The sequence below is a fragment of the Nioella sediminis genome (assembly GCF_001879695.1).
In the GTDB taxonomy this organism is placed as follows: Bacteria; Pseudomonadota; Alphaproteobacteria; order Rhodobacterales; family Rhodobacteraceae; genus Nioella; species Nioella sediminis.
In genome coordinates this window covers 1-47,160 of record NZ_MNBL01000159.1, presented here as the reverse complement: position 1 = coordinate 47,160, position 47,160 = coordinate 1, and the positions used below count along the sequence as shown (strand labels likewise).

The window sequence follows — 47,160 nt, the reverse complement described above, 5'->3', positions numbered from 1 at the left end:
ACCGCCAATACCCCGTGTGCGATTGGCAAGCCCGCCCCAAGTTGCCTATCTTTCCGAAAGGTGACATGAACCCAGCCAGAGAAACATGGGGTAGCTGCGGCCCGGCCTGCGACTGATCAGGGGAAGACGATGACGATCCATCTTTACAAGAACGACCTTCCCGACGGGCTGGACCTTGGGCCGGTTGTTGCAATCGACTGCGAAACGATGGGTCTGAACCCGCATCGTGACCGGTTGTGTCTGGTGCAGATGTCAGGCGGGGATGGTCATGCGCATCTGGTTCAGGTCGAAAAGGGCCAGACCGATGCCCCGAACCTTGCGCGGATGCTGGAAGACCCCGAAGTACTGAAACTCTTCCATTTCGGGCGCTTCGACATTGCCGCAATGTATCACGCCTTCGGCGCGCTGGCCGCACCGGTTTTCTGCACCAAGATCGCGTCGAAGCTGGTGCGCACCTATACTGATCGTCACGGGTTGCGGAACCTGTGTCAGGAGCTGTTGAACGTCGACATTTCCAAGATGCAGCAAAGCTCTGACTGGGGCGCGCCGAAGCTGACCGATGCGCAGATGACCTATGCTGCGTCGGACGTTCTGTACCTACACCGGCTGAAGGAGATTTTCGAGACAAGGCTCGACCGCGAAGGCAGGACCGAGATCGCGCAGGCCTGTTTCGATTTCCTGCCCACCCGTGCCAAGCTGGATCTTGCGGGCTGGCCCGAGATCGACATCTTCTCTCACTGAGGGGACGGACATGGCCGCGCCCAACACCTATTCGCGTGTTGTCGCCTGGGTAAAGGTGATCCTGCCGCTGCTTGCGCTGGCGCTGCTATCGACCCTGTTCCTGTTCTCCCGCACCCCGGACCCGAACCGCGCCATTCCCTTTGCTGAAGTGGATGTGGAGGAACTGGCCCGCGAGCAAAGCCTTGGTCAGCCGCGCTTTGCAGGCACCATGTCGGACGGGCGCGAGGTGATCTTCACCGCCGCGCGCGTGGTCCCAAGGCTGACCAACCCCAACATGCTGGATGCCGAAACCATCGAGGCCCGCATTGACCTGAACGCTGATTCCATCCTGCTGATCGTGGCAGGCAGCGGACAGTTCGACCTGCGCAACGAGGCCGCCGATCTGGGGGACGAGGTGCAGCTGACGACCACCACCGGTCTGCGCCTGAATACAGAGCTGATGCATTTCGACATGGGCACATCCAGCGCCGTTGCGCCGGGAAATGTGCTGGTCACCGGCCCCGGTTTGTCCCTGACAGCCGGATCAATGCGACTCAGCGCTGTTGATGGAAACGACGTTGTCCTTTTTAATGACGGTGTTCGGGTGCTATACGAGCCCGGAAGTTAACGGAGCTTTCATGCGCGCCTTTCTCATTGCCCTTTGCGTGGCTTGCCTTTCCGCTTTGCCGATCTCGGCACAAACATCCATCGGATTCGGGGGGGTGTCGCATGACGCCAACCAGCCGATCGAGGTGACGTCCGACAGTCTCAGCGTGGATCAAACCACGGGAAATGCGGTGTTTTCCGGCAATGTCATCGTGATCCAGGGGGATCTGAGGATGGCGGCGGGCGAGGTGTCTGTCATCTACGGCACAGGCGATACGCAGCAGATCCAGCAGGTTCTGGCCACTGGCGGCGTGTTGCTCACGCGCGGGGAGGACGCCGCGGAAGGCGCACAGGCGGAATACTCGGTCGAAACCGGTCACGTGTTCCTGTCGGGCGATGTCCTGGTGACGCAAGGGCGCACCACGATTGCCGGCGACCGACTGAATATCGACCTCAACACCGGTAACGGCACCGTCGAGGGCCGGGTGCGCACCATCCTGCAACCCGCGGGGCAGTAACCCATGGCAGACCGGCCCGATCTTGTGATGGAACAGGGCCAGCAGGGCCTGCGCGTCACCAATCTGCGCAAAAGCTACAAGCGCCGTCCGGTGATCCGCGACGTGACCATGACATTGGACCGGGGCGAGGTTGTGGCCCTTCTCGGGCCCAACGGATCGGGCAAGACCACCTGTTTCTATTCGATTGCCGGGCTGGTCGCGCCCGAAGGCGGCAAGGTCATTCTGGACGGGCAGGACATCACCTATCTGCCGATGTATCGCCGCGCCAAGGCAGGCATCGGCTATCTGCCGCAGGAAATGTCGATCTTCCGCGGTCTGACGGTCGAGGAAAATATTACGGCGATTCTCGAAGTTGTGGAAAAAGACCGCCACAAGCGTCACGAACGGCTGGAGGAACTTCTGTCGGAATTTTCCATCACCCATCTGCGCGCCGCCCCGGCCCTGTCCCTGTCCGGAGGCGAACGCCGCCGCGCCGAGATCGCCCGCTGCCTGGCCTCGAACCCCCGATATCTGCTTCTGGACGAGCCCTTTGCGGGCGTCGATCCGATTGCGGTATCCGAGATTCGCGCGCTGGTGTCCGACCTTAAAAAACGAGGGATTGGTGTCTTGATCACCGATCACAACGTGCGCGAAACACTCGAGATCGTGGACCGCGCCTATATCCTGCATGACGGCACCATGTTGATGAGCGGCACCGCCGAGGAAGTGGTGCGGGACGAGAACGTGCGCCGGGTCTATCTGGGCCACAGTTTCCGCATCAGTTGATCTTTGCCAACGGTCGGATCACGTCGAGTTGTCGTTGACAGAGCGCCCCGATTCAGCGCCAAATGGTGGGGATGTACGAAAGCGTTCCCGATCTTGCACTGCACATCGCCGGACCCACCGGGCCGACGAATGCAAGCAAACATCAGGGGCGCTTTTTTGTTGCATCGCTGTACTGACTTACGGCCGCCCGGGGATCCATTCCCGCGTCGGCCGTTCGCATTTAAGGAGGTCCTATGCGCTACCAGATCAGCGGAAAACAAATCGATATCGGCGACGCCTTGCAAACCCATGTGAAGGACAGCCTTGGCGCCGTCGTGGAAAAATACGCTGAACGTCCGACCGACGCGAATATCGTGTTCTCGCGTAGCGGCCACGAGCATGTCTGCGAAGCCACCATCCATCTGTCGACCGGGCTGACCGCGTCAGCAAAGGCCGCCGACCATGAAATCTACGCATCCTTCGACCAATGCGCAGAGAAGATGGAAAAGCAACTGCGTCGCTACAAGCGCCGCCTGAAAGACCATCACATCAAGCGATCAGAGCCCGTTGAAACCTTCGCCGGTTCCTCGTATATCCTCGCGGGCTCGGACCATGGGGATGAGGACGAACCGGAGTCGCTGCAGCCGATGATCATTGCCGAGATGGAGACGAAAATCCCGTCCCTTTCGGTTGGTGAAGCGGTGATGCAGATGGAGATTTCCGGAGCGCCCGTTCTGATTTTCCGAAACGAGGGACACGACGGGTTGAATGTGGTCTACCGCCGCGAAGATGGGAATGTCGGCTGGATTGACCCCCGTTAACAGAAGCAACAGGGGCCGGGCGCAGGCGCGGCCCCAGACCGGGACAGTTTCATGGATCTTGCGTCACTATTGAGCCCGACAGCGGTTCGTATCATCGCTGATGTCACCAGTAAGAAGCGGCTGATTCAGGCCGTGGCCGATGTCGCCGCGCCACTGACGGGGTTGTCGATGACGGACATCACGTCGGCCCTGCTGGAACGCGAAAGCCTTGGGCCCACCGGCTTCGGCAAGGGTGTTGCCCTGCCGCATGCGCGCCTGTCCGGCCTGACCGGGGTGCAGGGCGCTTTCATCAAGCTGGATCGACCTGTGGATTTCGACGCCGTGGACCGCCAGCCGGTTGATCTGGTTTTTGCGCTGTTCGCACCAGAGGAAGCGGGAACCGAGCATCTCAAGGCGCTGGCGCTTGTTTCTCGCACCCTGCGCGACCCGGTCCTGTGTGAAAAACTGCGGGCCAATTCAGACGCGGCGACGCTGCATACCTTGCTGACCGAGGCACGCGCGACGCAGGCGGCCTAAGGCTCCCAGGTCTGGAAGCCGAAATTCAGGAAATCCTTGCGATAGATGTCGAAGATCAGCGACTCGATCTCACTGTCGTTGATCTCTGTCAGCGGGAAAGGCACCTCTGGTAGGGCCATGTCGAACTCTGCGCCATCGCGTCCTTGCGTTTTAGCCAGCTTCGGCAGGTCTTCGATCAGCTCCTCTTCCCGCAAGATGCGGTCGGGTAGAGCGAAATTGGCCATGCCCTGAATCAGTGCAGTCTGGGACGCGAAGATCTGTTCCACTTTCAGGCTGGTCTGCCCGGCGAGGTTGCCTTTCAGGAAATTCAGAAAGGCGATGAACGCCTCCTTGTGCTGGTCGGCATAGTAGCCGGGGATCAGCCCGTCCTTGGGAATCGGCAGGTTGTAGCGGTTCTTCAGCACCCGCCGGATATTCGCATAGGCGGGCCTGTCGGCGGGCAGAATGCAGCTGTTGAACACGTGATAGGCGCGTTCCAGCGGGTGACGCAGGACGGTAAAGCTGCGGTGGCCCGGATGTTTGCGCATCCATTGGCGGATGTCCTTCTGCTTTAGCCCGGTCAGCAGCTTGTCCCCGCCGATGCCTTCCAGCCCCGCCATCCAATCCCGGATCGGATCGACCGCAGCGCCACGGATCGGCATGAACATCAACCCTGTTTCCGGCATCAGGACGAACCCCGGTACAGCCGCATGGCGTGCAGGTTCGAAATTGGGCGTTCTGCTCAGGTCAAATCGGTCCAGCTTGGCCAGCGACCGGACCATGTGGTCGTAGTTTTCCACTTTCTGGCTCAGATCGCTCGGGTTTTGCTTTTTCAGCTTCGAGTTCGTGGCCTCCAACGCATGGCTCGACCTCAGGAATCGCGCCAAGCCGTTCACGACCTCCACATCGTTGATGTCCTCGTATCGAATGTAGAACGCCGCCTGCCCCGTGGTCTGCAAGCCACGTTGCAGCCGGATCTGGAACGATTGCAGATCTTCCAGCATGGTCTCGAACTCCCACAGCCGAAATTCCACCTTGGCGCTTTTCTGGTGCTTCATATCGGTCAGCCGCCATTGCCCGGTCTCGGTTGCGATCCGGCGGCTGACATAGCTTTCCAGCGGATTGCGGGTCAGAATCACCTTGGCAATGCGCGGATCGGGAAGGATGCGGTCCAGCACACGCGGGTCGTGATCGTGGAAAAAGCGGAAGCCGGGCAGCGCATCGCCCGCGTTTTCGATGATCGCTTCCAACAGGTCGAGCGGCTTCTCCTCGCGCCTGTCCATGTCGATGCCATGCATCTCGAACGTATTGTGATGGCCCATGAAGGTCGGGTTATAGACCTCGCCCAGACAGTTCAGATCCGGCAGATCGTTCAGCGTCGCCTCAAGGTAGTTCGAGCCCGTCCGCATTTCGGCAAAGATCACGAAGGCATCGAAACGGTCGGACATGGGTTACCTGACAAGATAGGGCCGGGATCCGCCCGACCTGGGTTGCATTCCGGGCTGGTTGACGGGGAAGTCACCCGTGACATGCGGGTTCATCCCCTGGTTCTTCAGATTCTGCAGAAACTGGCCAAAGCCCGACAGATCGACCATGCGCGGCGCCTCGGTGATGCGCGCACCGGAGGACGGGCCCCCGATGGCATCGAGGATTGATTGCAGATTTTCCATCGGTTCTTCCACAAACTCCGCCAGGGACCAGATCTTCACCTCTGCCCGTGTCTGCACCCGGCGCAGAATGCTGACGAAGTCGATCTCCTGCTTTTGCAGCAGGGCTGCCGTCTTTCGGATCGTGTGGAAATCCTGGTTCGAGTTGAACAGCGGCACCGCCCAGGCCCCTGTCACAACCGAGATCTGCGCATTCCCGTCAGAGGCGAGAAACGCCCCGATCCGCTGTTCGTCGCGCGGGCTGAACTGAAACACCTGACGTTCGCCCCGCGTGTTCCAGATCAGGCTGGTCAGGAAGTGTTCAGGGTCATAGTCGCGAATGGCGGCGGCCGAGGACAGGCAGCCAGCATAGACATCCGCATCGCCCGAGAACCGCACGCGCACTGGGTCGAACAGGTTGCCATGCACCCGCGTGCCAAGGCGGCGGGCCAGCCACGGTTCGAAGTTCTCGAAAAGGTCGTTGAAGCCCTGAAAGACCGAATAGGGCGCGCTGGTCTTGCCGTTTTCCCAGTCAGGGTTCGGGAACCGGCTGTGCATATACATGCCCGCCCGCCCCCGCGTTCGTCGTTCCAGCGCCTTGGAAAAAACGCGGTCGATCTTGCCCGGTGCCGGTTCGGCCATGACGGTGCCGCGATCCTGATCGGTCAGAAAGGTTTCATAAAGCCGATCCGCCTTATGCCAGATCTTGCGCGCGACGAAGCAATCCGACCGCCGCAGCAGATGCAGGTGGTCATCATAGAAGACATGGGGTTTGCCCTGAAAATCGAACTTCGAGAGCGTCAGCGACCGGCTTTCGATATGGGTCGAATACTTGCGAACCAGTGTCTGATAATAGCTTTCGTCAGGAATCCAGACCAGTTTGAAGAACCGGTCATAGGCCTTGCGTGAGGGGTCCTGCAGGATGGCTGACAGGGTCTGACGGGTCAGGCACCACCATTGGCTGCCCAGATGCGGCACCAGATCATCGGGCATGGTCCGCTTGAAACCCACCTTGCGCTGCAGCTCTACATAGCCGTCAAACAGCCTGCGGTGACGTTTCCACGAGAAGGGGAACCTAAGCTGGAACCGTTCCGCATGCAGCCCGTCAACGGTCCATTCCACGTCTTCGGTCGTCACGCTTTCGATGAAATCGGTGCGCGGGCGGGCCGCAAGATAGGCTTTCAACTCCTCCACGGGGCGCAAGGGCAGGCAGGATCCGCTGGACAGAAAAACATGTCTGACATTGGGGAATTCGGCCAACATCATCTCGGATGCGGTCTGCGATGCGGCGACGAGAGACCACGTCCCCCATTCGCATTTGTGCCGCCCGCAGAACTTGACGTTCGGCAGGTCAGACAGATCGGATTTCAGACCCGAATACGCCTCATTCGACACGCGCTTGTCCACGTGGATCACCACCGGGCAATCCCGTTCCGCCCAATGCCGCGCCACCTGTGCAGCGCGGTGCAGCGCCGTGTGGCAGAGCATGACGAACCCGACACTCATGCCCAGTTCCCCTTGGACATGAGGCCGAGGATTTCCAGTTGCCGCCAGTTGATGAAGCGTTCAGACCATTTGCACCAAAGGTTGGGGTCTTCCTGCAAACCGGCGGCATAGGCCTTGTATTCGTGACTGTTGGCGTAGTGCTGTTTGCGCTGAAGCTCTTCCCGCGCCTTCGTGGTGAAGGTGTCGAGGAACTTGGCATGCATCAGCACGCCGGATGCCTTTTCGCCGCCCCATTCATCGAACACGAGGTTCAGCCCGCGCGGCAGCAGCATGTGGGTGGAACTGGCAAAGGCATAGTTCTTGTCCCATTTCACCAGCGGAATCTTGTTCAGCGCCGGGGCGCGTTCAGGATTGTCCGGGAAGAAAAGGCGCGCCCGTGGGCCGCCCTGAATCCAGAGGTTCCCGAAATCCCAGTTGCGCTTGATCATGTAGTTGCCGCTGTCGAACCAGCAGGCAATGTCGAACGGATTCTGTCCCTCGCTGTAAGGCTGCGTCGTGATCGGCCCCTTGGGATACATATCCAGCAGCATCGCACCAAAGGACTTGATCGAACTGCTTTCCAGCCAATCGGTCAGCGCAGGGATGGGGCGCGTATCGCAGAACGGGTAGACAAGGAATTCATCCGGGTCGACGACGACACACCAGTGACCATGGCCATATTCCCGCAACAGCGCATTTAGCCAATCCATCCCGAAGCGGGAGCGTTTGTAGCTGGCAGGCGTCGTCCAGACAGAACAATCGCCCTGCCCGGCCAGGTATTCGCGCGTGCCATCGGTACTGTCGTTGTCCACAAAGATGAAATGCGACACGCCCCTGTCACGATAGTAGCGCAGGAAATAGGGCAGGCGGATTCGCTCGTTTCGCAGGGTGACGAAGCACAGAACATCGTTGGGTCGGATCTGGTCGGTGCGGTCTGCCACAAGCAGAAGATCCCGCGCCTTGCGCCAGGCACGGATCAGAAACCGCTTACGTTCAAGGCGCAGCTTGTAGCGCTGAACCACCTTCATACCATGTCCCCTGCCCGGGCCTTTTGAAGGGCCTCAGAAACCGTGTCGAAATGTGCCTGCCACGTCGGAAGCTTGGCCGCTGGCAGCACCTCGTCCGCCAGTCTATCCCCCGATCGTTTCTTAATCGTTTCCAGCCAAGAATACGCGTCCTGAGGGTCAAGGTAAACGGCGCAATCGTTAACGGTTTCACGCAACACCGGAAGGTCCGAGCAGATTGGCAACACCCCAAGCCGCGCGGCCTCCAGCGGGGGATAGCCGAAACCCTCTGCCAGCGTCGGAAACAGCAGCCCATGCGACCCCTCCAACAGGGTGCGCACCTGACCATCGCTCAGGTCGTTGTGTTCAAAGATCGCGGTTCCACGTAGCGGGTGGGTGTCGAGCCGTTGAAAGAATTCCTCCGATGCCCATCCCCTCTGGCCAACAATATGCAGATGCGGGCGACCGGCTTCGGGCAACATCGACCAGACATCCAGCAATAGCTGGTGGTTCTTGCGGGGCTCAATGGTGCCAAGACACACAAATCGGGGAGTGTCAGGGTCTAAACCGGGCGATAACGGCTCTTTCTCCACGCGATCGGGCAGGCCGAGATGGGCCGTGACGAAGGCCATGTCAGCGCTCATGTGCCGCGCAAGTTGTCGGCTTGTGTCCTCCGAGTTGCAGATGATCAGATTAGCATGATCCTGACTGGCTTTCAGCATCTTGCGAAAATGTCCCGGTATCTCGGGACGAGAGAATTCCGGATGGTCCAGAGGAATGGCATCGTGCAGCAGCACGGCGACCTGCACATCCGGGTTGGCCCGAAAAGCCCGTAGACAGTCCACGGACAGGTTGCTGTGACCGACATTCAGATAGGTCGTGTCTTCCCGCAGGTTTTGGGACAACAGTCGAAACAGGTTGGCATGCAGGCAACGGGCAATGGCATGGCGACGCAGCAAAGCCTCGGCCCTATGTCGCGGCAGATCGGACTTGCCGGTCAGACGTGACAGCAGATCAGGCTGTGGCCAGTCCACGTTGCCGTCAAAAGCGTTCAGAAACGCCTGCGCGCCCGCTGCCCCGAACAAGATATACCCGCGAGAGCTGCGCACCAGAAACCGTGGGTCCGGATCCGTCCTCAGAACCCAATCCGCATAAGCGCGTTCGACGCGATCCACGCCCGTCAACTGACCTCGCCCGACGCGGGACAACAGCCGCGTCAGGTCAAGACACAGGGCAGGCCCGGTCATAGGTTACTGGGCTGCGTTCTTCGTCGCCGACATCTGGTCGAGGAAATGAGAGAACTCATCGCGCAGATCGTCACGTGCCAGACCGAAGGCAACCGTCGCCTGCAAGAATCCTGCCTTGGACCCGCAATCATAGCGCTGACCACGGAAACGGAAGCCATAGACGTTGTCCGATGCCTTGATCTCTTCGGCAATCGCGTCGGTCAACTGGATCTCTCCGCCTGCGCCCGATTTTGCACGGTTTAGGTTGCGCATGATGTCCGGCGTCAGGATATACCGACCGATAACCGCCAGATTCGACGGGGCATCCTGAATGTCCGGCTTTTCGACCATGCCCTTGACCGATACGACCGATCCCATGTCGTCGCGAATGTCGAGCACCCCGTAGGACGACGTCATCTCGGGTGGAACCTCCATCGCGGCGACCATGTTGCCACCGGTTTCCTCATGTGCCTCGATCATCTGTTGCAGACAGGGCTTTTCCGCGGCGATCACGTCATCCGGCAGAATGACCGCGAACGGCTCGTTCCCCAGCAAACGCCGCGCGCACCACACGGCGTGGCCCAGGCCCATGGCCTTGTTCTGGCGGATATAGGCAATCTGGCCGGAATCCATGTTGGTGGACTTCAGCGTCTGCAAAAGCTCGGTCTTGCCCTTCTTGCGCAACGTGCTTTCCAGCTCGGGCGCGATGTCGAAATAATCCTCAAGCGCGCTTTTCCCGCGGGATGTGACAAAGATGAATTCCTTAATGCCCGCTGCCCGCGCTTCATCAATCGCATACTGGATCAACGGGCGGTCGACGAGCGTCATGATCTCTTTCGGAATGGATTTGGTCGCTGGCAGGAAACGCGTGCCTAGTCCTGCCACCGGAAAAATCGCTTTGGTTACTTTCTTCATCTTCGTCTCCAACAGGTTGGAACCTACTTGTCTGCCGTCAGATCCCATAATACGGGCCAATCGCGGCAAACTTCGTTCCTTTGAACGCTCTCTTTATGACACCTCGTCGGTATTGCATTCAGGGGCATCGGAAATCCAGCGAATTTTTCTCAGCCTTTCGATTTCGGTCCTTATGCGCCTACCAAGTGACCAGATCATGAAAAGCCGCTGATTTCTTGACGATCTTCCGAACAAACCGCCGCTTTGCAGCCAGTAGCCCTGAGGGGTGAAGACAACCCGATGCGCCCGCATGGTATGATCGAAGATCATCAACGTGACCGACCTGCCATCCTGCGCAAGCGATTGCGCCTTTACTTGCAAGCGGCGGCGCGAAAACCACCGTCCCGTCAGCAAAGCCGGGTCCGGGGCGGGCGTGGACAGAAGCGGCTGAAAGGCGGGGCTGGGTCCACTCGCTTCAAATGAAGACACGGGCAGCGTTTTGCCTGCGTCTAGCCCGGCTTCGAACCCGTCAAGCAGTTTGGCCCCGGCCTGCACGGTCAATGCGCCGGAGTTCACCAGTCGTTCGACCCGTTCGGATTGTTCCGCCCTGATCGCAGAGAGGCCCTCTGTCACCTCGTCTCCGGTGGCATGCTTCTGCAGATAGAGCATGCTGCTTTGACCAATTTCGAACAGGCTGAGCGGTACGCGGTCCCCGGTGCGTCGTTCACTGGCGGCGTATCCATGGTGAACTGTGGCAAATGGCGCATGAACGACCCTGTGACCGGCGCGCATCAGACGATAGGCAAGATCGGTTTCATCAAGGTAGAACGCGAACCCTTCGTCGAACCCTCCAACCGCAACGGCCACCTCCCGGCGGATCGCCATATTCGTGCCTTCCAGCTTGACAGCGCGACCTTCCGGCAATGGACCCGGGGGCGCAGGGAACGCTCTTCCAAGCTGGTCAACGACCCGATTGGCCCACTGAACGCTGATGCCGTTCCGCCCCAGAACAGTGCCTGTCGCGGCGGCAATATCAGTGTCTAACAAAGGGAAAACGAGATGAGTCAGCCATGTTGGCTCCGGCACCGCATCATCGTCGATGAATGCCACGATCTGGCCGCAAGACAGTGCCAGCCCGGCGTTGCGTGCAGCAGAGATATTGGGGGTGTCCTGCAACGCTGTCTTGATTCGGTCGCCAAAGGGCAGATCGGCAATGGCTTCAAGACCCACCGCATCGGCCACGACAATCAGTTCGAAGGGACGATAGAAAAGCTGCCCGATCCCGATCAAAGCCCTGCGCAGCAAGGCGGGGCGCCCGTGGCTGACGACAATGACGCTGACGGGCGGGCAGTCTGTCAAGGCGCCCCCATCTCGGCCAGCATGGTCTCTATTCTCGGCACGTCTTCCGGGTTGTTCAGCTCCCAGAACTTGCGGCCGCGCGCCTCCACCTCGACACACAGAACGTTGTGACCGTTTTCGAGGAATCGAAGCTGTTCCAGCCCTTCCAGTGTTTCCAGCGCGCCAACCGGCCAGGTCGGGTAGGCAGACAAGGCATCGGGCCGATAGGCATAGACACCGACATGGTGGAACACCGGAGTCGGCTCATCGCGCTGATAGATACGGCCCGTGTAGGGGATGACCTCTTTCGAGAAATAGAGCGCATGGCGATTGGCGTCGAAGACCGCCGTTGTGCCGCCAACGCGCCCTGCATGCCGGTCTGCCATGAGCGCCGAATGGGTTTCCCCGTCGCAGCACAGAACCGGCGTGGCCAGGGCCGCATCGGGGGCGGCTTTCAGTCCGCTGATCAGATCCTCCAGAAACCAGGCGGGCGTCAGCGGTGCATCCCCTTGAAGGTTTACCACCATGTCCACGTCATCGCCCAGCATGCCCAGCGCCTCGGCACAGCGTTCTGTGCCGTTTCGGCAGCTGTCCGATGTCATCAGCACCTCGGCGCCAAACGCCTCTGCCGCCGTGCGGATTCGATCATCGTCCGTCGCCACATAGACCGCATCCACGCCATCAACTTCTTGCGCAGCCAGCCAGCTGCGTTCGATCAGGCTGCGGGAAATGCCGGTGGCGCCCTTCAGCTCTGCCAGCGGCTTGCCGGGATAGCGGGTCGACGCATAGCGAGCGGGGATGATGCAAACAGTGGTCATTCAGCCAGCCTTGAGATCGACGCCCGGAGCATGGGCGATGAAAAACGGGTTCTCATATCCGGGTTTACCGTAGGTGAACGGGGTGTGGTCGTCGAACCGGATCACATGCCCACCCGCACCACGCAGAACCGCGTCGCCCGCTGCCGTGTCCCATTCCATCGTCCGGCCAAGACGCGGGTAGAGATCGGCCTCGCCCGTTGCGACCAGACAGAACTTGAGGGATGATCCCGCGCTCTTCATGTCTTCAACATTGTACTTGCCGATATAGGCATCGGTCGCGGCATCCCGGTGCGACTTGCTAGCGACGACCAGAAGAGCCGAATTATCCGGTTTAGAGACTGAAATCGCGGCAACGTTGCCCTTCTTGTCATTGTCGAACGGTCCGGTTTCCTCGACGGATCGACCATCAGCCTCGGTGTAGAACAACCGCCCCTTGGCAGGCGCATAAACGACTCCTCGGATCGGCACGCCGTCCTGCACAAGGGCGATGTTCACCGTGAAGTCGCCACGGCGCTTGATGAATTCCTTGGTGCCGTCCAGCGGATCGACGATGATGAAACTGCTGGCAGATTGCGCGTGGCTGGCAGCCTGTTCCTCGGTCACAAGAACCATGTCCGGGAAAGCCGATCTGATCCCTGCTGAAATCAGGGCATCGGCGGCCTCATCAGCCTCGGTCACCGGGCTTTCGTCCGACTTTGCCTTCACCTCGAAATCATCGGCATTGTAAATCTCCATGATTCGATCACCAGCCTGCAGGGCCAGGGTGCGGAAGACTTTCTCGATACTGGGGAAATCCATCCCGTTCCTCCTTGGGAGTTTCATTGAAAAAACCACTTTTTGCCGTTATCGTCGCCTAACAAGAATTGAGCAAGGTATCCCTGCGACAAAGACGGGGGCCAGACGTTCGGGCAGACAACATTTCGGTACACGCATGCAGTTCGGTCATTCCAGACGCAAATCGACCTTCGCCATTCTGCTGAGTCTGGCTGAGCTGACATATACCTCCACGGTTCGAAAGGTCCGGCAATCGCACGGCAATGCCATCATGGCCCTGCTCATGAGCATGCTTCAGGCGATCCTGTTCGTCGTGGCCTTCTACTTCATGTTCACGGTTCTGGGCACGCGCAGCATGATGATCCGGGGGGATTTCCTGATCTACCTCGTGACCGGCATCTTCCTCTATCTGACCCATATCAAGGCCCTTGGTGCCGTGATGGGGGCAGAGGGTCCGACCTCGGCCATGATGCTGCACGCGCCGATGAACACGATCGTGGCCATCGTGTCGTCGGCCCTGTCCGCACTGTATATCCAGACTCTGTCGCTCTGCGTGATCCTGCTGGGGATTCACACGATCTTTGACGGGCTGGTCATTCATGACTGGTCGGGCGTGACCTTCATGTATCTGCTGTCATGGGCATCCGGCTGCGCGGTCGGGCTGATTTTCATGAACCTAAAGCCCTGGTTCCCTGATTTGATCGGGATCCTGCAAAGCGTCTATACCCGTGCAAACATGATCGCGTCCGGCAAGATGTTCGTCGCAAACGCATTGCCGGCGATGATGCTGCCCTGGTTCACGTGGAACCCGCTGTTCCACCTGATCGATCAGGCCCGCGGCTTTGCCTTTAACAATTACTTCCCGCATCACACCAATTGGCACTACCCGATCTATTTCACCATCGCCCTCGTGATGCTGGGGCTCATGGGCGATTTCTATACCCGGAAACGGGTTTCCGCGAGCTGGACGGCAGGACGATGAAAAAACTTCTTTTAACCCTATTCCTTGTGTTTTTTGGCCATGCAGTGGCGGCCCAGGTACATGATTACCCCGCGCTCTACCGTGTCACCGGTGTGGCTGCGACAGACGTGCTGAACGTGCGGTCCGGTCCCGGTGTGAACCATCAGATCATCGGGTCTTTCGCCCCGAACCAGACCCATGTGGAGGTTGTGGGCACCACAGAAGATCGCCGGTGGGGCCGCGTCATCATCGGGGAAACCTCTGGTTGGTCCTCGATGCGGTTTCTAACCCGGATGGGGCCGGACTGGAACGCAGGCCTTCCCGCACCGCTTTATTGTCACGGGACCGAACCTTTCTGGAGCTTTGAGCGCCTGATCGGTGGCGGCAACTTCAACAGCGTGGCGCTGGCAGCCCCGGAACCCTTCGCCGAATTGTGGAGCGGGACCGCCTCTGCCAGAGGACCGCAGGCCTTCGGCATGGTTCTGGACAGCGGCAATTCCAGGATGACGGCCTTCATCCGCCGAGGCATCTGTTCAGATGGCATGAGCGATCGGGACTACGGAATCATCGCCCATTTCCTGCGCACGAGCCCCCAGGGGTCCGAGCTGCTGGAAGGCTGCTGTTCCCTGTCGCGCTAATCGACCACCCGCAAGGTCAGGTTGATCCTCCCCCCGTTCGGCAAGAGCGGGGAGGAGCCAAACTTGATCCGGTCGATCCCGTGATGGCGTAGCCGTGCCTCGCCACCCATCACCACTACATCACCGGACCGCAGCCAGACGGATCTGGTTGCTCCGCCACGCTCGACATTGCCCATCCGAAACAGCGCCTCATCCCCGAGTGAGATGGACAGGACAGGCTGGCTGAAATCCTGTTCGTCCTTGTCCTGATGCAGCCCCATGCGGGTGCCTTCGCCGTAAAAGTTGATCAGGCAGCAATCGGGATTTCGCACCGACCCTGACAATTCCTGCCAGACGGCCAGAATGCTGCCCGGAATCGCGGGCCACTCCATCCCGTTCGGATGCGTCGCCTCATACCGATAGCCCCGCCTGTCACTGACCCAACCGACCCGACCGGCAGAGGTCATGCGCACAGACATCTTCTGCCCGCGAGGCGTTACGGGGTGAAACAGCGGCGCCGCTTGAACAACCTTGCGGATATCCGCCACCATTTGCGCCTGCGCATGGGGCGACAGGTGGTCGGGATAGATGTCGAAGCCCTGAATCTCCAGCTTGTTCATGGGCGCACCTCTCTCAATCTCTTCCACGGATGGAACCTGAGTCAGATTCCGTCCATTTCAACGCTTTGCCACGCTTGCAGCGGCCGGAACCCCCACTTATATACCCTGCGAAGCTCGGTCGGGGCACTCTCCGGCCAAATTGGGATAAGGGGCCGGGGGCCGCAATCGGACCCGCCCCCTGCAACATCGCCTTGAAGAAGGAATGACAAAGACATGGCCAAAGTGATTGGTATCGACCTCGGCACCACGAACTCCTGTGTTGCCATCATGGACGGATCGCAGCCCCGCGTTATCGAGAACTCGGAAGGCGCTCGGACCACCCCTTCGATCGTCGGCTACACCGATGACGAAAAGCTGGTGGGTCAGGCCGCAAAACGGCAGGCCGTCACCAACCCTGACAACACCATCTTCGCCGTAAAGCGACTGATCGGCCGCCGCGTGGGTGACCCCGCGGTCGAGAAGGACAAGAAACTGGTGCCCTATGCCATCGTGGACGGTGGCAATGGCGACGCCTGGGTCGAGGTGAAGGGCGAAAAATACAGCCCCAGCCAGGTGTCCGCGCTGATCCTGGGCAAGATGAAGGAAACCGCAGAAAGCTATCTTGGCGAGGAAGTGACGCAAGCCGTCATCACCGTACCCGCCTATTTCAACGACGCCCAGCGTCAGGCCACCAAGGACGCCGGCAAGATCGCGGGCCTCGAAGTGCTGCGCATCATCAACGAACCGACCGCTGCCGCGCTGGCCTATGGTCTGGACAAGAAGGACAGCAAAACCATCGCGGTCTATGACCTTGGCGGCGGTACCTTCGACATCACCATTCTGGAGATTGACGACGGCCTCTTCGAAGTGAAATCCACCAACGGCGACACCTTCCTTGGCGGTGAAGACTTCGACATGCGCATTGTCAACTACTTGGCGGACGAGTTCAAAAAGGAACACGGCGTCGACCTGACCAAGGACAAGATGGCCCTCCAGCGCCTGAAAGAGGCCGCCGAGAAAGCCAAGATCGAACTCAGCTCCGCCACCCAGACCGAAATCAACCAGCCCTTCATCTCGATGGGCAAGGACGGCACGCCGCTGCACATGGTCATGAAGCTGACCCGCGCCAAGCTGGAATCGCTGGTGGGCGATCTGATCAAGGCGTCGCTCAAGCCCTGTCAGGCCGCGCTGAAGGATGCTGGCCTGTCCAAGGGCGAGATCGACGAAATCGTCCTGGTCGGCGGCATGACCCGCATGCCCAAGGTCATCTCGGAAGTGTCGAGCTTCTTCGGCAAGGAACCGCACAAGGGTGTGAACCCCGACGAAGTCGTGGCCCTGGGCGCCGCCATTCAGGCCGGTGTTCTGCAAGGCGACGTCAAGGACGTGGTTCTGCTCGATGTGACCCCGCTGTCGCTCGGCATCGAAACGCTCGGTGGTGTCTTCACCCGCCTGATCGACCGCAACACGACGATCCCGACCAAGAAGTCGCAGATCTTCTCGACCGCAGAAGACAACCAGAACGCCGTGACCATCCGCGTGTTCCAGGGTGAACGGGAAATGGCGGCCGACAACAAGATGCTGGGCCAGTTCAACCTTGAAAACATCCCGCCCGCACCGCGCGGCATGCCCCAGATCGAGGTGACCTTCGACATCGATGCCAACGGCATCGTATCGGTCGGCGCCAAGGACAAGGGCACCGGCAAGGAACAGCAGATCACCATCCAGGCATCCGGTGGCCTGTCCGATGACGATATCGAACGCATGGTGCGCGAAGCCGAAGAAAACGCCGAGGCCGACAAGAGCCGCAAGGAGCTGGTCGAAGCGAAGAACCAGGCCGAAAGCCTGATCCATTCGACCCAGAAGTCGATGGAAGAACATGGTGACAAGGTCGATCCGACCACCATCGAAGCCATCGAACTGGCGATCAAGGCGCTGGAAGAAACGCTTGAATCCGAAGACGCGGCCAAGATCAAGGGCGGCATCCAGAACGTCACCGAAGCCGCGATGAAGCTGGGTGAAGCCATCTACAAAGCCCAAGCCGAGGAAGCTGGCGAAGACGCACCGGACGGTGTGGATGAACCCGGCGGCGTCGATGACGACATCGTGGACGCGGATTTCGAGGACCTCGACAACGACCGTCGGTCGTGATCGCGTGAACTGACCCACGTGCGACCGGCTGAGGACACCCCTTGGCCGGTCTGCGCGTTTGAGGAAGGCAGCAATCCAAATGGCAAAACGCGACTATTACGAGGTTCTCGGGGCCTCCAAGGGGGCCTCGGCGGACGAGCTGAAAAAGGCCTACCGCAAGAAGGCCAAGGAACTGCACCCGGACCGCAACGCGGACAATCCGGATGCCGAGGCTCAGTTCAAGGAAGTCAACGAAGCCTACGAAGTGTTGAAGGATGCCGACAAGAAGGCCGCCTATGACCGCTATGGTCACGCGGCATTCGACGGCGGCATGGGCGGCGGCCCGCGTGCGGGCGGTGGCCGGGGCCAGGGCGATTTCGCCAGTGCCTTTTCCGATGTGTTCGAAGACCTGTTCGGCGATTTCATGGGCGGTCAGCGTGGTGGTGCCCGCAACAGGGCCACGCGCGGGTCCGACCTGCGCTATAACCTCAGGATCTCGCTGGAGGAGGCCTATGCAGGCCTGCAAAAGGCGATCACCGTTCCGACATCGGTGTCTTGCGGTGAATGCAGCGGCAGCGGCGCGGAAGGCGGGGCCGAGCCCCAGACCTGCCCCACCTGTTCGGGCATGGGCAAGGTTCGCGCACAGCAGGGCTTCTTTACCGTTGAACGCACCTGTCCCACCTGTTCGGGTGCTGGCCAGATCGTGAAAAACCCCTGCCGTGTCTGCGGTGGATCGGGCCGGACCGAGAAGGAAAAGGCCCTGTCAGTCAACATCCCCGCCGGTGTCGAGACAGGCACCCGCATTCGCCTTTCGGGCGAGGGTGAGGCCGGGCTGCGCGGCGGGCCTCCGGGTGATCTTTATATCTTCATCGAAGTGCAGGATCACGCAATCTTCCAGCGCGACGGGCTGGACCTGTTCTGCCGGGTGCCAGTGTCTATGACCAAGGCCGCCCTGGGTGGCGAGGTTGAGGTGCCCACGATCGACGGTGGCCGCAGCCGCGTGAAGGTGCCGGAAGGGTCTCAATCCGGTCGGCAGATGCGCCTGCGATCCAAGGGCATGCCCGCGCTGCGCGGCACCGGTCAGGGCGATATGTATATCGAGCTGGCCGTTGAAACCCCGGTGAAACTGACCAGCGAACAGAAAGAGCTGTTGCGCCAGTTCGAGGAATCCTGCGCCAAGTCGAACAACCCGAATGCCACGGGCTTCTTCGACAAGGTCAAGAATTTCTGGGACGGCATGACGAGCTGAAATCGCCCGGTTTAGAGACGAAACAGGCCCGCGAGAGACAATCTCGCGGGCCTTTTCCATTCAGTGGCCAATGCGGCTGGCAGCCATCGCGGCCATGTTCAGGATGTCGTTCGAGGTAGACCCCGTCGAACAGATCTGCACGGGATGTTCCAGCCCGGTCAGGATCGGACCGATCACGGTCGCGCCAGCCATCTCCTGCATCAGCTTGACCGAGATCGACGCCGAATGCCGCGCCGGTACCACCAGCACATTCGCAGGACCGGACAGGCGGGTGAACGGATACTGCGCCATGACTTCGCGGTTCAGGGCCACGTCGACGGTCATCTCGCCATCGTATTCGAAATCCACGCCCCATTTGTCCAGAACCTCTGGCGCAAGGTGCATCTTCTCGGCCCGTTCCGACACCGGATAGCCGTAGGTCGAGAAGCTGACGAAGGCCACACGCGGCTCGATCCCCAGTCCACGCGCCACGGTTGCACCGCGCTGCGCGATCAGGGCCAGATCCTCGGCCTCGGGCCATTCATGGACCAACGTATCGCCGATCAGCACGATCTTGCCCTTGTTCATCAGAACCGTGACCCCAACCGCACCATCCTGCGCCCGCGCATCGAAGACATGTCCGATCAGTCCCAGCACATGCGCGGATTTGCGGGTGGCCCCGGTCACCAGACCATCCCCATGACCATGCGCCAGCATCAGCGACGAAAACACATGACGATCACGGGCGGCCAGCCGGTGAATATCGGTTCGGTCAAAGCCCTTGCGCTGCAGCCGGTCGTAGAGGAAGGCCTTGTAGGTATCGAGATGAGGCGTGTTCGCCGCATTCACGATCTGCAATTCGCGCACTGCGTCGGCAAGACCAACGCTTTCCAGCTTTTGTTTCACATCCGCATCGCGACCCACGACAATGGCTTTGCCCATGCCGTTGCGCTGATAGGCCACCGCCGCGCGCAGAACGCGCACATCGTCGCCTTCCGCAAAGATCATGCGGGCCTGCGCCGCACGGGCGCGCGCGTTGATCCCGCGCAGGATCGAGGCCGTCGGATCCATCCGCGCATTCAGGGTCTGTGCATAGGCATCAAGGTCGATGATCGGCCGCCGCGCCACCCCGGTTTCCATCCCCGCCTTCGCTACGGCGGGCGGGATCGTGTAGATCAGGCGCGGATCGAAAGGCGTCGGGATAATGTAGTCACGCCCAAAGGACAGCTTGCGGCCATAGGCCATCGCGACCTCATCCGGCACGTCCTCTCGCGCCAGTTCGGCCAAGGCTTCGGCACAGGCGATCTTCATCTCGTCATTGATGGCACGCGCGTGAATGTCCAGCGCCCCGCGGAAGAGATAGGGAAAGCCCAGAACGTTGTTCACCTGGTTGGGATAGTCGCTGCGTCCGGTGGCCACGATGGCATCCACCCGCACCTCATGCGCCTCCTCCGGGGTAATCTCGGGATCAGGATTGGCCATAGCGAAGATCACCGGATTATCGGCCATGGATAGCACCATGTCCTGCGTGACCGCGCCCTTGGCCGACACGCCAAGGAAGACGTCGCAGCCCTTCATGGCATCTTCCAGCGTGCGCGCTTCGGTCTTGACCGCGTGCGCCGATTTCCACTGGTTCATGCCCTCGGTGCGGCCCTGGTAGATCACGCCCTTGGTGTCGCACATGATGCAATTGTCATGCCGCGCGCCCATGGCTTTGAGCAGCTCAAGACAGGCAATTCCGGCTGCACCCGCGCCATTCAGCACGATCTTAACATCCTCGATCTTCTTGTTCGACAGATGCAGCGCATTGATCAGACCTGCCGCACAGATCACCGCGGTGCCGTGCTGGTCGTCATGGAAGACGGGAATGTCCATCTGTTCCTTGAGCGTCTGCTCGATGATGAAACACTCCGGCGCCTTGATGTCTTCTAGATTGATCCCGCCGAAACTCGGCCCCATCAGGCGCACTGCCTTGATGAATTCGTCCGGGTCTTCGGTATCCAGCTCGATATCAATGGAATTGACGTCGGCAAAGCGCTTGAACAGCACCGCCTTGCCTTCCATCACCGGCTTGGACGCCAGCGCGCCAAGGTTCCCCAGCCCCAGCACCGCCGTGCCGTTGGAAATCACCGCCACCATGTTGCCCTTGGTGGTGTAGTCATAGGCGAGTTCCGGGTTCTCGGCGATGGCCTCGCACGGAACCGCCACACCGGGCGAATAGGCAAGGCTCAGATCGCGCTGCGTGGTCATCGCGGTCGAGGCCTGAATGTCGATCTTCCCCGGACGCGGTTCCAGGTGATAGGCCAGCGCCTCTTCGCGTGTGACTTTCGTCTTGTTCGACATTTTCGCTCGGTCTCCGTTTATCCAGCCAGATTGTCTTAGAGCGATTGCCCCAACGTCACAACCAAGCAGTTTTGCGGCCTTTTACCCGGCCCGCGCAATTTGTACTGTGGCGGCGCAGGCAAGGGGATGTCGATGACCGCACAAGTGACGCCGATGATGGCGCAATTCCTGGAGATCAAGGCGCAACACCGCGACGCGCTGCTGTTTTACAGGATGGGCGACTTTTACGAGATGTTTTTTGACGATGCCGTCGCGGCAGCCGAGGCGCTGGATATCGCGCTGACGAAACGCGGCAAACATCTGGGCGAAGACATTCCGATGTGTGGCGTCCCCGTGCATTCCGCCGAGGGCTATTTCCTGACGCTGATCCGCAAGGGGTTTCGCGTTGCGGTCTGCGAACAGATGGAAGACCCGTCCGAGGCGAAGAAGCGCGGATCGAAAGCTGTGGTTCACAGGGCGGTGGTTCGTCTGGTTACGCCTGGCACCCTGACCGAAGACACGCTGCTGGAGGCGCGGCACCACAATTACCTCGCCGCCTATGCAGACATCAGGGGAGAGGCCGCGCTGGCCTGGACCGATATCTCCACGGGTGCGTTTCACGTGATGCCCTGCCCGCTGGTCCGGCTGGCCCCGGAACTTGCCCGGCTGTCTCCTCGGGAAATTCTGGTTGCGGATGCTGTCAGCGACGACGTTCTGTCTGTGATCGAAGAGGCAGAGATTCCCGTAACCCCGCTGTCACCCTCCAGCTTTGACAGCGGGGCGGCGGAGCGGCGGATTCAGTCTCTGTTTCAGGTGAAATCGCTTGAATCCTTCGGTGCTTTTTCCCGCCCCGACCTTGCAGCAATGGGTGCGATCGTCGACTATCTGGAGATTACGCAGAAAGGCAAACTGCCACTTCTCCGACCGCCGTCTCGAACCTTGGCGCAGCGGATGATGCAGATCGACGCGGCCACCCGCCGCAATCTGGAACTGACAGCCTCCATGAATGGCGGGCGCTCCGGGTCGCTTCTCGCCACCATCGACATGACCCTGACCGCAGGCGGTGCGCGCTTGCTGGAACACCGCCTGTCCAGCCCCTCGACCCAGATCCCCGTAATTGCCGACCGGTTGGAGACCGTAGAGACATGTGTGGAGGACTCGCGCCTTTGCGATACCCTGCGTGAAACGCTTCGCAAGGTGCCCGACATGGACCGCGCCTTGTCACGTCTCGGGCTCGACCGTGGCGGCCCGCGCGATCTTGCCGCCATCAGAAACGGCCTGGCCGAGGCGGCCCAGCTTCACCAAAGTCTGAAAGATCGAGACCTGCCCGAAGGTCTTGCCCGTGCCGTGGGCGCGCTATCCGGGCACGAGGACCTGATGGATCAGCTCGAGTCAGCTTTGATCGCGGACCCGCCTCTTCTTACGCGCGATGGTGGGTTCATTGCGCCGGGCTATGACAAGGACCTGGACGAAACGCGGCAGCTACGCGACGAGGGGCGCGGCATCATCGGAAAGATGCAGGCCGACTATGCCAAGCAGACCGGCATCCAGTCGCTGAAGATCAAGCACAACAACGTGCTGGGGTACTTCATCGAAACCACCGCGACCCATGCGCAGAAGATGCTGTCGCCACCCCTGTCCGAAACCTTCATTCACCGACAGACCACGGCCAATCAGGTGCGGTTCACGACAGTGGAGTTGTCCGAGATCGAAACAAAGATCCTGAACGCAGGCAACCGGGCATTGGAGATCGAGAAAGCCCTGTTTCAGTCTCTGAAACAGGCGATCTTGACCCGAAACGAGGGCGTCGGAGCCGCGGCAGCGGCCCTGTCTGAGATTGATCTGACCGCAGCTCTCGCGCATCTCGCCCGGTCCGAAAACTGGGTCCGTCCCCAGATGGACAACAGCCGGGATTTCATCGTCGAGGCCGGCCGTCACCCTGTCGTGGAACGCGCGTTGCAGAAGGACGGAGAACCGTTCATTGCAAATGATTGCGATCTGACCGCCGAGGGCAATGCCGCGTCATTGACCCTGCTGACCGGACCGAACATGGCCGGTAAGTCAACCTATCTGCGTCAGAACGCGCTGATTGCAATCCTCGCCCAAATGGGCAGCTTTGTGCCAGCAAGGTCCGCGAAGATCGGCCTTGTCAGCCAAGTGTTCAGCCGTGTCGGGGCCTCCGACGATCTGGCGCGGGGACGATCGACCTTCATGGTCGAGATGGTCGAAACCGCTGCGATCCTCAACCAGGCCGATGACCGTGCGCTGGTTATCCTCGATGAAATCGGACGCGGCACCGCCACCTATGACGGTCTTTCCATCGCATGGGCCACTTTGGAACACCTGCACGAGGTCAATCGCTGCCGCGCTCTCTTCGCCACCCATTACCACGAGATGACCAGCCTCGCCGACCGGATGGAGGGCGTCAAAAACGCCACCGTCGCCGTCCGCGAATGGGAAGGCGACGTGATTTTCCTGCACGAGGTGCGCCCCGGTGCCGCCGACCGCAGCTACGGTGTGCAGGTGGCGAAACTGGCAGGTTTGCCCGCATCGGTCGTGGCACGTGCCCACGATGTGCTGGATGCGCTGGAAAAAGGCGAACGGGAAGGCGGTGACCGTCAGAAAGCACTGATCGACGATCTGCCGCTCTTTTCAGCCACGCCGTCCCCTGCCCCCCAGGCGGTGAAACCTTCACCGATCACGGACCGGCTGAAAGGCATTCACCCGGATATGCTGACACCAAAGGATGCACTTGACCTGATCTACGAGCTAAAGGCTCTGGACACGGACTAAGACACGCACAATTCGTCTAAAATTGTCCGCGCCCTTTCATCTTGGCCCAAATACCTCGGGGGTGCGGGGGCTGGCCCCCGCTGCGCTCCCTCTCCGCCCTTACGACGCCGGAGTGGAAGACACCCCAACCTGCGCCGGGCGCAGCAGCCGGTCATGCAGCAGGAAGCCGACAGCCATCACCTGAATGATCTCTCCCGCCTTGGTGCCAGGAACCGGGGCCTCGAACATCGCCTCGTGCTCATTAGGGTTAAAGACATCGCCAGTTTCAGGAACAACCGGCGTCACCCCATGCTTCGAGAAGACGTTCAGCAATTCGCGAAGGGTCAGTTCAACGCCTTCGATCACGGCTGCTGCAACCTCGTTCTCTTCCTTGTTCGCCGCTTCCAGGGCGCGCTGCAGGTTGTCGTAAACCGGCAGCAGATCGCGGGCCAGTCTTGTGCTACCGTAATGCTCTGCCTCGCGCCGATCCCGATCCGCGCGTTTGCGCACGTTTTCCGATTCCGCCAGCGTCCGCAACAAGCGGTCTTTCAGCTCATCGCGTTCTGCGCGCAGGGCATCAAGCTCCAGCTCTTCGGCAGAAAACTCTTCCTGCTCTTCATCTTCCAGCGCGGCGTCCAGTTCGGCCTCCAGCGCATCAGGGTCGTCCAGGAACATCTCTTCCTTGGGGTCTGCCATCTCAAACCTCTTATGCCTGGTCCGAAATCAGCTTTCCGACCAGTTGTGCCGTGTAATCCACTATCGGAACGATCCGGCCGTAATTGAGCCGCGTGGGCCCGATCACACCGACCGCGCCGATGATCTTTCGATCAGCGTTCATATATGGGGAAACCACCAGAGAGGAACCCGAAAGTGAGAAAAGTTTGTTCTCTGACCCGATAAAAATGCGCACACCGTCGCCTTCTTCGGTCAGTTCCAGAAATTCGGTAATATCCCGCTTGCGTTCGAGGTCATCGAACAGCGTCCGGATGCGCTCCATCTCTTCGGATTCGCCCCCCGTTTCCAGCAGATGGGACCGGCCCCGGACAATCAGCCGCTCCGTCCGGGCGCCCTCGTTCTCCCAGATCGCTGCCCCGCTTGCGATAAGCTCCTGTGCAAGTTGGTCGATCTCCTGCCGTCGTTCGCGCACCTCGGTTTCCATAAGACGGCGGATCTCGGTAACGGTCTTCCCTTCCGCCAGCGCGTTCAAAAAATTCGCTGCTTCCCGCATGGAACTCGGGGTTTGACCCGGCGGCGGCGTGAAAATCCGGTTCTCTACATGGCCATCGGCAAACACCAGCACCACCAGTGCCTTGTTGGAGGCCAGTTGAACGAACTCGATATGCTTGATCGGAGCCTCATGCTTGGGGGCCAGCACAAGGCTCGCGCCCTGTGTCACACCTGACAGGGCCGAACCCAATAGATCCAGCTTCTGCGCCACGTCAGTGTTGTTGCCGCCAACGGTCGCCTCGAGTTTTTCGCGGTCGGCCAGGGTCAGATCGCCGACTTCCAGCAGGCCATCGACGAACATCCGCAGCCCCAGTTCCGTGGGAATTCGGCCCGCAGACACATGCGGGCTGTCAAGCAGTCCCAGAAACTCCAGATCCTGCATCACATTGCGGATCGTCGCCGCCGACACCTTCTCGGACAGCGACCGTGTCAGCGTCCGCGATCCCATTGGCGCGCCGGTTTCCAGATAGCCCTCGACCACCCGGCGAAACACCTCGCGGGAGCGTTCGTTCATCTCGGCAAGAATATTCGCGGTTTCCGGCATCGTAAGCAGTGCATTCAGGACAGAAACATTAAGAAGCGGCGGCGACAGAAGGTCAATCGGGGTTGCGTGTCGCAGGGGCAAGGGACTATCCCCATCCCCAAGCGATATGCAGGAGATAGATATGCGCCCGTCCGGCAGAAACCTAGACCAGATGCGTCCGATTGCCATTGAAACCGGCGTGACCCGCCATGCCGAAGGATCGTGCCTGATCAAGGTCGGCAACACCCATGTGCTGTGCACCGCATCGCTGGAAGAGCGCGTTCCCCCCTTCCTGCGCAATACCGGGCTTGGCTGGGTGACGGCCGAATACGGCATGCTGCCCCGCGCCACCCATACCCGGATGCGGCGGGAGGCGTCGGCTGGCAAGCAATCGGGCAGAACACAGGAAATTCAACGGCTTATCGGGCGTTCCCTGCGGGCAGGCATTGACCGTGTTGCACTTGGCGAACGGCAGATCACCGTCGATTGTGATGTGATCCAGGCCGATGGCGGCACCCGCTGCGCCGCGATCACCGGCGGTTGGGTCGCGCTGCGCCTGGCGGTAAACAAGCTGATGAAGGCGGGGGATGTCATTTCTGATCCGATCATGGATCATGTGGCCGCCGTGTCCTGCGGCGTCTTTGCCGGTCAGCCGGTACTGGATCTGGACTATGACGAGGATTCCGAGGCCGGGACCGATGGCAATTTCGTCATGACCGGCGCGGGCCAACTGATCGAGCTGCAAGCCAGTGCAGAAGGTGCCACGTTCAGCCGCGACCAGTTCAACGAGTTGATGGACCTGGCCGACAAAGGCGTCGCCGAACTGGTCGCCGCGCAGAAAGCGGCGGTGGCCTGATGCGCAAATTCACCGGCGATACCCTGCTCGTTGCGACTCATAATCAGGGCAAGCTGGAGGAGATTGCGCATCTGCTGGAACCTCTGGGCATTTCCGTGATCTCCGCCAAGGACCACGGGCTGCCCGAGCCGGAGGAAACCGGGACCACATTCGTCGAAAACGCCCGGATCAAGGCCCATGCGGCAGCGAAGGCCACTGGCCTCCCCGCTTTGGCCGATGATTCCGGCATCGAGATCGACGCACTTGGCGGCGCGCCGGGCGTCTACACCGCCGATTGGGCAGAAACGCCGAACGGTCGTGATTTCGTGATGGCGATGACTCGGACACATGAAGAACTGGAGAAGGTCGGAGCCAAAGCCCCGCGCACGGCCCGGTTCTGCTGCACGCTGGTTCTGGCCTGGCCCGATGGGCATGACGAGGTCTTCCCCGGCGTGATGGAAGGCGCTGTTGTCTGGCCAATGCGCGGCGATCAGGGTCATGGCTATGACCCGATCTTTCAGCCGCAGGGCTATGACATCACCTTCGGCGAAATGGACCGGTGGGAAAAGAACCAGATCAGCCACCGCGCCGACGCGTTCCGCAAACTGGTGGCCGCCCTTGGTAGGTGACGACCGGCAACAGGGCGGGTTCGGGCTTTACCTGCACTGGCCCTACTGTCTGGCGAAATGCCCCTATTGCGACTTCAACAGCCATGTCGCCTCGCAGGTCGATCAAAGCCGTTGGAAGGCCGCCTATCTTTCAGAGGTGAGGAGATATGGTGATCTAACCCAGGGACGCATACTAGATACTGTGTTTTTCGGGGGTGGCACACCCTCCCTTATGGACCCGGAACTGGTTCATGCGGTTCTGGAAGAGATCCGCGCAACCTGGCCTCAATCCAACTCATTCGAGGTGACACTGGAGGCCAACCCGACCTCGGTTGAAGCCGGGCGTTTCGCAGGGTTTCGCGATGCGGGCGTCAATCGTATTTCCATGGGAATTCAGTCGCTTAACGATGATGACTTAAAGCGGCTCGGGCGCATGCACAGCGCGAAGGAAGGCCGTGAGGCCTTTGATATCGCCCGAAAGCTCTTTGACAGGGTCAGTTTCGACCTCATCTATGCTCGCCAGCATCAGACCCCACGAGAATGGTCAGAAGAGCTAAAACAGGCTCTAAATATGGCGATTGACCACTTCTCGCTCTATCAACTGACCATCGAAGAAGGCACCGCCTTCGGGGATCGCTACGCTATCGGCCGCCTGCCCGGCTTGCCGACCGATGACCACGCCGCGGATATGTATGACATCACGCAGGAGATCACCGAGGCCGCCGGAATGCCCGCCTACGAGATCTCCAACCACGCGCGCGACATGGCGGAAAGCCGGCACAACCTGATCTACTGGCGTTATGGTGACTACATCGGGATCGGCCCCGGCGCACATGGGCGGCTAACCCTGAGCGGCACCCGCTACGCGACCGAGACCCCGCTGACCCCCACGACTTGGCTGACCCAGGTCGAAACCCAGGGTCACGGCGAGTCGGTGCGAGACCCGATCAGTCCCATGGATCAGGCAACCGAGTATCTGATGATGAGTTTGAGGCTGTCAGAGGGGAGCTCTCTCGTGCGATTCAACGACCTATCGGGCGTTGAGTTGCCACGAGATCGACGAGAGAGACTACAAGATATGGGGTTTTTGACCGAAAACGCCAACAAAATAAGGGCGACCAAGGCTGGTCGCCCCATTCTAAACAGTTTGCTTAGAGAGCTGCTTTCCTAGCCATCCGAGTTCAAAATCTGGATGATATCGTCCAGCTGACCAAGATCTGCGTATTTGATCGAGATCTTCCCGGTTCCACTGTCCGCGTCATGATCAATACTGACCGGCAGACCAATCGCGGCGGACAAATCGGATTCAAGCGCCTTGGTGTCAGCATCCTTGTCACCGGTGGGGCGCGGTCGAGATGGCCCGCCAGTCGGTGTGGCCGGCTTACGCATCCGCTTTTCAACATCACGCACAGAGAGGCCCTTGCTGATCACCTCTCGCGCAATGCTGACCGCGTCTTCGCTACCGACCAGAGCCCGCGCGTGACCCGCGCTAAGCTGTCCATCCCGCAGATAGCCCTGAACCTCGTCCGGCAGGGTCAGCAGACGCATGAGATTCGCGATATGGGACCGGCTTTTGCCCATGGCGGTCCCCAGCCGTTCCTGCGTGTGGTTGAAACGGTCCATCAGCTGACGATAGCCCATGGCTTCTTCCACCGGGTTCAGGTCGGCCCGCTGGATATTCTCGATGATCGCGACTTCAAGCACCTCAGTATCGTCGAAATCACGGACAATGACGGGCACTTCATGCAGTTGCGCCATCTGCGCGGCACGCCACCTACGTTCCCCGGCAACGATCTGGAACTGACCCTCGGACGCAGGATCAGGCCGAACGATCAGCGGCTGGATGATCCCCTTTTCAGCGATGGACGCGGAAAGCTCCTCCAACGCTTCCTGGGTGAAGGCGCGACGGGGCTGATCCGGGTTTGGCCGCACCGATTCGATCGGGACGGTCATATCCGCTCGGCGCGGCGCGTCCGGTGTGGGGTTCTCCGCCACTGTGGGCTCGTTTATATCTGCCATCAACGCTGATAGTCCGCGTCCCAGGCCCCTGCTCTTTCTCGTTGTCATGGTCTTCGTCCTCTCAGGCCTGCTGCAACTGTCGATCCAGCACTTCCCGCGCGAGATCGCGATAGGCTTCGCTTCCGCGCGAGGTCGGATCATATTGCAGGATCGACATTGCGTAAGATGGTGCCTCGCTGAGCCTTACATTTCGGGGGATTCGGGTCTGATACACCAGATCCCCGAGGTTTTCGCGGGCGTCCTCCTCTACCTGGCGACAAAGGTTGTTGCGCATGTCGTACATGGTCAACACAACTCCTTCGATCCTCAGTGCCGGATTGGCGGATTGGCGCACCTCACGAATGGTGAGCATGAGCTGAGACAGACCCTCCAACGCAAAGAACTCCGATTGCAGGGGCACCAGAACCGCATCCGCCGCAACCATTGCGTTGACTGTCAGAAGGTTCAACGAAGGCGGGCAATCCATCAGGATCATGTCGAATCCAGCCACCATTGCGGGCGCCAATGCATCCTTCAGAAGAAAAACCCGGTTTTCATTGCTCACAAGCTCCACATCGGCAGAGCTGAGATCGGTTGTCGAAGGCGCGATCCACAAGTTATCAACACCGGTTGGCAACACGATCTCTCGCAGTGGCATGTTTTCGATCAACAGATCATACGTCGTAACCCCGCGCTGATCGACGTCGATCCCCAAACCGGTTGACGCATTGCCCTGCGGATCCAGGTCGATCACCAACACCCTTTGACCTTCGGCAGCCAGAGCCGCGCCAAGATTGATTGCGGTGGTCGTCTTTCCGACCCCGCCTTTCTGATTCGCTATCGCTATGCAGCGGGGCCGCCGGGACTCAGGCACGTCGAATATCTCCGATTTTCAGAATCACGGCCCCATCGGCCGTCTGGCTGGGAACAGACTCCATGGTCATGGCCCATGTCTCAAGCGCTTCTTCCACTTCCTGCGCATGTGTCGCGCCTTTCAGGAACAATGCGGTGCCGTCAGGCGACAGATGACGTTCCGCATGGCCAAGCAGTTTGGTCAGCGAGGCAAGCGCGCGGGCCGACAGAACAGCAGCGTTTTGTGGGGGAGCCTCTTCTATGCGGCGCGTCAGAACTCCGATTTTCAGGCCCATTTCGGCTGCAACCGTCCGCAGGAAGCTGCTCTTGCGCAGATCGCTTTCGATAAAAGTGAACCGCAGGTCCGGTGCTTTTTCAAAGGCGATGGCTGAACAAACAAGCCCCGGAAACCCCGCGCCCGATCCGATATCAAGCCACAAGCCTTCTTTAACCTCACACAGATCGAATACTTGGGCGGAATCGAGGAAATGGCGCGTCCAAAGCTCCGGGATTGTGCCGGGTGATACCAGGTTGATGGCCTTCTGCCACTTCACCAACGCGGCTGCATAGGTCTCCAACCGTTCAAATGTTTCACGTGAAACATCCGCCTGCAGCCGCGCGCGGGCCTCTTGCTCGGTCATGCGCGCTTCCGTTCATGTTGGCGGATCTTGGTCAGGAGCAAAGTCAGCGCAGCGGGAGTCATACCCTCAATGCGCCCGGCCTGCCCCAATGTTTGAGGCTTGATCATTGTCAGCTTGCCACGCAGCTCATTCGACAATCCGTCAATGCCATCATAGCTGAACTCCACCGGAATCTTATGCGCCTCGTCCCGCTTTAGCGCCGCCACATCGGATTTCTGACGCTCGATATAGCTCGCATAAATCGCCTCTCGGCTGAGCTGATCTTTCGTCTCTTGATCTATCGCATCAACCTCAGGCCAAATAGCGGAAAGATGGTCCATCGTGATATCAGGGAAAGACAACAGCGATAGCGCGGTTCGGCGTTGGCCATCCTGATTCACATTCAGGCCATTGTTGCGCGCTTCCGTCGGCGTCAGATCGAGCGATTGCATCACGTCATAGCCCTTGGCCAGCCGTTCCATCTTGTCCTCGAAGGCTGCAATCCGCGCTTCGCTGGCGATACCAAGTTCCATTGCTCGGGGGGTCAATCTCTGGTCCGCATTGTCCGCGCGCAGCGTCAGGCGGAACTCCGCCCGAGAGGTGAACATGCGATACGGCTCCGCGACGCCGCGTGTGACCAGATCGTCAATCATCACACCGATATAGGATTCACTGCGGCTGAAGGTCACCGGATCCTGATCCAAGATTTGTTGAGCAGCGTTTAATCCCGCCACAAGACCTTGTGCCGCCGCTTCTTCATACCCGGTCGTGCCGTTGATCTGACCGGCCAGGAACAGACCCGGCACATCCTTGACCTCCAGCACCGGGCTCAGCGCGCGGGGATCGACATAATCGTATTCGATGGCGTAGCCCGGTTGCAGGATTTCCGCCCGCTCCAGCCCACGGATCGAGTGCACGTAATCATGCTGAACCTCTTCGGGCAAGGATGTGGAAATGCCATTCGGATAAACGGTGTCATCGTCCAGCCCCTCCGGTTCTAGGAAGATCTGATGCGACTCCTTGTCGGCAAACCGCACGATCTTGTCTTCGATAGACGGGCAATAGCGCGGGCCGATCCCTTCGATATGGCCGCCATACATCGCGGACCGGTCAAGGTTGTCGCGGATGATCTGGTGGGTCGATCCGTTGGTATGGGTGATCGCGCAGGAAATCTGGCGCACCTGCGGACCTTTGGACAGGAACGAGAACATCACCGGATCTTCATCCGCTGGCTGGCTGTCGAGGATGTCCCAGTTGATCGTTTTCCCGTTCAGGCGCGGTGGCGTGCCGGTTTTCAAGCGCCCGAGCGGCAGGCCAAATTGGTCGATCCTCTCCGCCAGCAGATTGGAGGGTTTGTCGCCCATGCGCCCACCCGAGCGTTGCTTGTCACCAATATGGATGATGCCGCGCAGGAAGGTGCCGGTGGTCAGAACCACGGCGCGCGCGCTGATTTCGCTGCCATCTTCCAGCCGGACACCGGCGATGCGGCCCCCATCCATCATCAGGTCGGCCGCTTCGCCTTCGATGATGGAAAGATTCGGCAATCTGGCCAGCTCCGCCTGCATGGCGAGGCGATAGAGCTTGCGGTCAGATTGCGTGCGCGGCCCCTGAACGGCGGGGCCCTTGCGGCGATTGAGCAGGCGAAACTGGATACCAGAGGCATCTGCAACCCGCCCCATGGCCCCGCCGAGCGCATCAATCTCTCGGACCAGATGACCTTTGCCCAGGCCCCCGATGGCAGGGTTACAGGACATGACCCCGATGGTATCCGCGCGCAGCGTCAGCAAAGCTACACGCACGCCCCGACGCGCGGCCGCATGCGCCGCGTCGGACCCGGCATGGCCGCCACCAATCACCACCACATCGAAATCCAGATGTTTCACGTGAAACACTCCTATTTGCCGAGGCAGAAACGCGAGAAGATCTCGCCCAGTACCATCTCCACATCAATGCGCCCAATGAGCGAATCAAGACGGCGGATGGCAGTACGCAGATTCTCTGCAGCCAGCTCGGTCCTGTCCGGCCCGGCTTTTACTTCATTCAGCCCCGCTTCCAAAGCCCCAAGCGCGGACTTCATCGCTTCTGCATGACGGGCATGCGTGGCGGTTGCCTGACGGGCAGCGCGGCTGGACAGCGTTTCCGCGATCCGGTCGATCAGCGCGGACACACCCTGCCCTGTTGTCCCCGAGATACCTTCGGCCCCGTGAAGATCAGCCTTGCCGAGCAAAACGATATCATCGGGCCTCAAGGTTATGTTCGGATGCTCATCCGGGCTGGATCTCAAAAAAACGCGCAGATCAGCAGCCTCTGCCCTCGCACGGGCACGGTCGATCCCGATGCGCTCGATCTCGTCGCCAGCATCGCGCAGACCGGCGGTATCCAGAACGGTCACGGGAAGACCGCGCAGGTCCATCCGCACCTCGATCACATCTCGGGTGGTCCCTGCAATGTCGGAAGTAATCGCGGCCTCGCGCCCCGCCAAGACGTTCAGAAGCGTGGACTTCCCGGCATTGGGCGCACCGAGAATGGCCACTTCAAACCCGTCACGGATCCTCTCGGCCACATCCACCCCGGCAATCTCGCGCCTCAGGTCGTCCATGACCGGGATCAGCAGAGCCACGACTTCCGGCGTCACATCAACCGGCACCTCCTCATCGGCAAAGTCGATTGTGACCTCTAGCAAGGCCGCAGCCCGCAGCAGGTTTTCCCGCCACCCCTCGACCAACTGACCCAGACTGCCAGAAAGCACCCGCAAGGCCTGCACCCGTTGCGCCTCGGTTTCTGCGTCGATCAGATCGGCAAGGCCCTCGACCTGCGCCAGGTCCATTCGGTCGTTTTCTAGCGCTCGGCGAGTGAATTCCCCCGGCTCCGCCATGCGCGCCAGCCTTGTGGCGGAAATCGCCGCCAGAACGGCCTTTATCGTCGCCGGGCTGCCATGGGTCTGAAGCTCTACCACATCCTCCCCAGTGAAGCTGTGCGGGGCCTGGAAGGACAGCACAAGGGCATCGTCCAGATGTGCGCCTTGCTCGTCCAGCAGTCGCCGAACGCGCGCCATACCTGCCTGAGGAACCGACCCGGCGAGCGCCTGACCCACGGCAAATGCCTCCGGACCCGAAATACGGATCACAGCGACGCCGGCCTTTCCCGGCGCCGTGGCCAGCGCAAAGATCGTGTCCATGGGCCCCTCCGCGGGGTCAGCTGTTCATTGAATCGAAGAACTCGGCGTTCGTCTTGGTCTGCTTGAGCTTGGAAATCAGGAACTCGATGGCATCTGTTGTGCCCATCGGATTCAGGATCCGGCGCAACAGGAAGGTCTTGTGCAGGTCCTTGGAATCGACCAGCAGATCCTCTTTCCTTGTGCCGGACTTGAGGATGTCCATCGCCGGGAAGACGCGCTTGTCGGCGACCTTGCGGTCGAGCACGATTTCGCTGTTACCGGTGCCCTTGAATTCTTCGAAGATCACCTCGTCCATGCGGCTGCCAGTGTCGATCAGCGCGGTGGCAATGATGGTCAGCGACCCGCCTTCTTCGATATTCCGCGCAGCCCCGAAGAAGCGCTTGGGGCGTTGCAGGGCGTTCGCATCCACACCACCGGTCAGCACCTTGCCGGAGCTCGGAACCGTGGTGTTGTAGGCGCGGCCAAGACGGGTGATGGAGTCGAGCAGGATCACCACGTCACGCTTGTGTTCCACCAGACGCTTGGCTTTCTCGATGACCATTTCCGCAACAGCCACGTGGCGCGTCGCGGGTTCATCGAAGGTCGAGGAAATGACCTCACCCTTCACAGACCGCTGCATGTCCGTCACCTCTTCCGGCCGTTCGTCGATCAGCAACACGATCAGGTAGCATTCCGGGTGGTTCTTCTCGATCGAGGTCGCGATGTTCTGCAACAGAACCGTCTTACCCGTGCGCGGCGGCGCGACGATCAGCGACCGCTGACCTTTCCCGATCGGCGACACAAGGTCGATGATGCGGGCGGAGCGATCCTTGATCGTCGGATCGTCAATTTCCATCTTCAGCCGCTCATCGGGATAGAGCGGCGTCAGGTTGTCGAAGTTGATCTTGTGGCGGGCGCGTTCGGGATCTTCGAAGTTGATCTGCGCGACCTTCACCAGCCCGAAGTAGCGTTCGTTTTCGCGCGGGGCGTGGATCACACCCTCAACCGTATCACCGGTCCGCAAGGAATGCTGCCGGATCATGTCGGGCGAGACATAAATGTCATCGGGGCCCGGCAGATAGTTTGCCTCGGGAGAACGCAAAAACCCGAACCCGTCCTGCAGAACCTCCAGCACACCGTCGCCAGAGATCTCCCACCCCTCTTCTGCGCGCTCCTTGAGGATCTGGAACATCATCTCGCCCTTACGCATGGTCGAGGCGTTTTCAATGTCCAGTTCTTCGGCCATCGCCAGAAGGTCTTTAGGAGATTTGGCTTTCAGATCAGCCAGGTTCAGAGTTTCAGTAGTCATGGAAAATAGTCCCTTGGCTGGCCCTGCCCTGTTTCAGGCATGCCGCGTGTCGGTATTCATAGGGAAACAGCAAGGCCGGACGGCCAAGTTGACAAGCGAGATAAGGAAAGGCCGCGGCCAAGTCAACCGGGCTTAGGAAAACGGCCTGGCGATGACGGAAATGACGATCACCACCATCAGCAGCGTCGGAACCTCGTTCATCATCCGATAGGTCCGACCCGTGCGGTTGTTCTCGCCCTTGGCGAAGTCCTTGCGACGCAGGGCCAGCCAATGATGAAACCACGTCATCCCCAGCACTGCTGCGGCCTTGGTCCAGGGCCAGACATCGCCCCAGTAGACGATCCCCGGTGTGAATACGAGCGCGAGGCCAAAGATCCAGGTGGCGATCATCGCGGGGTTCATGATCACCCGCAGCAGCTTGTATTCCATGGTCTGGAAAAGCTGGTCGGTATCATTGCCCTGACCCACCTGTTCGGCGTGATAGACGAAGAGACGCGGCAGATAGAACAGCCCCGCCATCCAGGCGAGCACTGACATCACATGCAGGCTCTTGGTCCAGGGATAGGCTGCCGCCAGAAAATCACCGATCATGGGTCGCTCCGTTCTCTGCCTCCTTCAATAAATATATTTATTTAAAAGAAAAGATGATGTGGTTGTTGTACCGGGGATAACTGGGAAAACCGGGTTTGACCGAAAGAACTCAGAGGGTTTTCCACAGGTCTTTGTCCCCCGCACTTTCATGGATCAAGCCTGTGGAGTATGGATAATAATTATTTAATATCAGGTATTTATGAGGAAACCTCATGTGAACAACCATGGGACAATCTGTGCCTGACTCCAGCAACATCAAACCAATCCCCGTCTAACTGGTGATGAACTGTCCCCGTGGAAAACACTTGGGCAAAACACCGTGGAAGGGCGATCCGGGCTTGGATGACCAGGGAAGTCGAAGATATACAGAACCCATTCCCGGGCTTGGCCCCAGACTTGTTCATAGAGTTATCCAATGACGCAGATCATTCTGGCCTCAAGCTCCGCCATCCGGCAGACGCTGCTAACCAATGCCGGTATCCCATTCACCGCCCTGCCCGCGCGCATTGACGAGGACGCCATCAAGGCCGCTTTGCTGGCCGAGGAAGCAACCCCGCGCGATGTGGCCGATGCCCTGGCAGAGTTCAAAGCTCGCAAGATCGCTGAAAAGCACCCAGAGGCCACGGTGATCGGATCGGATCAGGTACTGGAATTTCAGGGACAGATTCTGTCGAAACCCACCAGCAAGGAGGATGCAGCCGACCACCTCCGCGCGCTGCGTGGCAAGCAGCACAAGCTACTCTCTGCCGTTGTCGTCTATTCCGGGGCCGAGCCTGTCTGGCGCTATGTCGGTCAGGTCCGTCTGCTGATGCGCGACATCACTGACAACTATCTGGCGGCTTATCTGGCCCGGAACTGGCCGGGGATCGGGGATAGTGTGGGCAGCTATAAGCTGGAAGAAGAGGGCGCACGGCTTTTCAGCCGCGTCGAAGGCGACTACTTTACCGTTCTGGGTCTGCCACTTCTGGAACTCATCGGGTTCCTGACCCAAAGAGGAGACATCGAAGGATGACGGAAAAGCTGTTGCTGGCCGGGGTGATCGGCGACCCGATTGCGCATAGCCGCTCTCCTCGTCTGCATGGCCACTGGCTGTGGCGCTACGGGATCGACGGGCATTACGTGCCTTTGCACGTCACCCGCGAACGGCTGCACGACACGCTGCGCCTGTTGCCCGATCTGGGGTTCAAGGGCGTTAACGTCACGATTCCGCACAAGGAAACCGTGCTGCAGATCGCAGATTCCGTGACCGACCGCGCGGCGCTGATCGGTGCGGCCAATACGCTGACCTATACGGCGAATGGGAAATTGCAGGCTGATAATACCGACGGCGTCGGTTTCATGGAGAACATTCGGCAATATACGCCCGGTTGGTCCGCCTCCGAAGGGCCTGCGCTGGTGCTTGGGGCCGGAGGGGCCGCGCGGGCGGTGGTTTCCGCCCTTCTCTCTGACGGTTGTCCGCATGTGTTTCTGGTCAATCGCACCCGCGCCCGGGCGGAAGCCCTTCAGGATCATTTCGGCGCCAAGGTCCATGTCGCGGACTGGACGCGGATTCCCAACGTGCTGGATGAGGTTGCTTTGCTGGTTAACACCACCTCGCTTGGGATGGTCGGCAAGCAACCCCTTCATATCGACCTGGACAGGCTGAACCCGGCAACGGTCGTGAATGACATCGTCTACACCCCTTTGCGGACGGAACTGCTGGAAGAGGCCGCTGCGCGTGGTTGTCATACCGTCGACGGATTGGGAATGCTACTGCATCAGGCCGCACCGGGGTTCGAACGCTGGTTCGGTGTGAAACCGGAGGTGGATGACGACCTGCGCGCGGTGGTGTTGGGGGAATGAGCTATATTCTCGGCCTCACCGGTTCTATCGGGATGGGGAAATCCACCACAGCCCAGTTTTTCCGCGACGCGGGTGTGCCGGTCTGGGATGCGGATGCCGCCGTGCACCGGATCTATGCCAAGGGCGGTGCAGCTGTTGAGCCGATCAGCAGAATCTGTCCCGACGCAACTGCGATTGGCAAAGTGGACCGTGACGCGCTGAAAGAGTGGATCGCGCGGGATGACACGGCGCTGGCGCAGCTGGAAAAAATCGTGCACCCGCTTGTCGCCGCTGACCGAGCGGACTTCATCTCCGCCAACACCGATGCGCCTTTGATCGTTCTGGACATCCCCCTGCTTTTCGAAACCGGATCGGCCGCCAACATGGACGGGGTGCTTGTCGTTTCGGTCGATGCGGGAGAACAGCGCAGGCGCGTGCTGGCACGGGAAACGATGACTGAGGAGATGTTCGCCTCCATCCTCGCCCGGCAAACCCCCGATGCCGAGAAACGCGCCCGTGCTGATTTCGTGATCGAGACCTATGATCTGGACAGCACCCGTGCGGACGTGATGAAACTGATCGAAAGGCTGACCGGGGAACACCATGCGTGAAATCGTGCTCGACACTGAAACCACCGGATTCGACCCTGAATCAGGGGATCGGATCGTCGAGATCGGGGCGATCGAGCTCTATAATCACCTACCCACGGGCGAAACGTTTCACGTCTATATCAACCCGGAACGGTCCATGCCGGACGAGGCGTTTGGCGTGCACGGTATCGGCCCTGACCTGCTGGAATCCGGCCCCCGCGGCCCGAACCCCGGAGAGGTGACGCTAAAGGACAAACCGGTCTTCTCGGCCTTCGGGCAGAAATTCCTCGATTTCGTGGGCATGGATTCCAAGCTGGTCATCCATAATGCCAGCTTCGACATGAAATTCCTGAACGCGGAGTTGCGCTGGCTGAACCTGCCGCAGATCCCATGGGAACGCGCCGTCGATACGCTTGCCATCGCGCGCAAGAAATTTCCCGGCTCGCCAGCGTCTCTGGATGCACTTTGCCGCCGCTTCGGGATCGACAATTCGTCACGAACTCTGCATGGCGCGCTGCTCGACTCCGAGATCTTGGCAGAGGTCTATCTGGAACTGATTGGCGGGCGTCAGCCCGATTTTGCGCTGTCTGCGCGGGTCGAAACCAGTTCGACAGGCCAGCCGACCGAAGCCTGGCGCCCGAAACCACGGCCCAATCCACTGCCCTCAAGGATCACCCAAGAAGAAGCCGCCGCCCATGCATCCTTTGTAGAGGAGATGGGCGACGGCGCTGTCTGGAAGAAGTTCGGCTGATTACGCGTCCGCGTGCGGCTTGGTCTGCGCGACGCGGGCCAGCTGGTTGCGATAGATCTGCACGAAATCCATGTTGTCGAGGTTCAGCGGCGGATAGCCACCGTCACGCGAAATGTCGGACACGATGCGCCGGATGAACGGGAACAGCATGCGCGGGCATTCGATATGCAGGAACGGATGAAGCTGCTGCTCGTTCACGTTTTCGATCTGGAACACGCCGGCATAATCCAGCTCGATCAGGAAAATCTGCGCGCCATCATCCTTGGTTTTGTTGTCGATCTTCAGTTTGACGACAACATCGTACTGGTTTTCGGTCTGGCGCTTGCGCGCTTCGACACCGACCTGCACCTGAATTTCAGGCTGCGTGTTGCCCTGAAGGGATTTCTGGGCGGCGATGTTCTCGAAAGACATGTCGCGAATGAACTGGGCAAGGACCTGCATCTTGGGCAGGACGGGGGCCTGCGCTGCGCCTTCGGGGGCTTGGGTCCCGTTTTCTTCGGCCATCTGTATCTCCGGGTTTAAAAGGTTGCAGGCGGTTTATCAGGTGAATTCGGCTGCCTCAATGGCGAGTCCACCCGGAAGGCCCGTTTCGCGGCGGGTTTTCGTCAACTTCATAGTCGCCTTCGATGATCACATCGGGGCTTTGACGTGTTTGCGTCCATTGCTGCTGCCCGGCAACGACCGATTCAACCTTGATCCTTTTGCGCAGCTCTCGAAGCACCAGATTGCGAAAGCCCGGAACCAGCAGCGCAAAGCCAAGCGCGTCGGTGAAAAACCCCGGCGTCAACAGAAGCGCCCCAGAAAACAGGATCATCGCGCCATGCGCCAATGGCTCGGTTGGATCGTTCAAGTCGTTGAAACTGGTACGAAGATTGGCCATCGCCTGAGCACCCTGCGACCGCACCAGCATGGACCCCAGAACCGCCGTCAGCACCACAATTCCTAGTGTTGGCCACAGCCCGATCAACCCGCCCACCTGGATGAACAGGGCGATTTCAATCAGCGGCACGCCGATAAACAGGAAAAACAGCCACATCTTGCGTCCTTTCTTCGACAACAGCGGCGGTTGGCACATGGACTTGACCGCCCCCCGCGCCTACATATGTGCCATCGAGCCGCAAGATTTAACCCCACCCGCCCGAAAGAGGTTCCGACATGAATTCCCTACTGCAGCTTCTGGTGTTGGCCGGGATCGCGATTTTCCTGATCCTGAAGTTGCGCAGCGTTCTTGGCACGCGGGACGGTTACGAGAACCCGCAGGCGGAAGCGCCCGCGCGCCGCAGTCCCGCGCGTCGGGATTTCGAGGTGATCGAGGGCGGCCCCGATCGCGATATCACCGATCATGTGGATGACGGTACCGATGCCGCCAAGGCGCTTGCCGCGATGAAGATGGCAGAGCCCGGCTTTTCCGTATCGGAGTTTCTGCAAGGTGCCCGTGGTGCCTATGAGATGATCCTTATGGCCTTTGAAAACGGCGATGTCGAAGGGCTGCGCCCGTTCCTGGCCGATGACGTGATGGAAACCTTCGAAGAGGTGATCCGCAACCGCGAAGAACAGGGTCTGTCCATCGACGCGAATTTCGTCGGAGTGCGGGAACTGGCCTTGCAGGACGCAAGTTTTGACCGCGCCGATAATATGGCCGAAGTCACCGTGCGTTTCGTGGGCGAGCTGACCTCTGCCGTGCGCAACGCTGCGGGTGAACTGGTCGAAGGCGACCCCAATGCCATCAAGCGCCAGCGCGATGTCTGGACCTTCGGGCGCAAGATGGGCAGTTCCGATCCGAACTGGGTTCTGGTCGCAACCGGCGGGTGACCCCCCATGCGCGGCGGGCTTTTTTCTCTGGTCTTGTCCGCCGCGACCCTGTTTTGTGCCCCGGTAATGGCACAGCACAACGCACAGATACTCAGTTTCGACGATCTCGACGGATGGGCCGAGGACGATCATCAAGCTGCGCTTGAGGTCTTTCTGAACACCTGCCCGGATATGAATGACGGCGAATGGCTGCGCCTTTGCGCCGTGGCGCAGCAGCAGCCCAATGCCCGCACTTTCTTTGAGCTGTTCTTTCGTCCTGTCCTGATCGGTGGTGATGAACCCGCGCTTTTCACGGGCTATTTTGAGCCGGAACTGAGCGGGTCGTTGACCCCAACCTCTCGTTACCGGTTCCCTGTCTATCGAATGCCGCCAGATGTGGTGGAACCCTGGCACACAAGGCGAGAGATTGAACAGGACGGGCTGCTGGAAGGCCAGGGGCTGGAAATTGCCTGGGTCGATGACGCGGTCGAGCTGTTCTTTCTGCAAATTCAGGGGTCTGGCCGCATTCGTCTGCCTGATGGCCGCGTGATCCGTGTGGGGTATGCTGGCCGCAATGGGCATGAATACCGGTCCATAGGACAGGAGCTGATCCGCCGCGGTATCTATCAGCCGCATCAGGTCTCCGCGCAGGTCATCGGGTCCTGGGTGCGGCGTAACCCGACAGCGGGGCGCGAACTGCTTTATCACAACCCGTCCTATGTGTTTTTCCGCGTCATCCGCACGCGAAACCCGGATGACGGGCCGCTCGGCGCGATGAACCGATCCATCACGCCTATGCGCTCGATTGCGGTCGATCCCCGGTTCACCCCGCTTGGTGCACCGGTCTGGATTGAAAAGGATGGCGAAAGCCCGCTGCGCCGGCTGATGATCGCTCAGGACACAGGCTCTGCGATCCAAGGCGCACAACGGGCTGATGTGTTCTATGGCTTCGGGGATGAGGCCGGGCTGGAGGCTGGCCGTATCCGCGACCCCGGACGGATGATCGTGCTGATGCCGATCGAGCTGGCCAACCTGATGGTTCCGGACGCCTGATATGTCGCGAAGAAGGCCCAGAACCCTCAGCGCGGAAGATCGCAAGCTGTGGTCCGCCGTGACGCGAACGGTCACCGCCGCGAGGCCCCAGAAGCCGAAGGAAGATCTCGCCCCCACACCCGACCGGCACCACTCGAAACCGAAGCACAAGCAAAGCTTCGAGGTCAGCGATTTCCGCATTGGGGAGGCCGCGACCAGCGCAATGCCCGGCAGTCAGCTCGCGCCGTCGGTTTCCGAACGGCTGGCCCATGCCCCGGTGAGGATGGATCACGGCACCCACAAGAAAATGCTGCGCGGCAAGCTGAAGCCCGAGGCGCGGATCGACCTGCACGGGATGACACTGGCGCAGGCGCACCCGGTTCTGACACGGTTTATCCTCGGTGCGCATGAGGACGGTCTCAGGCTGGTTCTGGTGATCACCGGAAAAGGCAAGGACCGCGACGATCCCGGCCCCATCCCGATCCGGCGCGGGGTGCTGAAACATCAGGTTCCAAACTGGCTGCACATGCCGCCGCTTGGTCGCGTAGTCTTGGATATCCGGGAGGCACATATCCGCCATGGCGGCACAGGGGCGTATTACGTCTATCTACGCCGGGCGCGATAGGCTGCGGGCGGCGGTCGTCACCCCGAACCAGATCAGACCAGAGGCCAGCAGGAACCACATCGTGATTCCCAACATCTGCTCGGGGAATGTGATGCCCCGATCAATCAGCACCCCCGAAATTGCAGGCCCGATGGCAGAGCCAAGGACCATCGCAGCCGTGGCGATGGACTTGATCCCGCCGATATGGCGCGTGCCGTAGAACTCCGCCCAGAAGGCGGAGGGAAGCGTCGAATTTGCCCCCGTTGTCATTGCCATCAAGGCAAAGGCAAGCGCCGCACCCCAAAGCGACTCGGTACTTGCCATCACCACGAAGCTGATCGCAATCGGGATCTGGTAGAAAGGCATCAGACGTTTGGTGCCGAACCTGTCGATTGCCCACCCCGCCAACAGCATGAACAGCGTCGATACGCCCGTGTAGACCGGGAACAGCGCGACAAAGCCCACATGGCTCCAGCCCTTGACCTCAGCCAGATGCACCTGCTGGAAAAACAGCGCGGTAACAAAGGCCGATGGCCCCAGGATCGAGGGCAGCACGAACCAGAACAGCGGATGCCGCAGCATCTCCTTTCGGGTCCAGTGCCGCCCGTCCATGCCAAGCGCAGTGTCGCCTTCAGCAAGCGATTGCGGGGTACGTTCCTGGCGCAGCAGTCTCTGCATCACCGGCAACATCAGCAAGATGAAAAGGGCTGCAACCATCCACAGATAGTGCCAGTCGATCAGGGTCATGGCGGCCACGAACAGCACCGGCAAGATCGCCTCGCCCACGGCATAGCCGGATGCGGCGATGGCCAGCGCCTTGCCCCGCGTTGCCACGAACCAGCGGGCCATGGCGACCATCGCAATATGGCTTGTCATGCCCTGCCCGGTGAAGCGCAGAAGGAAAATGGACAGGGGCAGCAGCGCCGCATAGGGATTGAACGCCATGAACAGACAGGCGAAGGCCAGCCCGGCAAACACAATGGCCCCCAGCACCCTGACCCGCAGCCGGTCGGTCAGAACCCCGGACCAGACCATGACGATGGCCGATGCCGTGGTGCCGAGCGAGTAGATCAATCCCCAATCCCCGTCAGACAGGGAAAAGGTGGACATGATCTCGCCCGCGAAGATCGAGATGAAGAAGGTTTGCCCAAAGCTCGACGTGAAACTCAGCAAGGCCCCGGCCAGCAGAAACGCCTTGTTTTCGCGCAGGAAAGCCAGTGCGGCGGTCATTGTCCCACCGGCGACAACAGGATTTGCGTGGCGTTCCTGACCGTCAGAACCGTCCCGGAGACCAGATCAATCGGGATATCCCCGCTTCCCGTGCCAATATCGGGCAGGCCCTGAAACATCTGGATCAGCGAAGGCGACGTGACCAGAGTCGAATGATTGGTCCAGTCCCCGACACCGGATCGGAAGGCAGAGATATCGACCAGCAGAATGTTGAACTCGGCCACATCCTCTGCCGTTCCTAGATTGCCAAGCCGGTTCTGACGCCCGGTGATGCCTGCCGACAAGCGCAAGGCGCGGTCATTGGCCGAGGTAAAGACGACGAAAGGCTGCGGCAGCGGGTCCACGGCGCGTGCCTGGCTCTGGAACACTTCTATGTCGATATCGGGTGAGATCAGCACAATCCCTGACAGGGACTGCAAGACGGCGTCATCGCCTGAAATGCGGATCTGGCGCAGGGTTTCCATGGTGATATGGCCACCAAGCGAATGTCCCACCAAAAGGATGCGCCGCGCCCCTGCAGCGTGCAGATCGCGCAGGAACTGTTCCAGAGCATCCCGTGAAAACGCCGCACTTTCCCGGTCGAACACGTAGCCGAAAGGGTTGCCCGCGCTCGGCCAGGCGAAATGCGCGGTCAGGCCGGGCGCGTCATAGTCATGTGCCATCTGCGCAATACGGAACAGACCGGACGCGAAGTTGTTGTTGTAGCCATGAACGAACACCACGACCTCCTGATCTTCAGGCGGGAGCGCATTCAGCGCCGTGCGAATATCGGCACGAAAAGCCGTTGGGCTGGGATAGCTGCCAGCGTCCGTCACGACGAAATCGGTTGTCGGGTCAGGGACCTGGCCCCGAGGCCAAGTTACCTCACCCAAGTCACGATTCGGCGGAATAGAGACATCAAACCGAGCGTACTCCACCCCGCTTTCCCGACCCGCAGTGAAGTTCTGATCCTCGAATGCGCGATTTGTGGCGACGAAAACGGTTCGCACCCCGGCATCCGGAACGGTGCGGGTGACCATGGCGATATTCGGCGGTGTTCCGCAGGCGGCTGTCAGAAACAGAAGCGCGGCCAGAAGGAAACGAGTCACGGGCAAAGAACCGGAATAACAGGGCGTTTGCCCGCCTATAGCACGTAGCGCCCCAGATCGGCAGAGCGCATCAGCTCGCCCAGATTCTTTTCCACGAATGCGGCATCCACGACAACGGCATCACCTCCCCGGTCCGGGGCCGTAAAGCTCAGCTCTTCGAACACCCGCTCCATCACCGTATAAAGCCGCCGCGCGCCGATATTTTCGACGCTGGTGTTCACCTCGGCGGCAATTGCAGCAAGTGCCTTGATCCCATCCTCGGTGAAGGTAACGGTGACCTCTTCGGTGGCCATCAGGGCGGTGTATTGCCGGGTCAGGGCGTTGTCGGTTTCCGTCAGAATCCGCACGAAATCCTCTTCCGTCAGCGCCCGCAGTTCCACCCGGATCGGAAGGCGCCCCTGCAATTCGGGCAGAAGGTCCGAGGGCTTGGCGATGTGGAAGGCGCCCGAGGCGATGAAGAGGATATGGTCGGTCTTGACCGGCCCGTGCTTGGTGCTGACGGTCGTGCCCTCGATCAGCGGCAGCAGGTCGCGCTGCACGCCCTCGCGGCTGACATCCGCGCCGCGTGCGTCGGACCGGGCAGAGACCTTGTCGATCTCGTCGATGAAGACGATGCCGTTCTGTTCGACCGCGCGCACCGCCTCGCGCGTCACGGTTTCCTGATCCAGCAGCTTGTCCGCCTCTTCGTCGATCAACACGTCATAGCTGGAGGCGACCGTCATCCGCCGTTTCACGGTGCGACCGCCGAAGGCTTTGCCGAAGATATCGCCCAGGTTCATGCCGCCGCCCATGGCGCCCATACCGGGCTGGCCGGGAATTTCAAACATGCCGCCCATGGGGCTGGAGGTATCGGCAATCTCCAGCTCGATCATCTTGTCGTCCAGTTCACCCGAGCGCAGCTTGCGACGGAACATCTCGCGCGTCTGTTCGCGGGCATCGGTGCCAGCCAGGGCCTCGATCACACGTTCCTCGGCGGCCTCATGGGCATTGGCCTTGACCTCTTCTCGCATGTGTTCGCGCACCATGATCTGCGCGGCATCGACCAGATCGCGGATGATCTGTTCTACATCGCGGCCGACATAACCCACCTCGGTGAACTTGGTGGCTTCGACCTTGATGAAGGGCGCGCGGGCGAGCTTCGCCAGACGGCGGCTGATCTCGGTCTTGCCCACGCCTGTGGGGCCGATCATCAGGATATTCTTCGGATAGACCTCGTCCCGCAGGTCGTCGCCCAATTGTTTACGCCGCCACCGATTGCGCAGGGCCACGGCCACGGCACGTTTGGCATCTTTCTGGCCGATGATGAAACGATCCAGCTCGGACACGATTTCGCGGGGGGTTAGGTCGGTCACGTTATTGGCTCCTCAGGGGTCAGAATGTCCCAGGGGGGAAGGCGGGTTTTGCCGGGGAAACCCGGCAGCGTGTTCATGATGGCGCGGCGGATGTTTTCCCACTGCGCGCCGAGGACGATCAGCACGAGGCCAAGCATGAAGATGGACAGGAAAGCCGCGCCTTCCATCACCGTGAAGGCCAGCGCCACGATATAGCCGACACCGGACACAAGGAAGGATCGGCGGTCGATGGCGATGGCAAAGATCGCCATGGCCAGAACGAACACCAGGACCATCAGCTGTGCGGTGACGGTGCCGATATCAAAGAGCGTCAGGGAAACCGTGTTGACGATAGCGGGGGCGGCAATGACGTGCAGCCAGAAGCCGCTGGACGACCGGCGTGTGACGCGATGCGGGTCGCTCATGTCAAAGCGCAGTGCGACGGCAAGCCCGACAAGGCCAAGCACAATGGTCAGGACGGCGAAGGGGCCTTCGGCTGACAGAAGAAACAGGTCGCGCGGATCATCGGGCAGGGTGCCGCCGATCGCGATGATGCCAAAGCAGGTGGCGAAGACGCCAAGCGCGATCAGAGCCATGGCAAAGGGCACACGGAACACCGCGTAATAGATGCACAGCAACACGGTGGACAGACCGGCGCCAAGTGTCAGGGTCATCGGCAGGTCCCCCCGAAGCATCCAGCTGAGACCCATGCCGAACTGCGCCGTCGAGATGCCAAAGAAGATCGCCAGCGCAATGGACGGCGCAACCATCCGGCGCTTGAGGGTGAAATAGCGGGCCAGCAGAATGACCGCCCCCGCGGCCAGAGCCGCATAGACCATCGTGGCGATGTAGCCGATGGATGTGATCTCGAACAGGCTGAGCCCGGTCAGCCCGAGCCAGCCTGCGAAAAAGATGCTCAGACCCACGACGATGAAAATCTCGTTGAAGCCCTTGTACAGCTCGAACGGTTCATCAAGCCCGGTCATGTGTTCGCGCACCCCGCGCCTTGCGTCGGACAGTGCCACAAGGGACGCGGCCTGGGCCTCGGAAATCATGCCCGCGCCAACGGCGGCGCGGATATCGTCGCGGTTGACGCCGGTCATGCGCCGATCCGTTCCACCGTCAGGTTGCCATTGGTGTAGACGCAGATATCGGCGGCGATGGCCATGGCGCGGCGGGCGATATCCTCGGCGCCCATGTCCCCGTCGATCATCGCGCGGGCCGCAGCGAGGGCATAGTTCCCGCCCGATCCGATCGCTGCAATCCCGTGCTCGGGTTCCAGCACATCGCCCGCGCCGGTGATGACAAACAGATCGCGCCCGTCGGTGACGATCAGCATCGCTTCCAGTTTTTGCAGGTACTTGTCGGTCCGCCAGTCCTTGGCAAGTTCCACACTGGCGCGGGCCAGTTGACCGGGCGTTGCCTCCAGCTTGGCCTCCAGACGTTCGAGAAGCGTAAAGGCATCGGCGGTCGATCCGGCGAACCCC

General features: G+C 60.2%; 47 protein-coding genes. 21 read left to right on the top strand and 26 right to left on the bottom strand.

All coding sequences use genetic code 11. The features are described from left to right. Nucleotides 1-129 precede the first annotated feature (129 nt). From BKY26_RS17845 to BKY26_RS17820, 6 genes are all read left to right on the top strand, one after another. Complete coding sequence (locus tag BKY26_RS17845; protein ID WP_071691728.1) at nt 130-741, top strand: ribonuclease D; 612 nt, start codon at nt 130-132, stop codon at nt 739-741. Between the two features lie 10 nt (nt 742-751). Beyond that, nucleotides 752-1,348, top strand: a complete 597-nt coding sequence (locus BKY26_RS17840; RefSeq protein ID WP_071691727.1) for a hypothetical protein — start codon at nt 752-754, stop codon at nt 1,346-1,348. Between the two features lie 10 nt (nt 1,349-1,358). Next, the gene (lptA, locus tag BKY26_RS17835) at nt 1,359-1,844 is read left to right on the top strand and encodes a lipopolysaccharide transport periplasmic protein LptA (RefSeq protein ID WP_071691726.1); all 486 of its coding nucleotides are present in this window, start codon (nt 1,359-1,361) and stop codon (nt 1,842-1,844) included. 3 nt (nt 1,845-1,847) lie between these two features. Continuing rightward, complete coding sequence (gene lptB / locus BKY26_RS17830; protein WP_071691725.1) at nt 1,848-2,609, top strand: LPS export ABC transporter ATP-binding protein; 762 nt, start codon at nt 1,848-1,850, stop codon at nt 2,607-2,609. 233 nt (nt 2,610-2,842) lie between these two features. Further along, nucleotides 2,843-3,409: a ribosome hibernation-promoting factor, HPF/YfiA family gene (hpf, locus tag BKY26_RS17825; RefSeq protein WP_071691724.1), complete on the top strand. Its 567-nt coding sequence runs from the start codon at nt 2,843-2,845 to the stop codon at nt 3,407-3,409. 51 nt (nt 3,410-3,460) lie between these two features. Beyond that, the gene (locus tag BKY26_RS17820) at nt 3,461-3,925 is read left to right on the top strand and encodes a PTS sugar transporter subunit IIA (RefSeq protein ID WP_071691723.1); all 465 of its coding nucleotides are present in this window, start codon (nt 3,461-3,463) and stop codon (nt 3,923-3,925) included. Here BKY26_RS17820 and BKY26_RS17815 read toward each other — a convergent pair. From BKY26_RS17815 to cysQ, 8 genes are all read right to left on the bottom strand, one after another. Continuing rightward, nucleotides 3,922-5,352: a sulfotransferase family protein gene (locus BKY26_RS17815; protein WP_071691722.1), complete on the bottom strand. Its 1,431-nt coding sequence runs from the start codon at nt 5,350-5,352 to the stop codon at nt 3,922-3,924. The two genes, BKY26_RS17820 and BKY26_RS17815, sit on opposite strands and share 4 nt — an antisense overlap. Before the next feature lie 3 nt (nt 5,353-5,355). Then, nucleotides 5,356-7,056 (bottom strand): DUF5927 domain-containing protein, encoded by a 1,701-nt coding sequence (locus tag BKY26_RS17810; protein ID WP_071691721.1) that lies wholly within the window; start codon nt 7,054-7,056, stop codon nt 5,356-5,358. Next, a complete protein-coding gene (locus tag BKY26_RS17805; RefSeq protein ID WP_071691720.1) occupies nt 7,053-8,063 on the bottom strand; it encodes a glycosyltransferase family 2 protein in 1,011 nt (336 codons plus the stop codon). The genes BKY26_RS17810 and BKY26_RS17805 overlap by 4 nt, the downstream gene beginning before the upstream one ends. Next, nucleotides 8,060-9,124 (bottom strand): glycosyltransferase family 4 protein, encoded by a 1,065-nt coding sequence (locus tag BKY26_RS17800; RefSeq protein WP_158514360.1) that lies wholly within the window; start codon nt 9,122-9,124, stop codon nt 8,060-8,062. The genes BKY26_RS17805 and BKY26_RS17800 overlap by 4 nt, the downstream gene beginning before the upstream one ends. Before the next feature lie 165 nt (nt 9,125-9,289). Further along, complete coding sequence (galU, locus tag BKY26_RS17795) at nt 9,290-10,180, bottom strand: UTP--glucose-1-phosphate uridylyltransferase GalU (protein ID WP_071691731.1); 891 nt, start codon at nt 10,178-10,180, stop codon at nt 9,290-9,292. A gap of 93 nt (nt 10,181-10,273) precedes the next feature. Further along, the gene (locus BKY26_RS17790; RefSeq protein WP_071691718.1) at nt 10,274-11,518 is read right to left on the bottom strand and encodes a glycosyltransferase family 2 protein; all 1,245 of its coding nucleotides are present in this window, start codon (nt 11,516-11,518) and stop codon (nt 10,274-10,276) included. Beyond that, the gene (locus BKY26_RS17785; protein ID WP_071691717.1) at nt 11,515-12,315 is read right to left on the bottom strand and encodes a 3-deoxy-manno-octulosonate cytidylyltransferase; all 801 of its coding nucleotides are present in this window, start codon (nt 12,313-12,315) and stop codon (nt 11,515-11,517) included. The genes BKY26_RS17790 and BKY26_RS17785 overlap by 4 nt, the downstream gene beginning before the upstream one ends. Next, nucleotides 12,316-13,113 (bottom strand): 3'(2'),5'-bisphosphate nucleotidase CysQ, encoded by a 798-nt coding sequence (gene cysQ / locus BKY26_RS17780; RefSeq protein WP_071691716.1) that lies wholly within the window; start codon nt 13,111-13,113, stop codon nt 12,316-12,318. A 133-nt stretch (nt 13,114-13,246) separates the two neighbouring features. Between cysQ and BKY26_RS17775 the strand changes: the two genes are divergently transcribed. Continuing rightward, nucleotides 13,247-14,071: an ABC transporter permease gene (locus BKY26_RS17775; protein ID WP_071691715.1), complete on the top strand. Its 825-nt coding sequence runs from the start codon at nt 13,247-13,249 to the stop codon at nt 14,069-14,071. Between the two features lie 44 nt (nt 14,072-14,115). Further along, on the top strand, nt 14,116-14,688 hold the full coding sequence (locus BKY26_RS17770; protein ID WP_158514359.1) for an SH3 domain-containing protein: 573 nt from the start codon (nt 14,116-14,118) through the stop codon (nt 14,686-14,688). Here BKY26_RS17770 and BKY26_RS17765 read toward each other — a convergent pair. Next, a complete protein-coding gene (locus BKY26_RS17765; protein ID WP_071691713.1) occupies nt 14,685-15,287 on the bottom strand; it encodes an alpha-ketoglutarate-dependent dioxygenase AlkB family protein in 603 nt (200 codons plus the stop codon). The two genes, BKY26_RS17770 and BKY26_RS17765, sit on opposite strands and share 4 nt — an antisense overlap. A 213-nt stretch (nt 15,288-15,500) precedes the next feature. Here BKY26_RS17765 and dnaK point away from each other — a divergent pair, with 213 nt between their 5' ends. Together dnaK and dnaJ are read left to right on the top strand one after the other, a co-directional pair. Beyond that, complete coding sequence (gene dnaK / locus BKY26_RS17760; RefSeq protein WP_071691712.1) at nt 15,501-17,414, top strand: molecular chaperone DnaK; 1,914 nt, start codon at nt 15,501-15,503, stop codon at nt 17,412-17,414. 79 nt (nt 17,415-17,493) lie between these two features. Then, nucleotides 17,494-18,642 carry a molecular chaperone DnaJ gene (dnaJ, locus tag BKY26_RS17755; protein ID WP_071691711.1) on the top strand — a complete coding sequence of 383 codons (1,149 nt, stop codon included), beginning with the start codon at nt 17,494-17,496 and terminating at the stop codon, nt 18,640-18,642. A gap of 60 nt (nt 18,643-18,702) precedes the next feature. Here the strand turns inward: dnaJ and BKY26_RS17750 are convergent, their stop codons facing one another. Further along, nucleotides 18,703-20,964: an NADP-dependent malic enzyme gene (locus BKY26_RS17750; protein ID WP_071691710.1), complete on the bottom strand. Its 2,262-nt coding sequence runs from the start codon at nt 20,962-20,964 to the stop codon at nt 18,703-18,705. 132 nt (nt 20,965-21,096) lie between these two features. Here BKY26_RS17750 and mutS point away from each other — a divergent pair, with 132 nt between their 5' ends. Further along, a complete protein-coding gene (gene mutS / locus BKY26_RS17745; protein ID WP_071691709.1) occupies nt 21,097-23,736 on the top strand; it encodes a DNA mismatch repair protein MutS in 2,640 nt (879 codons plus the stop codon). Between the two features lie 99 nt (nt 23,737-23,835). On the opposite strand, the gene BKY26_RS17740 is transcribed toward mutS, so the two are convergent. Next, a complete protein-coding gene (locus BKY26_RS17740) occupies nt 23,836-24,411 on the bottom strand; it encodes a nucleotide exchange factor GrpE (RefSeq protein ID WP_071691708.1) in 576 nt (191 codons plus the stop codon). A gap of 10 nt (nt 24,412-24,421) precedes the next feature. Continuing rightward, the gene (gene hrcA / locus BKY26_RS17735) at nt 24,422-25,486 is read right to left on the bottom strand and encodes a heat-inducible transcriptional repressor HrcA (protein WP_071691707.1); all 1,065 of its coding nucleotides are present in this window, start codon (nt 25,484-25,486) and stop codon (nt 24,422-24,424) included. A 121-nt stretch (nt 25,487-25,607) separates the two neighbouring features. Here hrcA and rph point away from each other — a divergent pair, with 121 nt between their 5' ends. From rph to hemW, 3 genes are read left to right on the top strand one after another with little or no spacing between them, the layout of a single operon-like run. Next, nucleotides 25,608-26,321, top strand: a complete 714-nt coding sequence (gene rph / locus BKY26_RS17730; protein ID WP_071691706.1) for a ribonuclease PH — start codon at nt 25,608-25,610, stop codon at nt 26,319-26,321. Then, nucleotides 26,321-26,929, top strand: a complete 609-nt coding sequence (gene rdgB, locus BKY26_RS17725) for an RdgB/HAM1 family non-canonical purine NTP pyrophosphatase (RefSeq protein WP_071691705.1) — start codon at nt 26,321-26,323, stop codon at nt 26,927-26,929. The genes rph and rdgB overlap by 1 nt, the downstream gene beginning before the upstream one ends. Next, entirely contained in the window at nt 26,919-28,079 is a 1,161-nt protein-coding gene (gene hemW, locus BKY26_RS17720) for a radical SAM family heme chaperone HemW (RefSeq protein WP_071691704.1), read from the top strand. Before rdgB ends, hemW begins: the two co-directional genes overlap by 11 nt. Here the strand turns inward: hemW and BKY26_RS17715 are convergent. The 7 genes from BKY26_RS17715 to hemJ form a co-directional block, all read right to left on the bottom strand. Further along, a complete protein-coding gene (locus BKY26_RS17715) occupies nt 28,076-28,927 on the bottom strand; it encodes a ParB/RepB/Spo0J family partition protein (protein WP_425434499.1) in 852 nt (283 codons plus the stop codon). The genes hemW and BKY26_RS17715 overlap by 4 nt on opposite strands. Nucleotides 28,928-28,988: 61 nt before the next feature. Then, complete coding sequence (locus BKY26_RS17710) at nt 28,989-29,789, bottom strand: ParA family protein (RefSeq protein WP_425434500.1); 801 nt, start codon at nt 29,787-29,789, stop codon at nt 28,989-28,991. Continuing rightward, the gene (rsmG, locus tag BKY26_RS17705) at nt 29,773-30,399 is read right to left on the bottom strand and encodes a 16S rRNA (guanine(527)-N(7))-methyltransferase RsmG (protein WP_071691701.1); all 627 of its coding nucleotides are present in this window, start codon (nt 30,397-30,399) and stop codon (nt 29,773-29,775) included. The genes BKY26_RS17710 and rsmG overlap by 17 nt, the downstream gene beginning before the upstream one ends. Further along, on the bottom strand, nt 30,396-32,261 hold the full coding sequence (gene mnmG / locus BKY26_RS17700) for a tRNA uridine-5-carboxymethylaminomethyl(34) synthesis enzyme MnmG (RefSeq protein ID WP_071691730.1): 1,866 nt from the start codon (nt 32,259-32,261) through the stop codon (nt 30,396-30,398). Before mnmG ends, rsmG begins: the two co-directional genes overlap by 4 nt. An 11-nt stretch (nt 32,262-32,272) precedes the next feature. Further along, nucleotides 32,273-33,556, bottom strand: a complete 1,284-nt coding sequence (gene mnmE, locus BKY26_RS17695; protein WP_071691700.1) for a tRNA uridine-5-carboxymethylaminomethyl(34) synthesis GTPase MnmE — start codon at nt 33,554-33,556, stop codon at nt 32,273-32,275. A gap of 16 nt (nt 33,557-33,572) precedes the next feature. After that, nucleotides 33,573-34,844 (bottom strand): transcription termination factor Rho, encoded by a 1,272-nt coding sequence (rho, locus tag BKY26_RS17690; protein WP_071691699.1) that lies wholly within the window; start codon nt 34,842-34,844, stop codon nt 33,573-33,575. 132 nt (nt 34,845-34,976) lie between these two features. Next, complete coding sequence (gene hemJ, locus BKY26_RS17685) at nt 34,977-35,435, bottom strand: protoporphyrinogen oxidase HemJ (protein ID WP_071691698.1); 459 nt, start codon at nt 35,433-35,435, stop codon at nt 34,977-34,979. Between the two features lie 415 nt (nt 35,436-35,850). Here hemJ and BKY26_RS17680 point away from each other — a divergent pair, with 415 nt between their 5' ends. The 4 genes from BKY26_RS17680 to dnaQ are packed head-to-tail and all read left to right on the top strand — an operon-like array spanning nt 35,851 to nt 38,597. Continuing rightward, the gene (locus tag BKY26_RS17680; RefSeq protein WP_071691697.1) at nt 35,851-36,447 is read left to right on the top strand and encodes a Maf family protein; all 597 of its coding nucleotides are present in this window, start codon (nt 35,851-35,853) and stop codon (nt 36,445-36,447) included. Then, complete coding sequence (locus tag BKY26_RS17675) at nt 36,444-37,277, top strand: shikimate dehydrogenase (protein ID WP_071691696.1); 834 nt, start codon at nt 36,444-36,446, stop codon at nt 37,275-37,277. The genes BKY26_RS17680 and BKY26_RS17675 overlap by 4 nt, the downstream gene beginning before the upstream one ends. Continuing rightward, complete coding sequence (coaE, locus tag BKY26_RS17670; RefSeq protein WP_071691695.1) at nt 37,274-37,867, top strand: dephospho-CoA kinase; 594 nt, start codon at nt 37,274-37,276, stop codon at nt 37,865-37,867. Before BKY26_RS17675 ends, coaE begins: the two co-directional genes overlap by 4 nt. After that, the gene (gene dnaQ / locus BKY26_RS17665) at nt 37,860-38,597 is read left to right on the top strand and encodes a DNA polymerase III subunit epsilon (RefSeq protein WP_071691694.1); all 738 of its coding nucleotides are present in this window, start codon (nt 37,860-37,862) and stop codon (nt 38,595-38,597) included. The genes coaE and dnaQ overlap by 8 nt, the downstream gene beginning before the upstream one ends. Here dnaQ and secB read toward each other — a convergent pair whose 3' ends face one another. Together secB and BKY26_RS17655 are read right to left on the bottom strand one after the other, a co-directional pair. Next, a complete protein-coding gene (secB, locus tag BKY26_RS17660) occupies nt 38,598-39,101 on the bottom strand; it encodes a protein-export chaperone SecB (protein ID WP_071691693.1) in 504 nt (167 codons plus the stop codon). Nucleotides 39,102-39,156: 55 nt separating this feature from the next. Continuing rightward, the gene (locus BKY26_RS17655; protein ID WP_071691692.1) at nt 39,157-39,633 is read right to left on the bottom strand and encodes an FxsA family protein; all 477 of its coding nucleotides are present in this window, start codon (nt 39,631-39,633) and stop codon (nt 39,157-39,159) included. A 119-nt stretch (nt 39,634-39,752) separates the two neighbouring features. Here BKY26_RS17655 and BKY26_RS17650 point away from each other — a divergent pair, with 119 nt between their 5' ends. From BKY26_RS17650 to BKY26_RS17640, 3 genes are all read left to right on the top strand, one after another. Then, on the top strand, nt 39,753-40,409 hold the full coding sequence (locus BKY26_RS17650) for a Tim44/TimA family putative adaptor protein (protein ID WP_071691691.1): 657 nt from the start codon (nt 39,753-39,755) through the stop codon (nt 40,407-40,409). A 66-nt stretch (nt 40,410-40,475) separates the two neighbouring features. Beyond that, nucleotides 40,476-41,441, top strand: a complete 966-nt coding sequence (gene mltA, locus BKY26_RS17645) for a murein transglycosylase A (protein ID WP_227435083.1) — start codon at nt 40,476-40,478, stop codon at nt 41,439-41,441. Between the two features lies 1 nt (nt 41,442). Beyond that, nucleotides 41,443-42,045, top strand: a complete 603-nt coding sequence (locus BKY26_RS17640) for a Smr/MutS family protein (protein ID WP_071691689.1) — start codon at nt 41,443-41,445, stop codon at nt 42,043-42,045. On the opposite strand, the gene BKY26_RS17635 is transcribed toward BKY26_RS17640, so the two are convergent. The 5 genes from BKY26_RS17635 to hslV form a co-directional block, all read right to left on the bottom strand. Next, complete coding sequence (locus BKY26_RS17635; protein WP_071691688.1) at nt 42,028-43,254, bottom strand: MFS transporter; 1,227 nt, start codon at nt 43,252-43,254, stop codon at nt 42,028-42,030. The genes BKY26_RS17640 and BKY26_RS17635 overlap by 18 nt on opposite strands. Beyond that, nucleotides 43,251-44,342: an alpha/beta hydrolase gene (locus BKY26_RS17630; RefSeq protein ID WP_071691729.1), complete on the bottom strand. Its 1,092-nt coding sequence runs from the start codon at nt 44,340-44,342 to the stop codon at nt 43,251-43,253. Before BKY26_RS17630 ends, BKY26_RS17635 begins: the two co-directional genes overlap by 4 nt. A gap of 35 nt (nt 44,343-44,377) precedes the next feature. After that, nucleotides 44,378-45,694: an ATP-dependent protease ATPase subunit HslU gene (gene hslU, locus BKY26_RS17625; protein WP_071691687.1), complete on the bottom strand. Its 1,317-nt coding sequence runs from the start codon at nt 45,692-45,694 to the stop codon at nt 44,378-44,380. Then, nucleotides 45,691-46,776, bottom strand: a complete 1,086-nt coding sequence (locus BKY26_RS17620; protein ID WP_071691686.1) for a hypothetical protein — start codon at nt 46,774-46,776, stop codon at nt 45,691-45,693. Before BKY26_RS17620 ends, hslU begins: the two co-directional genes overlap by 4 nt. After that, nucleotides 46,773-47,160: ATP-dependent protease subunit HslV (gene hslV / locus BKY26_RS17615; protein WP_071691685.1), on the bottom strand; the 388-nt coding region annotated here is incomplete at its 5' end. The genes hslV and BKY26_RS17620, both read right to left, overlap by 4 nt.

Coding starts and splice junctions, on each gene's coding strand:
- BKY26_RS17845 (WP_071691728.1), top strand. CDS start 130: ATGACGATCCATCTTTACAAGAACGACCTTCCCGACGGGCTGGACCTT.
- BKY26_RS17840 (WP_071691727.1), top strand. CDS start 752: ATGGCCGCGCCCAACACCTATTCGCGTGTTGTCGCCTGGGTAAAGGTG.
- lptA (WP_071691726.1), top strand. CDS start 1,359: ATGCGCGCCTTTCTCATTGCCCTTTGCGTGGCTTGCCTTTCCGCTTTG.
- lptB (WP_071691725.1), top strand. CDS start 1,848: ATGGCAGACCGGCCCGATCTTGTGATGGAACAGGGCCAGCAGGGCCTG.
- hpf (WP_071691724.1), top strand. CDS start 2,843: ATGCGCTACCAGATCAGCGGAAAACAAATCGATATCGGCGACGCCTTG.
- BKY26_RS17820 (WP_071691723.1), top strand. CDS start 3,461: ATGGATCTTGCGTCACTATTGAGCCCGACAGCGGTTCGTATCATCGCT.
- BKY26_RS17815 (WP_071691722.1), bottom strand. CDS start 5,352: ATGTCCGACCGTTTCGATGCCTTCGTGATCTTTGCCGAAATGCGGACG.
- BKY26_RS17810 (WP_071691721.1), bottom strand. CDS start 7,056: ATGAGTGTCGGGTTCGTCATGCTCTGCCACACGGCGCTGCACCGCGCT.
- BKY26_RS17805 (WP_071691720.1), bottom strand. CDS start 8,063: ATGAAGGTGGTTCAGCGCTACAAGCTGCGCCTTGAACGTAAGCGGTTT.
- galU (WP_071691731.1), bottom strand. CDS start 10,180: ATGAAGAAAGTAACCAAAGCGATTTTTCCGGTGGCAGGACTAGGCACG.
- BKY26_RS17785 (WP_071691717.1), bottom strand. CDS start 12,315: ATGACCACTGTTTGCATCATCCCCGCTCGCTATGCGTCGACCCGCTAT.
- cysQ (WP_071691716.1), bottom strand. CDS start 13,113: ATGGATTTCCCCAGTATCGAGAAAGTCTTCCGCACCCTGGCCCTGCAG.
- BKY26_RS17775 (WP_071691715.1), top strand. CDS start 13,247: ATGCAGTTCGGTCATTCCAGACGCAAATCGACCTTCGCCATTCTGCTG.
- BKY26_RS17765 (WP_071691713.1), bottom strand. CDS start 15,287: ATGAACAAGCTGGAGATTCAGGGCTTCGACATCTATCCCGACCACCTG.
- dnaK (WP_071691712.1), top strand. CDS start 15,501: ATGGCCAAAGTGATTGGTATCGACCTCGGCACCACGAACTCCTGTGTT.
- dnaJ (WP_071691711.1), top strand. CDS start 17,494: ATGGCAAAACGCGACTATTACGAGGTTCTCGGGGCCTCCAAGGGGGCC.
- BKY26_RS17750 (WP_071691710.1), bottom strand. CDS start 20,964: ATGTCGAACAAGACGAAAGTCACACGCGAAGAGGCGCTGGCCTATCAC.
- mutS (WP_071691709.1), top strand. CDS start 21,097: ATGACCGCACAAGTGACGCCGATGATGGCGCAATTCCTGGAGATCAAG.
- BKY26_RS17740 (WP_071691708.1), bottom strand. CDS start 24,411: ATGGCAGACCCCAAGGAAGAGATGTTCCTGGACGACCCTGATGCGCTG.
- hrcA (WP_071691707.1), bottom strand. CDS start 25,486: ATGCCGGAAACCGCGAATATTCTTGCCGAGATGAACGAACGCTCCCGC.
- rph (WP_071691706.1), top strand. CDS start 25,608: ATGCGCCCGTCCGGCAGAAACCTAGACCAGATGCGTCCGATTGCCATT.
- rdgB (WP_071691705.1), top strand. CDS start 26,321: ATGCGCAAATTCACCGGCGATACCCTGCTCGTTGCGACTCATAATCAG.
- BKY26_RS17715 (WP_425434499.1), bottom strand. CDS start 28,927: ATGGCAGATATAAACGAGCCCACAGTGGCGGAGAACCCCACACCGGAC.
- rsmG (WP_071691701.1), bottom strand. CDS start 30,399: ATGACCGAGCAAGAGGCCCGCGCGCGGCTGCAGGCGGATGTTTCACGT.
- mnmE (WP_071691700.1), bottom strand. CDS start 33,556: ATGGACACGATCTTTGCGCTGGCCACGGCGCCGGGAAAGGCCGGCGTC.
- rho (WP_071691699.1), bottom strand. CDS start 34,844: ATGACTACTGAAACTCTGAACCTGGCTGATCTGAAAGCCAAATCTCCT.
- hemJ (WP_071691698.1), bottom strand. CDS start 35,435: ATGATCGGTGATTTTCTGGCGGCAGCCTATCCCTGGACCAAGAGCCTG.
- BKY26_RS17680 (WP_071691697.1), top strand. CDS start 35,851: ATGACGCAGATCATTCTGGCCTCAAGCTCCGCCATCCGGCAGACGCTG.
- BKY26_RS17675 (WP_071691696.1), top strand. CDS start 36,444: ATGACGGAAAAGCTGTTGCTGGCCGGGGTGATCGGCGACCCGATTGCG.
- coaE (WP_071691695.1), top strand. CDS start 37,274: ATGAGCTATATTCTCGGCCTCACCGGTTCTATCGGGATGGGGAAATCC.
- dnaQ (WP_071691694.1), top strand. CDS start 37,860: ATGCGTGAAATCGTGCTCGACACTGAAACCACCGGATTCGACCCTGAA.
- secB (WP_071691693.1), bottom strand. CDS start 39,101: ATGGCCGAAGAAAACGGGACCCAAGCCCCCGAAGGCGCAGCGCAGGCC.
- BKY26_RS17655 (WP_071691692.1), bottom strand. CDS start 39,633: ATGTGGCTGTTTTTCCTGTTTATCGGCGTGCCGCTGATTGAAATCGCC.
- BKY26_RS17650 (WP_071691691.1), top strand. CDS start 39,753: ATGAATTCCCTACTGCAGCTTCTGGTGTTGGCCGGGATCGCGATTTTC.
- mltA (WP_227435083.1), top strand. CDS start 40,476: ATGGCACAGCACAACGCACAGATACTCAGTTTCGACGATCTCGACGGA.
- BKY26_RS17640 (WP_071691689.1), top strand. CDS start 41,443: ATGTCGCGAAGAAGGCCCAGAACCCTCAGCGCGGAAGATCGCAAGCTG.
- BKY26_RS17635 (WP_071691688.1), bottom strand. CDS start 43,254: ATGACCGCCGCACTGGCTTTCCTGCGCGAAAACAAGGCGTTTCTGCTG.
- BKY26_RS17620 (WP_071691686.1), bottom strand. CDS start 46,776: ATGACCGGCGTCAACCGCGACGATATCCGCGCCGCCGTTGGCGCGGGC.